Origin of the sequence: Comamonas faecalis, from assembly GCF_039538025.1 — a bacterium.
Lineage (GTDB): Bacteria > Pseudomonadota > Gammaproteobacteria > Burkholderiales > Burkholderiaceae_C > Comamonas_C > Comamonas_C faecalis.
Genome location: NZ_BAABBP010000023.1, coordinates 1 through 55,514 on the forward strand (window position 1 = coordinate 1; position 55,514 = coordinate 55,514).

A 55,514-nucleotide genomic window follows, 5' to 3' on the forward strand; every position below is an offset into this window, starting at 1 on the left:
CTCAAAACGGCGCCACTCTTCGTTGCGCTCCTTGCCCAGACACCCAGTCTGGGCTGCGTCGCACGTCTCGATTGACGCCGTTTTGAGTATGTTCGCACCGCCAAAAATAGCGTTAACAGGCCCTAGCGCCTCCCGGTCACGGCGCCAGGTCGAACACCAGCACCTCGGCCCGATCGCCCGCGTCCAGCGTGATGCGCGGCTCGCCCTGCAGCATCGCGCCGTCGCCCGCGGACAGCGGCACGCCGTTGACCTGCAACTGGCCGCGCGCCACCTGCACATAGGCCTTGCGCTTTGGATCGACGTCCAGCTGCGCCGCCTCGTCGCCGTCGAACAGCCCGGCCCAGACGCGCGCGTCGGCATGCAGGCTGACGCTTGCGCCCTGCCCGGCCGGCGCGGCAACCAGGCGCAGCCGGCCGCGCTTTTCATCATCGGGCACTCGCGCCTGCTCATAGCCGGGCTCGATGCCCAGCTGCGCCGGCTCGATCCAGATCTGCAGAAAGTGCGTGGTCTGCCCCGGCGCGTGGTTGAACTCGCTGTGGCGCACACCGGTGCCGGCGCTCATGCGCTGCACCTCGCCCGGCACGAGGGCCTGCACGTGGCCCATGCTGTCGCGGTGCGCAAGCGCGCCTTCGAGCACGTAGCTGATGATCTCCATGTCGCGGTGGCCGTGCTCGCCAAAACCGGTGTCCGGCGCAATGCGGTCTTCATTGATCACGCGCAGATTGCCCCAGCCCATGTGCTGCGGATCGTAGTAGCCAGCAAAGGAAAAGCTGTGGTGGCTGTCCAGCCAGCCGTGGTTGGCGTGCCCGCGCTCCTGCGCCTTGCGGATGTTCATCATGGTGTCGGCCTTTCTCTTTATTCCAATGCAAGCCACTTTAGGCCGCGGCCCCCACTTGCAAGCGCCGCGGCCTTGAAGGCATCATTCAATTCGTTTGAATTGACACACCCAGACCATGCAAAACAGCCGCAACGTCCTGACGCCCGACAACCTGTGCATGCTGCAGGCGATTGCCGAGACCGGCAGCTTTGCCGCGGCGGCGCGCCAGCTGGGCCTGGTGCCCAGCGCGCTGACCTACCGCGTGCGCCAGGTCGAAGACGCACTGGACGTGCTGCTGTTCGACCGCAGCACCCGCCAGGCGCGCGCGACCCCCGCCGGGCAGGAACTGCTGCGCGAGGGCGCGCGGCTGCTCGACGACGTGGACGCCATTGCCGAGCGCATCCGCCGCGTCGCCACGGGCTGGGAGCCGCAGCTGACGCTGTCGGTGGACGGCGCCATCTCGCCGGCCACCATGCTGGAGCTGATCGAGGCCTTCTACGCGCTGGCGCCGCCCACGCGCCTGAAGTGGCGCGACGGCATCCTGGGTGGCACGGCCGAGGCGTTGATCTCGGGCCAGGCCGACCTGGCCATCGGCGTGACGCTGGATGCGCTGTCGCCCAACGTCGCCGGACTGCAGAGCGCGCCGCTGGGCGAGCTGCGTTTCATCTTCGTCGTCGCACCCCACCACCCGCTTGCCAAACTGCCCGAGCCGCTGTCCGACGCCACGCTGCGCGCCCACCGCATGGTGGCCGTGGCCGATTCGGCGCGGCGCAGCTCCACCACCGTGGGCATCCTGCCCGGCCAGGACGTGCTCACCGTGGACAACATGCGCGCCAAGCTGCACGCCCAGCTGCGCGGCCTGGGCGGCGGCTTTCTGCCCGAGCCCATGGTGCGCGACCACCTGCAGGTCGGCCACCTGGTGCAACGGCACGTGGCGCGCCCCTCGCGCGGCGTGGCCATGGGCTATCTGTGGTGCGCCCCCGGACGCACCGGCCCCGGCCGCGCGCTGCAATGGTGGCTCACGCAGCTGCAAAGCGCGGTGACGCGCAAGGCGCTGCTCGAAAACCACCACTTCTGAAGCCGCGCCGTGTAGAGTTGCCAGAACCACCGAAAGCACACCATGAGTTCCACCCCACGCCGCAAAACGCCCTCTACCGCCCGCACCGCTGCGCCACAACAGCAGCGCATTGCCATCATCGGAGCCGGCATGGCCGGCGTCGTCTGTGCCCGCACGCTGGCGCAGGCCGGCCACGCGGTCGACGTCTTCGAGGCCGCACCCCAGCCCGGCGGGCGCACCGCGGCGCTGGACTCGCCCTTTGGCAGCTTTGACAGCGGCGCGCAGTACTTCACCGTGCGCGACGGGCGCTTTCAGACCGCGCTGATGCAAACCGTGCCCGACCTGTGCCGCCGCTGGAGCGTCAGCACGGTGCGCATGCTGGACGCCGCCGGCCGGGTGACCACGGCCGCGCCCCCGCCCAGCGAGGCGCACTGGGTCGCCACACCGACCATGGGCTCGCTGGTCGACGCCTGGGCCGCGCCGCTGGCGCAGGCCGGCCAGCTGCACACCGACCAGACGGTCGTGGGCCTCACGCGCGGCGACGGGCTGCGCTGGCAGGTGCGCACCCGATCGCGCGACGGCAGCACGCATGAGCGCGGCGAGTTCGACGCCGTCGTGCTCGCGCTGCCCGCCCCGCAGGCGCAGGCGCTGCTGCTGCAGTCGCAGCTGGACGTCGCCTGGAGCGCGGCACTCGACGGCGTCGACATCGCCCCCTGCTGGACCATGATGCTGGCCTTTGCCCACGCGGTGCAGCCGGGCCTGACCACGCTGGGCCCGCAATGGAACGCGGCGCGCTCCACCCACCACCGCATCGCCTGGCTGGCGCGCGAATCGAGCAAACCCGCACGCAACCAGGTCGAGCGCTGGACCGTGCAGGCCAGCCCCGCCTGGTCGCGCGAGCACCTGCAGGACGAGCCCGCGCGCGTGCAGGGCAAGCTGCTCAAGGCCTTTGCCGAAGTCACCGGCATCCACGCCGCGCCCACCCACGTACAGCTGCGCCGCTGGCAGTACGCGCAGACGCAATCGTCACTGGGCCAGACCTGCGTCTGGGACGCCGAGCTGGGCCTGGGCGCCTGCGGCGACTGGTGCCTGGGCTACCGGCTGGAAGACGCGTTCGTGTCCGGGCTGGAGCTGGCCCTGGCCATGGCATGAGCGGCCACACAGGCCGCTTCGCACCCTCTCCCACCGGCCCGCTGCACGCCGGCTCGCTGGTCGCGGCACTGGCCAGCTGGCTGGACGCACGCGCCTGCGGCGGGCGCTGGCTGGTGCGCATCGAGGACGTGGACGGCCCGCGCTGCGTGCCCGGCGCGGCAGAGCACATCCTGCGGCAGCTGAACGCCTGCGGCCTTGAGCCGGACGCGCCGCCGCTGTACCAATCGACACGCTCCGGGCGCTACCAGCAGGTGCTGGACGACCTGCTGGCGCGCGGTCTGGCCTACCCCTGCGCCTGCACCCGCCGCGAGATCGACGCCGCGCTGGCCGCCAGCGGCCATGTGCACGCCGCCCACACCGCCCGCCCCTACCCCGGCACCTGCCGCGCCGGACTGCAAGGCCGGCCAGCGCGCGCCTGGCGCTTTCACACCGAGAAGTACCAGGCGCAGCTGGCAGCCAGCGGAGACACCGGCCCCGGTTTTGCGCTGGGCGCGGCCGGCCTGCTGCACTGGAGCGACCGCCGCCTGGGCGCGCAGCAGCAGAACGTGGCGCTGGAGGTGGGCGACTTCGTGCTGCGCCGCGCCGACGGCCTGTGGGCCTACCAGCTGGCCGTCGTCGTCGACGACGGCGACCAGGGCGTGACCGACGTCGTGCGCGGCGCAGACCTGGCCGACAACACGCCGCGCCAACTGCTGCTGCAGCACGCGCTGGGCCTGCCCGCACCACGCTATCTGCACACACCGCTGGTGTGCACGCCGGACGGCGCCAAGCTGTCCAAGCAGCACGGCGCGCCGCCCATCGACGAGCGCCAGCCGCTGCAGGCGCTGGCGCAGGCCGCGCAGGCGCTGGGCCTGCCGCCGCTGCCCGCGCCGCGCAGCGTGGCGCAGGCCCTGCTTTGGTGGCAGCAGGCCTGGGCGCACCTCTACAATCGCGCCCCGTGAATACCAGCCCGACACCCGACACCCCCGCCGGCGCCGTCCCGAACGCCGCTCCCGCAGCCACCGGCCCTTCGCGCAGCGGCGCAGCGCCCGCCGACGTTGCCCACCCCAAGGCCATCCGAAGCTATGTGCGCCGCGCCGGCCGCACCACCACCGGCCAGACCAAGGCGCTGGCCGAGCTGGGCCCGCGCTTCGTGCTGCCCTACGCGCCGCAGCTGCTGGACGCAGACGCCGCGTTTGGCCGCCACGCGCCGCTGATCCTGGAGATCGGCTTTGGCATGGGCGAGGCCACGGCCCACATCGCCCGCGTGCGCCCGGGCGACAACTTTCTGTGCTGCGAGGTGCACGAGCCTGGCGTGGGCGCGCTGCTCAAGCGCATCGGCGAGCAGGGCATCGCCAACATCCGCATCTGCGCGCACGACGCCACCGAGGTGCTGGCCCACATGCTCGCGCCCGCGCAGCTCGACGGCATCCATATCTTCTTTCCCGACCCCTGGCACAAGAAAAAGCACAACAAGCGCCGCCTGATCCAGCCGCCGCTGGTCGCGCAGCTGGCCGGGCGGCTCAAGCCCGGCGGCTACATCCACTGCGCAACCGACTGGCAACCCTACGCCGAGCAGATGCTGCAAGTACTTGGCGCCGAGCCGCTGCTGGCCAACACCGCCCCCGACTACGCGCCCAAGCCCGACTACCGGCCGCTGACCAAGTTCGAGAACCGCGGCCTGCGCCTGGGCCATGGCGTGTGGGACCTGGTGTTCACGCGCCGCTGATCACGCCCTGTTTCCCCGCCGTGCGGTGCACCACGTAGCGCCGCGCCCTCGGGCCGCAGGCCGGCATCCACCAGCACATCGATGGCCTGCACGTCCAGGTGGCCAAACCAGTGCCCGTCGGGGTAGCTGATGGCCAGCGGCCCCAGGTTGCACGGGTATTGGCAGCTGGTGTGCAGCGGCATCACGGTCTTCTTCAGTTCCGGGTCTGCCTGCAGGCGCGCGCGCAGCTGCGCCCACAGGCCTGCTGCCCCCAGCGCGGTGCAGCGCGGGCCCAGGCACAGCAGCAGGTGGCGCGCCAGCGGCGGCACCTCGGACCAGGCGCGCGGGTCGCGCTCCCACTGCTTCGGCTGGGTCTGCGTCACGTCGGGCAGGTCTTGCGCCTGCGCCAGGCTGCGCGCCAGCAGCGGCGCCAGGCCGTCGAGCGCGCCCAGCGCCGGTGCGAACACGATGCGTGGCAGTGTCTCCGGCTGCGGCTGGCGGTGGCGCCAGCGCTGCGCCACCTTGTGCAGCCAGCGCAGCAGCGCCGGGTCGACCGGCACAAAGACCGGCTGCAGCACGACGAGCCGCGCGCGCGGCGCCGCCCGCAGGCAGGCGTCCAGCGCCTGCGGCAGGCCGGGGCCGGCGCGGTCCACGCAGGCCGCCTCCACATGCACCGGCGCGCCGGTGAGCGCCGCCGCCAGCCGATCGCGCAGCTGCGCCAGCTCCTACTGGGCGCCGCCGCCGTAGCCGGCGCGCCCGAGCAGCACCACCGCGCGCTCGCAGTCCAGGCGGGGGTCAGCGCAAGTCATCGGGCAGGTACTCGATCACGGGTTTGCCGCTGTGCGCGCTCGGCGTGACGCTGGCGCGCACGCCATAGACGCGCGCGATGTGCTTGGCCGTCAGCACCTGCGCCGGCGTGCCCTGGGCCACCAGCGCGCCGTCCTGCAGCAGGTAGAGCCGGTCGCAGTAGTGCGCGGCCAGTTGCAGGTCGTGCAGCGCGGCCAGCGTGGTCAGGCCCAGGCGGCGCACCAGCTGCATCAGCGCGAACTGGTGGCGCACGTCCAGGTGGTTGGTCGGCTCGTCCAGGATCAAGAGCGGCGCCTGCTGCGCAAGTGCGCGGGCCATCAGCACGCGCTGCTTTTCGCCGCCCGACAGGGTGGAGAACATGCGCTCGACCAGATGCGCGGTGTCGGTGCGCTCCAATGCTTCGGCGGCAATGCGCAGATCCTCGTCGCTGTCGCGCGCGAACGGCGACTGGTGCGGCGTGCGGCCCATCAGCACCATGTCGCGCACGCACAGGTCGAACGCGCCGCCGCCCTCCTGCGCGAGCACAGCCATGGCGCGGGCGCTCTCACGCGCGCCAGCCTGCCAGACGTCGCGGCCCGCCACGCGCACGCGGCCACCAGCCGGCCGCAGCACGCGGTAGACCATGCGCAGCAGCGTGGACTTGCCGCTGCCGTTGGGCCCGAGCAGGCCGACGAACTCGCCCTGTGCGGCATGCAGGCTCACGTCGCGCACGATGTGCGCGGCCGCCGCCTGCCAGCTCAGGCCATCGGCCTGCAGATGGGCGCCCGGAGCACTCATGCCAGCAGCCTTTGCGCCGTCTGGCGGCGGTAGAGCATCCAGACGAAGAACGGCCCGCCCACCAGCGAGGTGATGACGCCCAGCGGCAATTCGGCCGGGGCAAACGCGGTGCGCGAGAGCACGTCCGCCCAGACCAGGAAGATGGCGCCCACCAGTGCCGAGACGGGCAGCACGCGCCGGTGCTCGGCGCCCACCAACATGCGCGTGACATGCGGCACCACCAGGCCGACGAAGCCGATCGGCCCGGCCAGCGCCACCAGCGTGCCGGTGACCAGCGAAACCAGCACGAACAGCCAGCGCCGCGTGCGCGGGGTGTCCACGCCCAGCGTGGCAGCGCTGTCCTCGCCGGTCAGCAGCGCGTTCAGCGCGCGCGCTTGCACCAGCAGCAGCGCCATGCCCGCCAGCAGCAGCGCGCTGGGCAGGCCCAACTCGTCCCAACGGGTGCCGGCAAGGCTGCCCATGGTCCAGGTGAGCACCGAATTGGCCAGCTCGCGCTGGTCGGCCGTCAGCACGATGAAGCTGGTGACGCCGCCCAGGCAGTAGGCAATGGCCACGCCGCCCAGGATGAGGCGTGCCGCCTGCAGCCGCCCATCGGCATGTGCCAACGCATAGACCAGCACGCAGGCGGCCAGCGCGCCGCCAAACGCCCCCAGCGGCAGCGCCCAGCCGCCGGCAAAGGCCAGCGCGCCATAGGCCAGCACCGCCACCGCACCCACCGACGCGCCCGAGGACACGCCCAGCAAATAGGGGTCGGCCAGCGGATTGCGCACCATGGCCTGCATGGCCACGCCCACCAGCGACAGCCCGGCGCCGGCCAGCGCCGCCAGCAGCACGCGCGGCAGGCGCACGCGCCAGACGATCTGCTGCTGGGAGATGCTCCAGTCGCCTGCCGCCAGATCCAGCCCCAGGCGCTGGCCGATCTCGAACCCGGTGATCTGCCAGACCTGGCCGGCCGCCAGCCGCACCGGCCCGAGCGTGATCGCCAGCGTCAGCGACAGCGCCAGCAGCGCCGCCAACGCGGCCAGCCACCAGGCCAGGTGGCGCCGCTGCAGCGCATGGGCGAGGTGGACGGGATTCATGGCGCCGGCACCCTGTCCGGGTGCAGGGCGTGGGCAAGTTTGCGCACGGCGGCGACGTTGCGCGGCCCGGGCGTGGCCTCAGCAAAGTCCAGCAGCACAAAGCGGCGCTCGCGGACGGCGCTCAGGTGGGCTAGTTCGGGCTGGGCGAGCAAAAACTGGCGCTTGGCGTCGGGAGTGGGAACATCGTTGTCGACAATGGCGATCCACTCGGGGTCGCGCGCAATCACGTCCTCCCAGTTGCCCCGCGTCCAGCTGCTGGCGATGTCGGCAAACAGGTTCTCGCCGCCAGCGGCCTCGATCATCGCGTGCGGCATCGCAAAGCGCCCGGCGGTGATGGGAATATCGGTGCCGCTGTCGTACAAGAACACGCGCGGGCGCCGCGCCACACCGGCGGTGGCGGTGGTGATGCGCGCCAGCTCGGCGCGCTGGGCATCGACCAGCGCCTGCGCGCGCTCGGGCACGCGAAAAATCCGCCCCAACGCCAGCAGGTCGGCAAAGGTGTCTTCCAGTGCCACGCGCTCGCGTGAGCCCTGGCGGATGCACGACTCGGTCAGCACGTAGCTGGCGATGCCCAGCTCGGCCAGGCTGGCGGGCGTGACCTGGCCCTGGCGAAAGCCATACGACCAGCCGCTGAAGACAAAGTCGGCCTGCGCGCCCAGCAGTGTCTCCAGGTTCATGCTGGCACCCGACAGGTCGGGCACGCTGGCCAGTTGTGCCTGCATGACCGGCGGCAGGCGCGTGATGTCGCGCAGCCCGCCGTAGCCGGCCAGCCGGTCTTGCAGCCCCAGCGCCAGCACCATCTCGACCAGGTTGATGCCATGCACCACGGCGCGCTCGGGCGCCGTCGGATAGTCCACCACCTGGCCGCAAACGCTGGCCTGCACCGGCACCGATGCGTCGGCAGCCGGCACGACGGGTGCGGCCGGCTGTTGTGCCGGCGGTTGCGCCGACTCCTGCGCCGGTGCGCAGGCAGCCAGCAGCAGCGCCAGCGCGGCGGCCAGGCTCCCTGCTTTTGACGGAAGAAAAGCTGAAATCATGCTTGGAGAGGCGCTGCCTGCGCGGCTGTCAAAAAACCCATTCGGCCGTCACGTCCACCCGCCGACCTTCGCCGGGGTAGGCCTGCGACGCGCTGGCGCTGGAGACGGCCGAATAGGTGTAGAGCTTGTCGCCCAGGTTGCGCAGCGTCAGGCGGTAGGTCTGGCTGGGCTGGGGGCTCCAGCTGAGTGCCGCATCCCACACGGTATAGCCGGCGCTGCGGGCGGTGTTGCCGTCATCGGCAAAGCGGCTGCTGACGGCGCGCGCCCCCAGCGAGGCCTGCCAGCGGCCCATGCCGTTGTGCGTGGTGTAGTGCGCCCACAGGTTGGCGTTGTGGCGCGCCACGTTGAGTGGGCGCTTGCCCGTCAGGTCCACGCCACCCTTGATCAGTTCGTCATAACGGGCATCCACCAAGGCGTAATTGCCTTCGATGCGCCAGTGCGGCGACAGGCGCAGCGCAGCGCTCAGCTCCAGGCCTTGCGACGACTGCTCGCCGCCCTGCACCGACTTGGTTTTGTCATCGCGGTCCTGCGTGACGATGTTGCTTTTTTCGATGCGATAGGCGGCAGCCGTCCACTCGCCCTGGCCCTGCGCCCACTGCTGCTTGATGCCCAGTTCGATCTGGCGCGCCGTGGTCAGCTTGTAGGGGCGGTTGCCCAGGTTCAGCGTCAGCACGTTGGTGACGGGATCGTGGCCTTGCGAGAACTGGCCGTACAAATGGGTCTGGGCATCGAGCTTGTGCGTCAGGCCCAGACGCCACGCGGTGCCGCCCAGGTGCTTGCCAAAGGAGTCGGGGCCCACCAAATCATTGCGCTCGAAATTCGTCAGGTCACGGCGAATGCCGGCCAGCAGCAGCCAACGCTCGCTGAGCGTCCAGGCATCCTCGGCATAGAAGTCGTGCGTCGTCGCCTGGGTGCGCAAGGTGTGCAGCATCGGCGAGGTATTGGGCCAGTAGCCCAGCGACGGGTCATGGACACCGATGAGGTCACTGCCGGCGTAGTCGTTGCGGGAGAAGTTGAAGCGGGCCTTGCTCACCTCCCAGCCCAGCACCAGCTTGTGCGCGCCGGCCTCCAGGGCCGCCTCCAGCCGGTTGCCGGTCTGCACCAGATCGTGCGCGAGCTCCAGATAGTCGCCAAGCTTTATCTGCTGCGTCGCCGGCAGATAGCGGTAGGACTCGATGTTGCGCCAGTAGCGGTCGGCCTTGAAGTGGTAGAGCTCGTTGCGTACATGCAGCGCGTCGCTCACTTGGTAGCTGGCGCGCGCGCGCAGACGCTGGTCTTGAATGTGAATGGCGCTGTCGGCGGTGTTGAAGTTGCGCCCCAGCAGCTCAGGTACAAACTGCCCGCCCAACGTGGGCGCGCCAAAGTAGCGCGCCGGCCGCTGGTTGCTCACGTCAGCCAGCAGCTCCAGGCGCAGCGCGGCGCTGGGCTGCCAGCGCAGCGTGCTCATCAGCTTGGCGGTGCTGGCCTGGCTCAGCGGGCGCTCGCCGTCGGTGCGCTGGCCGTAAACGTCAAGGCGGTAGCTCAGCGTCTCGCCCAGCGGGCCGGCCAGGCCCACGCCCAGGCGGGCCGCGCCGTCGCTGCCGGCGCCGGCCAACACTTCACGCAGCGGCTCGCGCGTGGGCTGTTTGCGCACCGCGTTGACCGTGCCCCCCACGGTGCCCGTGCCGTAGACGATGGAGGCCGGCCCGCGCAACACCTCGACACGCTCATAGCCCCAGCCGTCGCCCGGATAGGGCGTGGTGCTGGACGCCACGCCCAGGCGCACGCCGTCCTCGGCAATACCAACCGAGTTGGTGCCGGTAAAGCCGCGCGAGGAAAACGACAGGCTGCTGTAGCTGGTAGCCGACAGCGGCGTCATGCCCACGGTGCGGCCAATGATGTCGGCCATGCGGCTATCGCCGCGCTCCTGCCAAGTCTGCTCGTCCACAGAGGCCAAGCTGGCCGGCAAATCCTGCGTCGCAATCCCGGTGCGGCTGCCCGAGGTCGACGGCAGCTGCAGGCCCAGGCCTGCGCTGCGCTCGCCGACGACGCGCATCGCGGGCAGCTCGGACGCTGCGGCGGCCACGCCAGGCTCGTCGGCATGCGCCAGCGGCGGCGCCAGCAGGCAGGCCAACGCGGCCGCGCCGGCCAACGGGGAATGCAAGGAAAACCGCGGCGCACGGCGCGCGGACGAACGTAGAACAGGCAGGCTGGCCATGGACTGACACCCCAGATGCTGCAGCCTGCATCGCCGGTGGTGTGCCATGGCACGCACCAGGCCGAGGGCCCCAGGCGCGCGCGCCGGCAACCACCGCTGCTCCCCGCAGGCGGCTGTTGCGCATGCCGCAACGCACCGGGACGGGCCCGGCACGGCGGCGCTCAACAGGCCGGTATCCGGGCTTGCAGCTGGCGCACATGCCATGGCATTGCGCGCCCCACGCCTCGCCTTCCCGGCGTCGCCGCGCACCTTCTCAGGTCACGTAAGACGCCAGTGGCCGGCCCGTGCGCGCAAAGCACATGGGCCGATGAAATCGTGGAAATCTGCTGACCGTTGCGGGGGCAGCCAGGGCCTTGCACCCTGTTCCCGTTGAACCCGGCGCTTACGCGCTCGGGCACCTGTTGCAGGGCAGCGAGTATAGCGGCGACCAGCCAGCGCACGAGCTGCGGCAGTCGGATGCGCGCACCCGCGCAATGTATTTACCGATGCAACAAAAAACCCGCATGTCGAGCGAGCATGCGGGTTTGATGGTCGTGGCAGGCCGTGAAGCAGCCTGTTGGAGCGGGTGAAGGGAATCGAACCCTCGTATGAAGCTTGGGAAGCTGCCGTTCTACCATTGAACTACACCCGCGAAGCCTTGCATTATAGGTGTCGACTGCGCCTGCGGCTGCCAAATCTATAATGGCCGGTTGATTTTTCCACGGGTGGCGCGCGCGTTCTCAAGTGACTTCGCGACGTGCCGTTCGTAGCCGCATAACACCATGAGCACACCGTATTTTTCTGTTGCCGACATCCGTCGCACCTTTCTGGAATTCTTTGCCGCCAAGGGCCACACGGTGGTCGAATCCAGCCCGCTGGTGCCGGGCAACGACCCGACGCTGATGTTCACCAACTCGGGCATGGTGCAGTTCAAGGACGTGTTCCTGGGCACCGACAAGCGGCCCTACGTGCGCGCGGCCAGCGTGCAGACCTGTCTGCGCGCCGGCGGCAAGCACAACGACCTGGAGAACGTGGGCTACACCGCGCGCCACCACACCTTCTTCGAGATGCTGGGCAACTGGTCGTTTGGCGACTATTTCAAGCGCGAGTCGATCGAATGGGGCTGGGAGCTGCTGACCAAGGTATTCGGGCTGCCCGCTGACAGGCTGCTGGCCACCGTCTACCACGAGGACGACGAGGCCTACGACATCTGGACCCAGGTGATCGGCCTGCCGCCCGAGCGCGTGATTCGCATTGGCGACAACAAGGGCGGCAAGTACAAGAGCGACAACTTCTGGATGATGGCCGACACCGGCCCCTGCGGGCCGTGCTCGGAGATCTTCTACGACCACGGCGACCACATTCCCGGCGGCCCTCCGGGCAGTCCTCAGGAGGACGGCGACCGCTTCATCGAGATCTGGAACCACGTGTTCATGCAGTTCGACATGAAGGAGGACGGCTCGGTCACTCCGCTGCCCGCGCCTTGCGTCGACACCGGCATGGGCCTGGAGCGCCTGGCCGCCATCCTGCAGCATGTGCACAGCAACTACGAGATCGACCTGTTCAAGGCATTGATTGCCGCCGCTGCGCGCGAGACCGGCTGCCAGGATCTGGCCAACCCGTCGCTGAAGGTGATTGCCGACCACATCCGCGCCACCGCCTTCCTGGTGGCCGACGGCGTGATTCCCGGCAACGAGGGCCGCGGCTATGTGCAGCGGCGCATCATCCGCCGCGCGATCCGCCACGGCTACAAGCTGGGGCAGAAGACGCCGTTCTTCCACAAGCTGGTGGCCGATCTCGTCGCGCAAATGGGCGACGCCTACCCGCGCCTGGCGCAGCAGACAGAGCGCATCACCGAAGTGCTGCGCGTAGAGGAGGAGCGCTTCTTCGAGACACTGGCGCACGGCATGGAAATCCTGGACGGCGCGCTGGCAGGCGGCGCCCGGGTGCTGGCCGGCGACGTGGCCTTCAAGCTGCACGACACCTTCGGCTTTCCGCTGGACCTGACGCAGGACGTCTGCCGCGAGCGCGGTGTGGCCGTGGACGAGGCCGGCTTTGACGCCGCGATGCAGCACCAGAAGGAGCAGGCGCGCGCGGCCGGCAAGTTCAAGATGGATCGCGCGCTGGAGTACGGCGGCGCGGCCAACACCTTCACCGGCTACGAGCACCTGGCCGAGAGCGCCAAGATCGTCGCGCTGTACCTGGGCGGCGTGAGTGTGGCCACGCTGGATGCGGGGCAAAGCGGCGTCGTCGTGCTCGACACCACGCCGTTCTATGCCGAAAGCGGCGGCCAGGTGGGTGACCAGGGCCAGATCTCCACGCCGGTGGCGCGCTTTGACGTGGCGGACACGCAAAAAATCAAGGCCGACGTGTTCGGCCACCACGGCGCCGTTGCGCAGGGCCAGCTGAGCGTGGGCGACAGCGTGCAGGCGCAGGTGGACACCCGGCTGCGCGCCGCGACCATGCGCAACCACAGCGTGACTCACTTGATGCACAAGGCGCTGCGCGAGGTGCTGGGCGGGCATGTGCAGCAAAAGGGCTCGCTGGTCACGCCCGAGCGCACGCGCTTCGACTTCACGCACAACGCACCGGTCACGCCCGCGCAGATGCGCGAGATCGAGCGGCGCGTGAACACCGAGATCCTGGCCAACAGCGCCACGCAGGCGCGCGTGATGGATATCGAGAGCGCGCAGAAGACCGGGGCGGTGATGCTGTTCGGCGAGAAGTACGGCGAGAGCGTGCGCGTGCTCGACATTGGCACCAGCCGCGAGCTGTGCGGCGGCACCCACGTGGCGCGCACCGGCGACATCGGCCTGTTCAAGATCGTCGCCGAGGGCGGCGTGGCCGCCGGCATCCGCCGCGTGGAAGGCGTGACCGGCGAGAACGCGCTGGCCTATCTGCAGTCGCTGGAAGACACGGTGGACGGCGCCGCCGCGGCGCTCAGGGCGCCCGCGGCCGAGCTTGCCGGGCGCATCGGCGCAGCGCTGGAGCACATCCGCTCGCTGGAAAAGGAAGTCGACGCGCTCAAGGGCAAACTCGCCGCCAGCCAGGGCGACGAACTGGCCGCACAGGCCGTTGAAGTGAACGGGCTGAAGGTGCTGGCCGCCACGCTGCAGGGCGCCGACGCAAAGACGCTGCGCGAGACCATGGACAAGCTCAAGGACAAGCTGAAGGCCGCCGCCATCGTGCTGGCCGCCGTCGACGGCGACAAGGTGCAGTTGGCCGCCGGCGTGACCAAGGCCGAGACCGCGCGCGTCAAGGCGGGCGATCTGGTCAACTTCGTCGCCAGCCAGGTCGGTGGCAAGGGCGGCGGCAAGCCCGACATGGCCATGGCCGGCGGCACCGACGCCAAAGCGCTGCCGCAGGCGCTGGCCAGCGTGCAGGGCTGGGTGGCGCAGCGCCTGGGCTGAGGCAAGCGCCGGAATTGCCGGCCCCGGGGCTTGGCGCCCCGGGTCTGCCTGGACTTGAAGTCCAACTTCAGATGAGGACTTGAGCACTGCCGTGGACAGCACACCTGCTGGCACGCGAGAAAGCAAACGGTGCGCGCGCCGCAGCGCCTCGCGTTGCCGCGAAGGTGCACGCCGCACGCGAAGCGCTGGCCCAGCATGACGGGTTGATGGCGCAGCGCGCCACGGGCCATGCGCAAGCAACACGACGTGCTTGGCAGCACGCCAGGCCATCCATGCCGCAGCGAACGGGCTGCAGGGTGCGTTGGTGCAGCTTCTCGCGGCAGACCACCCGCCAATCGAACACCTCAGCGCAGCGCTTGTTTAGGGCCCAAGGCCAAACGCCCCTGGAAAAGAAAAACGGGCTACTGCATTTCTGCTGTAACCCGTTGATTTCATTGAGAAAAAATGGTCGGCGTGGCGGGATTCGAACTCGCGACCCCTTGCACCCCATGCAAGTGCGCTACCAGGCTGCGCTACACGCCGACAAGACTTAGATTGTATAGCGGAAAATCACTCGAAAAACAAAAGCGACCTGATTTCTTCCAGCTCTCTGCGCAGTTCGGCCGAGTCCAGCGCCAAGGGTGTGCGTTCTGCCATGTTCGCCGCATCGAGGGCCGCGTCGCCGCCCTGCTCGTGCCCGGCGCCCGGCTCCTGGTCGACCTCCTGCAGGCGGTTGCGCGCGCCGCTGATCGTGAAGCCCTGCTCGTAGAGCAGGTCCCGGATGCGGCGAATCATCAAGACCTCGTGGTGCTGGTAGTAGCGCCGGTTGCCGCGGCGCTTCATCGGGCGCAGTTGGGTGAATTCCTGCTCCCAGTAGCGCAGCACGTGGGGCTTGACCGCGCACAGCTGGGCGACCTCGCCGATGGTGAAGTAGCGCTTGGCAGGAATGGGAGGCAGCACCGGGTGGGTCGTCATCGTCGTGCAGGGGCAGGCGCAACAAAACGTTGAAGGTTAGCGCAGACCCGGGCAATCGCCAAACCCGGCGCACCCATATGCATCACTCGTCCGACAGGCCTTGCTGGATCTGCTCCTTGAGTTTGTTGCTGGCGTGGAAGGTGACCACGCGGCGCGCCTGGATGGGGATGGATTCACCTGTGCGCGGGTTGCGCCCGGGGCGCGACGCCTTGGTGCGGATCTGGAAGTTGCCGAAACCCGAGAGCTTGACATCCTCGCCAGCGGCAAGGCTGCGCACGATCAGGTCGAAGAAGGCATCGACCATGTCCTTGGATTCACGCTTGTTCAGGCCGATGTGGTCAAACAGCAACTCGGCCAGCTGCGCCTTGGTCAGCGTGGGGGTCTCCAGGCTTTCCACGGCCAGCTCGATGCTCTGCGGTGCAGACTCTCGTTCCTGGGTCATCGCAACCTCGCCTGCGTTTGTGCGGCCAGTGCCTGCAGCACGCGGGCCATGGCCGACTCGATTTCGGTGTCGGTCAGCGCGTTGTCGTCGCTGCCCAGCGTCAGGCGCAGAGCGAGGCTTTTCTCGCCCTGGGCCAGCGCGCCGGCGGGCGCCGTCTCACCATCGCGCAGCGGGCGCGGGCGGAACACGTCGAACAGCACGCACGAGCGCAGCAGCTCTGCCGGCAACGCGCTGCTGGCCGCCTGCACGACCTGGTCGTGCGTGATGCGCTCTGCCACGACGACGGCGATGTCGCGCTCGACCAGTTGGCGCCGCGCCACTGGGCGCGCCGCCGGCACGTTGCGCGCCAGCACGGCGTCCATTTCCAGCTCGAACAGCACGGGCGCCGACGGCAGGCTCCAGGTCTGGCACCAGCGCGGATGCAGCTCGCCGATGAAGCCAATGGCCTTGCCGTCAAGCAGCACGCGCGCGCAGCGCCCCGGGTGCAGCGCCGGGTGTTCCGCCGGCTCGAATACCGGCAGCAAAGGCGCCAGCAGCGCCTGGACGTCACCCTTGGCGTCGTAGAAGTCAACGGCGGTGTCCGGGCGGCCCCATTGCAGCTGGTCGACCGCGCCATGGGCAAGGCCGGCCACGCGCAGCGGCTGGCGGTAGCCCTGGACGGTGGTGTCGCTGTCGGGCACGCTGGCGTCGCGCAGGAAGACGCGGCCAATCTCGAACACGCGCACGCGGGGAGCCTTGCGATCCAGGTTGAATTTCAGCACCTGCAGCAGCGAGCCGATCAACGTCGAGCGCATCACGCTCAAGTGGCTGGCAATCGGGTTGAGCAGGCGGATCGGGTCAGCGTTGTCGGCCAGCTCGCGCTCCCAGCGCTCGTCGACGAAGCTGAAGTTGATCGTCTCCTGGTAACCCAGTGCGGCCAGCGCGCGGCGCACCGCAAACGGGCTGCGGCGCGACTCGGCGCGCAGGCGCGGCGTGATTGGCGCAAGCGGCGGCGTGGTCGGCAGGCGGTTGTAGCCGATGACGCGGGCCACTTCCTCGATCAGGTCTTCCTCCAGGCGCAGGTCGAAGCGCCAGCTCGGCGGCGTGACGGTGATCACGCCCTCTTCTTCAGTCAGCGCCAGGCCCAGGCCGGCCAGCGCCTGTGCGCACTGCGCCTGCGTCAGCGGCATGCCGATGACCTTGGCCGCGCGTGCCACGCGCAGGCGCACCGGCTCGGCCTGCGGCATGCGCACGCGGGTGTCGTCGATGGCGGCGCAGGCGGTCTCGCCCGTACCGCAGATGTCGATGATCAGCTGCGTGATGCGCTCGATGTGCTCCACCGTGCCCTCGGGGTCGACGCCGCGCTCGAAGCGATGGCCGGCGTCGGTCGAGAAATTGAAGCGGCGCGAGCGCCCGACGATCGCGTCGGGCCACCAGAAGGCGGCCTCGACATAGACGTTGCGCGTGTCGTCGGTGACGGCAGTGGCGTCGCCACCCATGATGCCGGCCAGCGACTCGACCTGGGCGGAATCGGCAATCACGCCGACCTGCTCGTCCAGCGTGACTGTGTTGCCGTTGAGCAGCTTGAGCGTCTCGCCCGCGCGGCCCCAGCGCACCTGCAGGCCGCCGTGGATCCTGTCCAGGTCAAAAATATGCGACGGCCGGCCCAGCTCGAACATCACATAGTTGGAGATGTCGACCAGCGGCGCGACGCTGCGCTGGCCACAGCGCGCCAGGCGGTCGACCATCCACTGCGGCGTAGCCGCGCGCGGGTTGATGGCGCGCACCACGCGGCCGGAAAAGCGCCCGCACAGGTCGGGCGCCTCGATGCGCACTGGAACGGTCTCGTTCAGCGTGGCGGGCACCGGCGCAAACTCCAGCACCTTCAGCGGCGCGCCGGTCAGCGCCGACAGCTCGCGCGCAATGCCGTAGACGCTCAGGCAATGCGCCAGGTTGGGCGTGAGCTTGAGGGTAAACAGCGTGTCGTCCAGCTGCAGGTGCTCGCGGATGTCCTGGCCCAGCGGCGCAGGATGCGCCAGCTCCAGCAGGCCGCCGTGGTCTTCGGAAAGGCGCAGCTCGCGCGCCGAGCACAGCATGCCAAAGCTCTCTACGCCGCGTAGCTTGCCCACCTTGATGAGGAAGGGCTTGCCGTCCTCGCCGGGCGGCAGCTCGGCGCCCACCAGCGCGCACGGAACCTTGATGCCAACACGCGCATTGGGCGCGCCGCAGACGATGGTGAGCAGCGCACCCTGCCCCACGTCGACCTGGCACACGCGCAGGCGGTCGGCGTTGGGGTGCTGAACGGCGTCCTTGATCTCGCCGACGACGATCTTGGTGAACGCCGGCGCCACGGGCGCCAGCTCTTCGACCTCCAGGCCGGCCATGGTCAGGGTGTCGGCCAGCTCCTGGGTGGTCAGGGGCGGGTTGCAGAATTCGCGCAACCAGGATTCGGGGAATTGCATTTTTGTGGCTCAGCGTTGGGCGTTGGACGATGGGCGTTGTGCGTGCGGATGCGCGTCGGCCGGGGAGCGGTGCACCTGGCACGGCGCCGGCCGAGCGGCCGCAGCCATCAACGGAACTGCGACAGAAAGCGGATGTCGCCGTCAAAGAACAGGCGCAAATCGTTCACGCCATAGCGCAGCATCGTCAGGCGATCCGGCCCCATGCCGAAGGCAAAGCCGATGAAGCGCTCCGGATCCAGCCCCATGTTGCGCACCACGTTGGGGTGCACCTGGCCGCTGCCGGCCACCTCCAGCCACCGGCCGGCCAGCGGGCCGCTGGCGAACTGGATGTCGATCTCGGCGCTGGGCTCGGTGAACGGGAAGAAGCTGGGGCGAAAGCGCAGCACCAGGTCGCCGCTCTCGAAGAACGTCTTGCAAAAATCGGTGAAGACGACCTTCAAGTCCTTGAAGCTGATGTTCTCGCCGATCCACAGTCCCTCGCATTGATGGAACATCGGTGAATGCGTGGCGTCCGAGTCCACACGGTAGGTGCGTCCGGGCGCGATCACGCGGATCTCGGGCATGGACTGGCCGGCGTCGATGCGGTCGCGGTATTTTTTTACGTGCTGCACCGCATGGCGGATCTGCATTGGGCTGGTATGCGTTCGCAGCACGTGCGGCGCCTCGGCGCTGCCACCGTCGACGTAGAAGGTGTCGTGCATCGAGCGCGCCGGGTGGTTCTCTGGCGTGTTGAGCGCGGTGAAGTTGAACCAGTCGGTCTCGATCTCGGGGCCGTCGGCCACCTCAAAGCCCATCGACCCGAAAATCCCCTCGATGCGTTCGAGCGTGAGCGACACCGGGTGCAGGCCGCCCATGCCGCGCTGACGCCCGGGCAGAGTCACGTCCAGCGCCTCGGCCTGCAGCTGCAGTTGCAGTTGCGCCTGCGCCAACTGCTCGCGGCGAGCGGTCAATGCAGCCTCGATGGCCTGCTTGGCCAGGTTGATCGCGGCGCCGCGCGTCTTCTTCTCGTCGACGCTCAGCTGCGCCATGCCCTTCATCAGTTCGGTGATGCGGCCCGACTTGCCGAGAAACTGCGCCTTGGCGTTTTCCAGATCGGCCGCCGTGGCACAGGCTGCAAAGGCATCGCGCGCACCCGCGACCAGGGTATCCAACTCGTTCATATTGTTTTGCCAAAAGAAACAAGGGCTAGTGCCCTTTCAAGCCCTAGCCCTTGTTGTTTGAGCGCTGGGCGACTGCAACCGAGTGTAGCCGCCGATCGTGAACTCAAGCAGCCAGCTTGGTCTTGACTTGCTCCACGATGCTGCCAAAGGCAGCCTTGTCGTGCACCGCGAGGTCGGCCAGCATCTTGCGGTCGATCTCGATGGACGCCTTCTTCAGGCCGTTGGCGAACTGGCTGTAGGTCAGGCCCAGTTCACGGGCAGCGGCGTTGATACGGGCAATCCACAGCTGACGGAACACGCGCTTCTTGTTGCGACGGTCACGGTAGGCGTATTGCCCGGCCTTCATCACCGCCTGTTTGGCGATGCGAAAGACGTTGCCGCGGCGACCGCGGAAACCCTTGGCCAGGGCAAGAACCTTTTTGTGACGGGCACGAGCCGTGACACCACGTTTGACGCGAGGCATATGTTTTCTCCTTGTTCGTCAGTGAATTACAGGCCGGCCATGGGCAGCATCTTGGCGATGGAGCCCATATCGCCGTCATGCACGGTCGTGATGCCGCGCAATTGGCGCTTGTTCTTGGTGGTCTTCTTGGTCAGGATGTGACGCTTGAAGGCCTGACCGCGCTTGACGGTGCCGCCCGGACGAACGCGAAAACGCTTCTTCGCGCTGCTCTTGGTTTTCATTTTGGGCATGTGAATGCTCCTGTTACCTTGTGCCCGTCAGGCGTTTGCACAACCTCTGTGCAACCTTCGCTGGCCTGCGGGTCACTTTTGAACGCGCCGCGGGACTTTCGTCCCTTGGCGCGTGCGGCAGCGCTTGCGCACTGCCTGTTGGCAACTGTCAACCACAAGGGCCGCCAGCCGCCACATGGGGGCATCAGGCCGCGCTGGGAGGCGCGTCTTCTGCTGCGGGTTTGCTGCTATTGCCCGTCACCTTCTTGCGCGCCGGCGCGATCATCATGATCATCTGGCGGCCCTCCAGCTTGGGGAACTGCTCGACCTGGATGCTGTCGGCCAGCTCGTCGCGCAGGCGGTTGAGCAGCGCCAGACCCAATTCCTGGTGCGTGATCTCGCGTCCGCGAAAGCGCAGCGTGACCTTGATCTTGTTGCCGTCGGCGAGAAAGCGGCGGATGTTGCGCAGCTTGATGTTGTAGTCGCCGTCGTCGGTGCCAGGGCGGAACTTGACTTCCTTGATCTCGATGACCGTCTGCTTGGCCTTGGCCTCGGCCGCGCGCTTTTGCTCCTGGTACTTGAACTTGCCATAGTCCATCAGGCGGCAGACCGGCGGATGGGCAGTGGCGGCAATCTCCACCAGGTCGACGTCCATGTCACCCGCCATGCGCAAGGCCTCTTGCAGGCTGACGATGCCCAGTGGCTCGTTCTCCGGACCCGACAAGCGCAGCTCGGGCGCCGTGATTTCACGGTTCAGGCGGTGTTTGCGTTCTTCGCGATGGCGACGATCTCGAAATTCGGTAGCGATGGTTCTCACCCTCAATCAATAAAACCACGAAGCGTGGCAGCTCACGCACGCGTGCGCGCTCTCAAGCCGATCAAGATGGCAATCCTCAGGCCTTGGAAGCGATGTCCCGTGCGATCAATTCGACAAAGGCGTCGATGGACATCACGCCCAGGTCTTTGTTGCCCCGGGCGCGTACTGCGACAGCACCAGCGGCCTTTTCTTTCTCGCCTGCGACGAGGATGTAGGGCAGCTTTTGCAGCGCATGCTCGCGTATTTTATACGTGATCTTCTCATTGCGCAGGTCAAGAGCCACCCTAAGATCTTGATGGGGCAGTGCTTTTTGCAGCTTTGTCGCAACATCGCGACAGTACGCCGCCTGCTCGTCGGTGATGTTGAGCATCGCCAGGTGCACCGGCGCCAGCCAGGTTGGCAGCGCGCCTGCGTGCTGCTCGATCAGGATGCCGATGAAACGCTCCAGCGAACCGACGATGGCGCGGTGCAGCATGACCGGGCGGTGGCGCGCGCCGTCCTCACCCACGTACTCGGCGTCCAGTCGCTCGGGCATCGAGAAGTCAACCTGGATGGTGCCGCACTGCCAATGGCGTCCAATCGCGTCCTTCAAGGTGTATTCGATCTTCGGGCCATAGAAGGCGCCCTCGCCGGGCGAGAGCTCATACGCGCAACCCGAGGCGTCCAGGCTGTGGATCAGCGCCGCCTCGGCCTTGTCCCAGCTTTCCTCGCTGCCGATGCGCGCGTCGGGGCGGGTCGCGATCTTGTAGATGATGTCGGTGAAGCCGAAGTCGGCATAAACCTTTTGCAGCAGGCGCGTGAAGGCCAGCACTTCGTCTTGAATCTGATCCTCGGTGCAGAAGATGTGGCCGTCGTCCTGCGTGAAGCCGCGCACGCGCATGATGCCGTGCAGGCCGCCCGTGGGCTCGTTGCGGTGGCACTGGCCAAATTCGCCATAGCGCAGTGGCAGGTCGCGGTAGCTCTTGATGCCCTGCTTGAAGATCAGGATGTGACCCGGGCAGTTCATCGGCTTGAGCGCGTAGTCGCGCTTCTCGCTCTCGGTGATGAACATGTTTTCGCGGTACTTGTCCCAGTGGCCGGTCTTCTCCCACAGCGTCTTGTCCAGGATCTGCGGGCCCTTGACCTCCTGGTAGCCGTTGTCCTGGTAGACGCGGCGCATGTACTGCTCGACCTGCTGCCACAGCGTCCAGCCCTTGGGATGCCAGAACACGGTGCCGGGCGAATGCTCGTCGATGTGGAACAGATCGAGCTCGCGGCCGAGCTTGCGGTGGTCTCGCTTCTCGGCTTCCTCCAGCATGTGCAGGTAGTGCTTGAGCTCGTCCTTGGTCGCCCAGGCCGTTCCGTAGATGCGCTGCAGCATCTCGTTGCGGTGGTCGCCGCGCCAGTAGGCGCCGGCCACCTTCATCAGCTTGAAGAACTTCAGCTTGCCGGTGCTGGGCACGTGCGGGCCGCGGCACAGGTCTTCGAAGCCGCCCTCGCGGTACAGGCTGACATCCTCGTTGCTCGGGATGCTGGCGATGATCTCGGCCTTGTAGTGCTCGCCCATGCCCTTGAAATACTGCACCGCCTCGTCGCGCGGCAGTACGCGGCGCACCACGGGCTCGTCCTTGGCGGCAAGTTCCGTCATGCGTTTTTCAATCGCAGCCAGATCCTCGGGCGTGAACGGGCGCTTGTAGGCGAAGTCGTAGTAAAAGCCGTTGTCGATCACCGGGCCGATGGTGACCTGCGCGTCCGGGAACAGCTCCTTGACCGCATAGGCCAGCAGGTGGGCCGTGGAATGGCGGATGACCTCCAGCCCCTCGGCGTCCTTCACCGTGATGATGGACAGCGGCGTGTCGGAGGTGATCCGGTAGCTGGTGTCAACCAGCTTGTCTCCCACTTTGCCGGCCAGCGCCGCCTTGGCCAGGCCGGGGCTGATGGCGGCGGCCACCTCGGCCACCGTCACCGGGGCTGGAAATTCGCGCTGCGAGCCATCGGCAAGCGTAATGTGAAGCATTTGTGCAGTTCCTCGTGAATCGTTGTCGTTGGAAGCGCCGCGATAAAACAAAAAGCGCGGAGCCATGTCCGCGCTTGGGTGTGAAAAGCAGGAAATGCTGTACAGGCGCGAACTGCAGGCCTCAAAGGCCCGGGACGGTTTGGGTGTCCGTTCGCGGTGTCATAACCAGCAATGCCTTTCTCGTCCTTGTTGCTTGCAAAGCGGCCATTTTAACTGAAGCACGGATTCAGGCCGCAGCAAACCGCAGCGCTCATGCGGGCAAGCCGGCCATTTGCGCCATGCAGGCGTCGCGCCACTGCGCCACGCCGCTGTCGCATTCGCCCGATGGTTCGGCAAGTTCGGGCCAGCGGCTGTTGACCGTGTCGATGATCGACTGCAGTTGCCACAGCGCCTCGCGCCCTACCAGCGCCAGCTCGGCCAGCCCCTCGGCATCACCCACCAGATAAGGCAGGGCCTCGGCCAGCTGGCGCGGGTGCGACCCGGCTTCGAGCAGGTTTTTTTGCAGCGCATCCAGGCGCTGCGCCACCAGCAGGCTGGCGGAGCCACCCTCCTCATCGAAGCAGGCGGCAGGCAGTTGCTGGCGCTGCGCGCTCCAGGCGTCGAAAGCCTGCGAGAGCACGCCGATGATGGCCTGCACCTGCTCCTGGCTGACCTCGATGTGCGACTGCACTGCCTTGATTTGCAGCGCCGGCAGCAGGTGCGCCACCAGCCGCGGCGGGTATTTGCGGTGGTGCAGCCGCAGCGCCAACGACAGGCGCTGCGCGGGCACGTCGTCCGCGTATTTCTCGAAAAAGGCGGACACCACCTCGGCAACGATCAGGATCTGCCCCATGGGCGAGATCTCCGAGCCCGGCACGCCGCGCGGATAGCCGCTGCCATCCATGGCTTCGTGGTGCTCCAAAATGGCCTGCCCGACCGATTTGGGATAAATCTTCTGCTCGCGCGCCATCAGCATGGCGGTGATCGGGTGCACCAACAGCTGCTTGCGCCCCACACCGGTGATCTTGTTGGCCGGGTCGTGCCAGGCCGGATCCATGTGCATCACGCCCAGGTCGTGCAACAGCGCCGCGGTGGCCAGCAGCATGCACTGCTGGTCGTCCCAGCCGCTCTTGAGCCCCAGATAGATCGACACCAGCGTCATCAACACGCTGTGCGTGAAGTATGCCGGCAGCTGCTCGCGCATCACGGTGAGCTTGAACCCCAGCTGCTGGGTCAGCCGCACGCGCCCCAGCGGCGCCACCAGGCGGTCGGTGCCGTCGCCCGCCTCGTCGAGCGTATGCACCAGCAGATAGGCCAGGGTGTCGTGCTGGCACAGCTCGCGCGCCACCTGCATCAGCGTGTGCACAGTCACCGCGTCGTCCACGGTCAGTCGGTCTTCAATGTTGCCACGCAGCTTGTGGCGCACCAGCCGGTCGTACAGCGACGCGTCCACGCGCATACCCTTGTCCAGCAGCTTGATGCCCTTGTCGTTGTAGACGGCGTCGTGCGTGACGACCTTGCCGCCTGCTGCCATGTCGGTGATGGCGCGCAGATAGTTCCGGTTGTCGTCAAGCGCCGCCTGCACGGCGGGGGGCTTCAATTCAGGTTCATTCATGCAGGGGCGGGGTCACAAACAAAACGGGCCAAGCATACGCCATGGCCCGTGGTGGTTACGCCGCCGCGCAGCGGCGTGCCTGCAGAAAACTGTCAGCGCAGCAGCGTCACGCCGGTCCTGGACTGGATTTCGTCGAATTCCACTCCCGGCGCCAGCTCGACAAGCTTGAGCCCCTCGGGCGTGACGTCCATCACGCCCAGGTCGGTGATGATGCGATCGACCACGCCGACGCCGGTCAGCGGCAGCGTGCATTCGGGCAGGATCTTGAGGTCGATGCCGCCGTCCTTCTTGCGCGCCACATGCTCCATCAGCACGATGACGCGCGGAACGCCCGCGACCAGATCCATCGCGCCGCCCATTCCCTTGACCATCTTGCCGGGAATCATCCAGTTGGCCAGATCGCCCTTCTGGCTGACCTGCATCGCGCCCAGGATGGACAGGTTGATCTTGCCGCCGCGGATCATCGCGAACGACTGATCCGAGCCGAAGATGGCCGAGCCCGCCAGCGTAGTGACGGTCTGCTTGCCGGCGTTGATCAGATCGGCGTCGACCTGCTCCTCGGTCGGGAACGGGCCGATGCCGAGCATGCCGTTCTCCGACTGCAGCCAGACTTCCTTGTCGCCGGTGTAGTTGGCCACCAGCGTCGGGATGCCGATGCCCAGATTGACGTAGAAGCCGTCCTGCAGCTCTTGCGCCGCGCGCGCGGCCATTTGTTCCTTGTTCCAGGGCATGGCTTCAATCTCCTGTCTTCTCGGTGAGGGTGCGCTTCTCGATGCGCTTCTCGGGGTTCGGGTTGTGCACGATGCGGTGCACGTAGATGCCGGGCAGGTGCACCTCGTCGGGGGCAATCGCGCCCTTCTCGACCACTTCCTCGACTTCGACGATGCAGATCCTGCCGGCGGTGGCCGCCGCCGGGTTGAAGTTGCGCGCCGTCAGGCGGAACTGCAGGTTGCCGCTGGTGTCGGCGCGGTAGGCCTTGACCAGCGAAACGTCGGGCACCAGCGAGCGCTCCATCACATAGGTCTGGCCGTCGAACTCGCGCAGCTCCTTGCCCTCGGCGACCATGGTGCCCACGCCCGTCTTGGTGAAGAAGGCCGGAATGCCGGCGCCGCCGGCGCGCAGCTTCTCGGCCAGCGTGCCCTGGGGCGTGAACTCCAGCTCCAACTCGCCGGCCAGGTACTGGCGCTCGAACTCCTTGTTCTCACCGACATAGGAGCTGATCATCTTCCTGATCTGGCGCGTGTTGAGCAGCTTGCCCAGGCCAAAGCCATCGACGCCGGCGTTGTTGGAGATCACCGTCAGGTCTTTCACACCGCTGGCGCACAGCGCCTCGATCAGCGCTTCGGGAATGCCGCACAGACCAAAGCCGCCGACGGCCATCAACTGGCCGTCGCGCACCACGCCTTCGAGCGCCGCGGCCGCCGAGGGATAAATCTTGTTCACTGCAATGCCTCCTGGTTGAAAAATGGCTGCGTTACGATACTACGTATTGCACTACGTAGTAGCCCCTAAATACTTCCCCTCCTGCCCATGGATTCTGCCGATTACCGACTCGCCTTCGAGATGGCCCCCGTGGGGCTGGTGCTCTCGCGCAACCGCGCCATGCTCGACTGCAACCGCCATGTGTGCGAGATGTTCGGCGCCTCGCGCGAGGTGCTGATCGGCCAGTCCTTCCAGATTCTCTATCCCAGCGCCGACGAATACGAGCGCCTGGGCGCGCACATGGCGCCGATTCTGAACGCGCGCGGCCACTACAGCGACAACCGCATCATGAAGCGCGCCTGCGGCGAGCTGTTCTGGTGCCACGTCACCGGCCGGCCGCTGCGCCGCGAGGATCCGCACGCCGCCGGCATCTGGAGCTTCGAGGACCTGAGCGCACAGCGTCCGGTCAAGGCCGAGCTGACCGGGCGCGAGCGCGAGGTGGCCGCGCGCCTGCTCGAAGGCATGACCTCCAAGGAGATTGGCAAGGCGCTGGCCATCAGCCACCGCACCGTGGAGATCTACCGCGCCCGCCTGATGCGCAAATACGGCGCCAGCACCGCCGCCGACCTGGTGCACAAGCTGATCGCCGGATGACGGCTATGCGCTGACGGCCGCGCCATGCAAGACCCTGCGCCAACCAACGCAAGGCGCGCGCAATGCCCGCGCTGCCTGCGCGCGGCCAGCGCCTGCATCTGCAGCGCGGTGCAGCCGGTAGCGCACAGCGTGCAGGTGCTGATCCTGCTGCACCCGCAGGAGCTGCACCAGGCCAAGGGCACCGGGTGGCTGGCTCATTTGTGCCTGGCGCGCAGCCGCGTGCTGGTGGGCGAGGCGTTCGACCCGCCGCTGCTGGCCGATGCGCTCACCGGTGCCTGGGATGCAGCCGACGCCACCACCGCCCGGCGCACCGCCCTGCTCTATCCCGAGGACGCCCAGGGCGCAGCGCCCACACTGCTGGCAACTCCCACGATTGCGCCGCATTGGCTGGCCACGCCCGGGCGGCTGCGCCTGGTCGTGCTGGACGCCACCTGGCGCAAAAGCCGCAAGATGCTGCACGCCAACCCCGCGCTGCAACGCCTGCCGCGCCTGGCGCTGTCGGCGCCGCACGCCTCGCGCTACGCCATCCGCAAGGCCCATGCGCCGCACCAGCGCAGCACGCTGGAGGCGCTGCACCAGGCGCTGGCGCTGCTGGAGCCAGCCAACCTGCAGCTGGCAGGGCTGGGCCGGGCGATGGACGCGTTCATCGCGCGCCAGCACCAGCTGCGTGAGGCACACTGTGCGCTGCAACATCCACCCGATACCGACAAGGAGACGACATGAGCGAGCGTTACCCCGCCCCTGAACTCAAGGACCTGCCCGAAGACATCCGCGAGCGCATCCTGGCGGTACAGGAAAAATCGGGCTTCGTGCCCAACGTCTTCCTGGCGTTTGCGCGTCGCCCGGCCGAGTGGCGCGCCTTCTTCGACTACCACGACGCACTGATGGTGCCCGAGAGCTGCGGACGCACCAGCGGCCTGACCAAGGGCGAGCGCGAGATGATCGTCACCACCACCAGCAGCGCCAACCACTGCCTGTACTGCGTCGTCGCGCACGGCGCCATCCTGCGCATCTACGAGAAAAAGCCGATGGTGGCCGACCAGGTGGCCACCAACTGGCGCAAGGCCGACATCAGCGAGCGGCAAAAAGCCATCCTGGCGTTTGCGATGAAGGTGTGCGAGCGTGCGCATGAAGTGGGCGACGAAGACTTCGCCCCGCTGCACGCCCACGGCCTGGACGATGAGGACATCTGGGACATTGCCGCAATCACCGCGTTCTTCGGCCTGTCCAACCGCATGGCCAACTTCGCCGGCATGATGCCCAACCCCGAGTTCTACCTGATGGGGCGCGTGCCGCGCGAGAAAAAGGCCTGACGTGCAGCACACGCCCGCCCGGCCAGAACACCGTCAGGACGCCGGCGCCAGCGACACGCCCCGGCAGGGTGCCAGCATGTCCAGCGCCTTGTCGTAGGTGGGCGTCGCCACGTCCAGCAGGCCCAGCACGCCGTGGTAGAGGTTGTCGTGGGTCAGCGGCGCATCGGCGCCGCGGCGCACACAACCCACGTCCAGCGCCTGGCGCTGCTGCAGCCCGACGCTGAACCAGGCCACCATGGGCACGTGCTTTTGCGCGTCCGGTGCAATGCGATACGGCATGCCGTGCAGGAACAGGCCGTACTCCCCCAGCGACTCGCCGTGGTCGCTGAGATAGAGCAGCCCGGTGTCGTACTGCGCCGCCAGCCCCTGCAACCAGGCCACAGCGTCGCCCAGCAGCGCATCGGTGGCGGCGATGGAGTTGTCATAGGCATTGACCAGCTGCGCATGCCCGCACTGCGACAGCACCTCGTTGCGGCACTCCGGCGCAAAGCGCTTTTGCTGCGCCAGAGAACGTTTGTAATACGCCGGCCCATGGCTGCCCATCTGGTGCAGCACCAGCAGCACGCCGTTCTGGCGCTGCTCTTGCGGCAATGCGGCCAGGCGCGCATCCAGCCCTTGCAGCAGCACCTGGTCGTTGCACTCGCCGCCATCGCACCAGGCGGCGCGCGCCTGCGCGCCCAAGCCCTCGCTGGCCAGAGCATGCGGCACTCGGTCGCACACGCCCTTGCAGCCCGACTGGTTGTCCAGCCACAGCACCGCCATACCCGCGGCCTGCGCCACGTCCAGCAGGGTTTCGGTGTCGGCGCTGCGCGCCTCGAACGCCTCCTTGCCCAGCGGCGAGAACATGCATGGCAGCGACGCCAGCGTGCTCGTGCCGCACGAGCGCACGTCGCCCCAGCTCACCACCGGCAGCTGCGCCAGCCGCGGCGTGGTGTCCCGTGCATAGCCGTTGATGCCGAAGTGGTCGGCGCGCGCGGTCTCGCCGACGACGAGCAGCAACAGCGTCGGGCGCGCCTGCGCCGCGTGGCTGGGGCCCAGCCGGGCGCCAGCGATCATCGGCAGCAAGGCCTGGCTGCGCGCCAGCGCCGGACGCACGGCCGCCACCGCGCCGGAGTACAGGCTCGCCAACGGATTCATCATGTAGCGCAGCTGGGGGTGGTTGCGCATCAGCGGCGCCAGGTCGCGCGACGCGCCCCACACCGTGGCGGCGGCCAGCGCCAGGGCCAGGGCCACCATCGCCAGGTTGCGCGCCAGCTGGCGCAGCAGCGGCTGCGGCGCAATGCGCACGCGCAGCAGCCACCAGGTGGGCAGCAGCATCACCGCCGCCACCGCGGCGAACAGGCGAGGGCTGAGCAGGTCGGCCACTTCATGGGCATCGGTCTGCAGCACATTGGCAGCCATACCCGGATCCATCACCACGCTGTAGGTGAACATGTAGTACTGCGCCAGCGCCGCCACCAGCGCCACCAGCCACCACAGCAGGCGCATGCCGCGCGTCCAAGCGACGAAGGCCAGCAGCGCCACCATGCCGCAGACCATCAGCACCACCATCTCCAGGGCCGAGCGCAAATACAGGCTGGGAGCCCCCCCGATGCGCGCCAGCTGCAACCACAGCGGCCCGTTGGCCACCAGCGTCAGGTACAGCGTCAGATACAGCACGATGCGCTGCGGCGTCATCGGGGTTGCCAGGCATGCGTCGAGACGCTGCCATGCGGTGCGCGGCGCCGATGCGCCCTCTGCCGCGACTGCGACTGCGTGTGGCGGGCGCTGTCCCCGCTTCATGGTGAAAAAATCCATGGCGCCATCGTCGCCACGGCGGCTGAAAACAGCCTGAAGGCCGCGCTCAGCTTCGGTTCAGCTTTGTAGCGGCCGCGGCGCTGGCGCGGCTGCATGCGCCGCGCTGCGCGATCGCCTCCCATGCCAACCCCACGCACCAGCACACCCAGGCGCTCCACAGCGTGTGGCTCATGAAATGTGCGCCGCGCAGCTGCTGCGCCAGGCCCAGCACCAACCCCAGGGCCATTGCCGCGGCCAGCCAGGGCGCAGCCAGGCGCGGCACGCGGCGGCGCAGCACGAACCAGCCCGCCACATAACCGAAGGCCGCGCTGGCGTGGCCGGCCGGAAAGCAATGGCCCGCGCCGCCGTCGCGCACGCCCCAGACCCAGTGCGATACGTATTGCGCCACGCCGCCGAACTCGGCCATGTCCCAGGGGCAGCTGCTGGCGCTCAGGCGCTTGATCACGGTGACCGACACCATGGCCAGCGCGATGGCGCCCACCAGCTGCCAGCGGTCACGCGCCGGCCAGCCGCGCTGCCAGTCCCAGGGGCGCAGCGCCCCCGCAAAAAGCGCCAGCAGGCCCGCGCTGCTGATCCAGCGCGGCACCGCGTGCAGCCAGAAAACCAGGGCGGCGCTGTCGCGCCAGGCAAAACCCTGGGCTGATCCGGCCAGCCGCGCCAGCGGCAGGTCGAGGCCGCCGCCATCCCAGGCCAGCAGCAGCACCAGCCCCAACAACACCGGCACAACGCCTGCCGGCCAGCCAATCCACCCACGCTTCATGTCGATGCACACCACAAATGCGCGACGGTAGCTGCGCAGCCTGAACCGCAGATGAACGCGCCACGCCCTACACTTTCACGTCCATGCACTTTGCCCCGAACGACCATGCGCGTGCTGCTGGTGGAAGATGACCTGGCCCTGTCGGACGCCGTCTGCAGCTACCTGCGGGCCAAGGCGTTCGTCGTCGACGCCGTACCCAGCATGGCGCAGGCGGGCGCGGCGCTGCACGCGGCGCAGTACGCCGCCGTGCTGCTGGACCTGCACCTGAGCGACGGCGACGGGCTGGCGCTGCTGCCCCAGCTGCGCGCGCAGGCCGAGCGTCCCATCGTCATCGTGCTGACCGCACGCGACCAGGTCAGCGACCGCATCCGCGGGCTGGATGCCGGCGCCGACGACTACCTGGTCAAGCCCTACGACCCCGGCGAACTGCTGGCGCGCCTGCGCGCCGTGGGGCGCAGGCGCAGCGCCAGCCAGGCGGGCGTGCTGCAGCTGGGCGCGGTGCACATCGACCTGGCGCAGGAGCAGGTGCGCCGCAACGGCATTCCGATCAGCCTCACCGCCAAGGAATGGGCGCTCCTGCGCATGCTGGCCAGCAGCCCCGGGCGCATCCACACGCGCCAGGCGCTGCAGGACGCGCTGTACGGCCTGGACGACGACACCGACAGCAACACGCTGGAGGTCTTCATCAGCCGCCTGCGGCGCAAGCTCGGGCGCGCCCACATCGAGACCCTGCGCGGCCTGGGCTACCGCCTGGTGCAGGTCCAGCCGGCCCCTGCGGCAACGTGCCCATGACCGCCCCCAGCACCCCACCCACCGCCGCGCCCGACGCCGGCGACGCCACCCGCCCCGGCAGCCTGGCGCGGCGCCTGGCGCGCACGCTCATCCTGTGGGTGGGCTGCGTGTGGCTGCTGTGCGTGCTGGGCGTGACCTGGTATGTGGACCAGGAGATCAGCGCCAATTTCGACAGCGAGCTGGTCGAGGTCTCGCACCGCATGTTCGACATTGCGCTGGAGCACCTGGACGACGCACCGGCGCAGCCTGCCAACGGCGCGCCGCTGACCATCCCCTCGCCCGGCTCATTTGCCGACGCCGACGTGCTCTACCAGCTCGTCACCCCCGGCGCCCGCGTACTGGCGCATTCGGCCAAGGCGGTGGCCCTGCAGGTGTCGTTCGACGTACCGCTGGCCACCGGCTTTGCCAACACCGGCGACTGGCGCATCTACACCATCAAGCATCCCAGCCGCCCCATCTACCTGCAGGTGGCCGACCCGCTGTCGGAGCGGCGCGCAGCACTCAACCGCACGCTGGGCGGGCTGATCGCCACGCTGTGCGCCGCCCTGCCCCTGCTGGCCTGGCTGCTGGCACGCATTGCCCGGCGCGAGCTGCGCGTGCTCTACCGCCTGGCGCACGCCATCGGCCAGCGCGACGGCCAGCAGCTCGCCCCCATCGCGCTGGCCGGCCTGCCGCGCGAGCTGCAGCACATGCAGGCACACATCAATCGCCTGCTGGAGCGCCTGCGCCAGGCACTGGACGTGGAGCGCTCGCTGGCGGCCAACGCTGCGCACGAGCTGCGCACGCCGCTGGCCGCTGCGCGCCTGCGCCTGCAGACCGCGCTGGACCACGGGCTCGACCGCGGCGAAGTGCAGGCCGCCGTCGCGTCGCTGGACACGCTGGCGCAGCGCACCGACAAGCTGCTGCAGCTCTCGCGCGCGCAGTCCAGCGCGCCGCTGGCGCGCGAGCGCGTGCCGCTGGTGCAGCTGGCCACCACGGTGGCGCAGGAATTCTGGCGCGACGAGACCCACGCCGACCGGCTGGAGCTGGTGAGCGGCACGGACGAGCCGCCCCCCGTGACCCTGGGCGACTTCGACGCGTTGGCCATTGCGCTGCGCAACCTGGTCGAGAACGCGCTGCGCTATGCGGCGGGCGCCAGCGTGGAAATCCTCGTCGGCCCCGGTTGCACGCTCACGGTGCGCGACCACGGCCCCGGTGTGCCCCCCGCACAGTTGCAAACACTGCAGCAGCGCCACGTGCGCCACCATAGCGACCACGCGGGCTATGGCCTGGGCCTGTCCATCGTGGCCACCATCGTGCACAAGCACGGCGGCCAGCTGCGGCTGGATTCGCCCCTGCCTGGCGGCAGCCCCGGCCTGCAGGCAAGCATGCAGCTGCTGGACACAAGCGGGCGCCCATCGGCACCCCCCGCACCGCCGTCCGTGCCGGCGGCGTAGCCACCCATCGCCACCAACGCCCGCAGGCCTCGCCAAAGGCGTTCACCAATACGGGTTGACCGCAGCCGGCGCACGCGCCAATCGCATACAACAAGCCGCATGACCGCCCCATCCACCACCTCCCGCTGGTACTACGGCTGGAACATCGTCGCCGGCGCCACGCTGGTCACGCTGCTGACCGTCGGGCTGCGCCTGGGCATAGGCCCGCTGTTCCTGCCGATGGCGCACGACCTGGGCTTCTCGCGCAGCCTGCTGGCCTCCATCGTCGCCGTCGGCATGCTGTGCTACGGCCTGGCCATGCCGGTGGCCGGCTGGCTGGTGGCGCGCCGGGGCACGCGCGACGTGCTGCTGGCGGGCACGGCCATCCTGGTGCTGGCCACGCTGTGGGCGGTCAACACGCGCTCGACCTGGGGGCTGTTGATGAGTTTTGGCGTGCTGATGTCGGTGGGCTCCGCTCTGACCAGCCCGGTGGCGATGACGCCGGTCATCACCCGCTGGTTCCAGCGTCGGCGCGGCATGGCACTGTTTTTTCTCTCGACCGGCTCGATGGCCGGCATCGCCATCATGACGCCGGTGCTGGGCACCGCGCTGCAGTACGCCAGCTGGCAGGCCACGCTGCTGGGCTATGTGGCGCTGTTCATGCTGCTCACCGTGCCGGTCGCTCTGTGGGTGGTGCGCGACGCGGCGCCCGAGGGCGGCGATAGCGCACCCGCAGGCCACGCGGGCAGCGCGGGCCATGCGGCGGCAGCCCAGCCCGCGCCGCTGGCGCACTACAGCCTGGGCCAGGCCATGCGCACCTCCACCTTCTTGAAGATCTCGCTGGGCCTGTTCACCTGCGGATTCAGCATGAACCTGCTGGGCACGCACGGCATGCCCATGCTGATGGACCATGGCTTCGATGCCACGACCAGCAGCCTGGGCATCGGCCTGATCGGGCTGGTCGCCATTCCCGGCACGATGGCGCTGGGCCGCCTGGCCGACGTGATGCAGCGGCGCACGCTGCTGGCGGCCATCTACCTGGTGCGCGGTTTCGGCTTCATCGGCCTGCTGCTGGCGGGCAACGCGCTGCAGCTGTACGGCACCTCGGTCATCGGCGGGCTGGCCTGGGCCGGCACCATCGCGCTGTCCTCGGCCATCCTGGCCGACGTCTACGGCGTGCGCCTGGTCGGCGTGCTCTACGGCTGGGCTTACCTGAGCCACCAGGTGGGCGCAATGATCAGCTCCTGGCTGGGCGGCTGGGGCTACGAGCACCTGGGCACACACTGGGTGGCATTTGGCATGGCGGCGGCGCTCTTGATGCTGGCCGCCGGCGTGTCGCTGCTGCTGCCCACGCGCCACCTGCCGGCGCCCGCAGAGCCTCAGGCCCAGCCCGGCTGACTAGCCGGCCTCTTGCCGGCCAGCCTTCAACCCGCCTTCTTGATCACGCCACAGGCAATCGGCAGCGTCACCTGCGCCGGAATCGGCCCCAGCGACTGCACGCTGGCCGGCAGCCTAGTGCTGGCCGGCACGCCGTGGATGAACACCACGCGGCGATCCAGGTCGAGCTTTTGCCCCGGGAACTGCTTGGCAAACGCCGCCTGCAGCTCGGCCACCGGCACGGTCACGCGGTAGTGGTAGGCGCCGCTGGCGTCGGCCACCGGGTAGGTTCCATGCGGAATGTCCATGCTGGCCGGGTGCTGGATGAACGGCACCATCGTCGTGCCGGCGCTGGGGCCGGTCTCGATCAGGTCGACGATGCCGTCGCGGTTGGTATCCGCGCCAGCTGCCGGACAGGTGGCCGGCTGCCCGTTTTTGAAGCCGTGGAAATGCTGCCAGTGCTCGATGTTGGCCGGCGCGCCCCTGACCTGCACGTCCATCACCAGCTGGCCGCCCCGCTCTGTAAACGTCGCCTGGCCGGTGGTGGCGCTGCCGGTTACCGCGGTATTCATCGGCTGCAGCTGCGCGACGTAGGTGGTCGTCCCCCAGGGGGTGCTGGCACAGCCGGCCAGCAGTGCCAGTGCGCCCGCGGCAGATGCCACGGCCAGGAGTTTCATGGGCTTGTTCATGGTAGGCCTCTCGTTGATGGTGAAAGTGAAACCACTGTAGGCAGTCCCCGCCGCAGGCACAGCGGAACTTCCACAAGGCCCTACTCGCTTCGCAGACGTGTCGCGGCGCCTGTAGGTGGCCTGGACAAAATCCACGACGTTGCGTGCCGTCTTTTGCTGCCTTACCCGAAGGGTTGGCCCGCAAAGGTCGCGTCTGCGGCGCAAGCAAATGCTCGCTGGGCCGCCAGAGCGGCTGCGCTTTGCGCCTTGCAGCCACCGCCTTTATGGATCAGCGAACATCGTGGTGAGGTCGTAAACACGCCCTAAAACACCCCCAGCGCCAGCCCCGTGGCCAGCGCTTCGCCCAGCGCACGGCAGCGCTCGCGCTCGTCAGCGGCAATCGTCTTGGGCGCCAAAATGGCCTCGGGCGTCTGCGCGTGGGTGCAGACGATGATGGGATCGGCCACGGGCTTGAGGCGCCAGCCCAGCGCGATGCGCGCGATCTGGCGCGCCGCCCCCTCGCCGTCGCTGCCGGCGCAGATCAGCGCGGCGTAGGGGCGGCCTTCGATGCGCTCCAGCGCGCCGTAATAGGTGCGGTCGAAGAAGTCCTTGAGCATGCCGCTCATGCTGGCCAGGTTTTCGGGCGTGGCGAACACGTAGCCGTCGGCCGCCAGCACGTCCGGCACGCCGGCCTGCGCGGCGTGCAGCAGGCGCACTTGCACCGCGGGCTCGGCAGCCGCGCCGGCCTGCACGGCCTGCGCCATCTGCAGCGTGCCGCCGGTGAGCGAGTGGTAGACGATCAGCAGGGTCTTGGTCATGACATCGCCCGCCCCGGGTTCATGCGCGCCGGGTCGACGCCCTGCTCGGCCAGCGCCGGCGGCAGCGGATCGCCGCGCAGCAGCGCACAGGCCAGCAGCGACACGCCGGCGGCGGTCTGGATACCGTAGCCGCCCTGACCGGCCAGCCAGAAAAAGCCCGGCTGGCGCGCATCCCAGCCGATGACCAGGTCGCCGTCGGGCGCAAAGCTGCGCAGACCGGCCCAGGTATGGCGCGGACGGTGGATCTGCAGACTCGTCCACTCCTGGATGTGGTGGATGCCGGTGGCCACGTCCAGCTCCTCGGCCACCACGTCGTGCGCGGGCACCGGGTCGGCGTTGGCGGGCGATCCCAGCAACTGGCCGGCATCGGGCTTGAAGTAAAAGCTCTCGTCCACGGCGATCACCGCCGGCCAGGCACGCACGTCCACGCCCGCCGGCGGGTCAAAGGTGAACGCGGTGCGCCTGCGCGGCTCTATGCCCAGCGGCTGCGCGCCGCAGCAGCCGGCCACCGCATCGGCCCAGGCGCCCGCGGCGTTGACCACGGCGCGCGCCTGCAGCGCCTGGCCGCTGCCCAACTGCAGTTGCCATGCGGCCTGATTGCCGGAGCCCGGCCGGCCCCGCACCAGCTCGGCCCCGCAGCGCAGCTGCGCGCCCGCCTGCGCCATACCGCGCAGAAAGCCCTGGTGCAGTTCGGCCACGTCGATGTCCATTGCGTCGCGGTCAAGCACCGCGCCCAGCAGTTGCTCGCCCTTGAGGCTGGGCACCAGCGCCCGTGCCTGGGCGGCATCGAGCAGGTCGGCCTGCAGCCCCTCGGCGCGGTAGGCGGCCAGCGCCTCGTCCAGCAGCGCCTGCTGGCCAGTGCGCGCCACATGCAGCACGCCGCGCGGGTGCAGCAGCGGGTGGCTGCAAAACCCGGCCGGCGGGTGGGTGTAGAAGGCACGACTGGCGCGCGTGAGCGCGCGCACCTGCGGCGTACCGTAGCTCTCCATGAACAGCGCCGCCGAGCGGCCTGTGCTGTGGTAGCCAGGCTGCGATTCGCGTTCGAGCACCAGCACCGCGGCGCCTGCGCGCGCCAGCCGCCAGGCCAGCGATGCGCCGGCCATGCCCGCGCCCACGACGACGACGTCCCAAACCTGCTGTGCCATCTTCCATCCTTTGAAGTGTGTGCTGCACCTGAGTATCACCCCGAGCGCACCATGCGCAAGCGGCGCTTGCAGCGCTGTCTTACCATCGGCGGCCATGTCTGCCACCTCCACTTCCAACGACGCCCTGCTGCTGCGCCAGGCCGTGAACCTGGCCCACGCCAACCGCCTGCAGGGCGGACGCCCCTTCGGCGCCGTCATTGCGCGGCGCGGTGTGCTGCTGGCCAGCGGGGTCAATGAGATCCACACCCACAACGACCCCAGCGCCCATGCCGAAATGCAGGCGCTGCGCACCGCCACCACCGCAAGGCAGAACCCAAGCCTTGCCGGCTGCACCGTCTACGCCAGCGGCCACCCCTGCCCGATGTGCCTGGCCGCGCTGGTCATGGCCGGCGCCGAGCGCGTCGTCTTCGCCTTCGACAACCAGGACGCCGAGCCCTACGGCCTGTCCAGCGAAGCCAGCTACCAGCGCCTGCGCCTGTCTTTGGCGCCGCCGCCGCTGCCCATCGAGCGCGTGGATACCGGCATCGCAGCCGCCCAGCTGTACGGCGACGCCCCCTGGCCGGACGCCCCGCGTGTCTGAACGCGCACGCATCGCGCTGCCGTGGCTCGCCACGGTGGTGTTGGTCACGCTCAACCTGCGCCCGTTCCTCACCGCCATCGGGCCGCTGACGCCCACCATTGCCGCGCACACCGGGCTGGGCCTGCAGGCGCTGGCCTGGCTGACGCTGCTGCCCATGGTGCTGATGGGCGCGGGCACCTGGCCGGCGCCGGCCGTGCTGCGCCGCCTGGGTGCGCGCCCCACGCTGGCCTTGGCCCTGGTGCTGCTGGCGGCGGGCTGCGCGCTGCGGCTGCTGCCTGCCTGGCTGATTGCCACGGCCGCGTTGTGCGGCGTGGGCGTGGCGCTGGTGCAGGGCATGCTGCCCGGGCTGATCAAGCTGCACACACCCGGCCACGTGGCGGCCATGATGGGCGTGTACTCGGCCGCGCTGATGGGCGGCGGCGCGCTGGGCGCTCAGCTGTCGCCGCTGGCACTGCAGGTGGGCCTTGATTGGACGCAGTCGCTGGCGCTGTGGGCGCTGCCGGTGCTGGCGGCGCTGCTGCTGGCTTGGTGGCAACTGGGCCGCATGGCCACGCCGGCGGCAGCGGCCGGCGGGCGCGGCGCGGCCACTGGCTGGCTGCTGCGCCGCCCGCGCACCTGGTATCTGATGCTGGCCTTTGGCCTGATGAACGGCGGCTACGCCAGCATGGTGGCCTGGATGGCGCCGCACTACCAGGCGCTGGGCATGAGTGCATCGCGCAGCGGCACGCTGGTGGCGCTGCTGAGCGTGGCGCAGGCATGTGCGGCGCTGCTGCTGCCGCTGCTGGCCACCCGCGGCGGATCAGATCGGCGGCCCTGGCTGTGGTTCACGCTGGCCTGCCAGGCGCTGGGCTTTGCGCTGCTGGCCTGGGCGCCAATGGCCATGCCACTGGCGGCCTGCGCGCTGCTGGGCGTAGGCCTGGGCGGGTGTTTTGCCTTCTTCATGCTGGTGGCGCTGGATCACCTGCACGCGCCGCTGCAGGCCGGCGCGCTCAATGCGCTGATGCAGGGCGGCGGCTTTCTGCTGTCGGCCCTGCCGCCGTGGCTGATGGCGCGGCTGCACCAGGGCAGCGGCAGCTTTGCGCCGGGCTGGTGGATGCAGTGCGCACTGGCGCTGCTGGTGGCGGCGCTGGTCGCGCGCCTGGCGCCGTCAGGTTTTGAGCGGGCGATGCGGGCACCGGTGGCGTAGCACCTCCAGGCAATTCCTTTGAGGGCGTCGCTCCGTGTTCGAGGCACGTTCTCTGACTCAGTGCACCTGCGCCCTACTCCCTCCCCCTTTGGGGGAGGGCTGGGGTGGGGGCCAGCGACGTAGGCGCACATCAAGCGCCAGTCATGCGCCAGCAGCCCCATCCCTCCTTCCCCCACAGGGGGAAGGAGTCTGAAACATGACGCTAATCAGGCAAGTGTTCAAGGTGCTGCGTTTCAGCACCCCGGCCACACTCAGAACGCTTCGCTCGCCATATCCGCGCAGGTGCTGTCGCAGCGGCGCACCACGGCCAGCCAGGCGTCGATCTTTGGCAGCTCGTAATGAAAGAAGTAGCGCGCCGCGCCCAGGCGGCCGGCGCTGGCGGGCTGCGCCAGCTGCGCGTCGCTGCGCAGCGTTGCCAGCGCCAGATCAAGCCAAACCCAGGCCAATACCACGTGGCCAAAGGCCTGTAGATAGGGCACCGCGTTGGCCAGCACCTGCTGCGCGTCGCCGCCGGCCCAGGCCTCTTGCGTGACGTCCAGCAGTTGCTGCAGCGCGTCGCCCAACTGCGCGGCATGGAGCGCCAGCGGCGGCACGGCGGCGGCCGCCTGCGCCGTCGCGCGCACGCGCCGGGCCAGCAGGGCCAGCGTTGCGCCGCCCTGCATCAGCACCTTGCGGCCCAGCAGATCCATGGCCTGGATGCCGTGCGTGCCCTCGTGGATCATGTTCAGGCGGTTGTCGCGCCAGTACTGCTCGACGGAGAAGTCGCGCGTGTAGCCGTAGCCGCCGTGGATCTGGATGGCCAGCGAGTTGGCCTCCAGGCAATTCTCGCTGGGCCAGCTCTTGGCAATCGGGGTGAGCAGCTCCAGCAGCAGGCGGGCGTCCTGCGCCTGCTGCGCGTCGCCGGTGCGGCCGTCGTCGACCAGGCGGGCGCAGTACAGATTCAGCGCCAGCGCGCCCTCGCAATAGCTTTTTTGCGCCAGCAGCATGCGCTTGATGTCGGCGTGCGCTATCAGCGCCACCTGCGGCGCGCCGGCGTCCTTGCCGCCGGCGCCCATCGGGCGGCCCTGCAGGCGCTGGCGCGCGTAGTCCAGGCTGGCGTAGTAGCCGGCAAGGCCCAGCGCGGTCGCCGCCATGCCGATGGCGATGCGTGCCTCGTTCATCATGTGGAACATGCATTTGAGGCCCTCGCCCGGCGCGCCGACCCGGTAGCCGATGGCACCCGCACCTGCGCCGTCCAGCCCACCACCCTGCTCCGCGCGCACCGGGTATTTGCCCTCGCCAAAGTTGAGCAGCGTGTTGGTCGTGCCGCGCCAGCCCAGCTTGTGGTTCAAGCCGGCGAGCGCGATGTCGTTGCGCTCGCCGGTCAGCTGCCCTTCGGCATCAACCAACTGCTTGGGCACGATGAACAGCGAAATGCCCTTGACGCCGGGCACCAGTTTGCCGTCCGGCCCTGGAATCTTGGCCAGCACCAAGTGGACGATGTTCTCGGTCAGCTCATGCTCGCCCGCGCTGATCCACATCTTGTTGCCGCGCAGCCGATAGCGCGGACCCAACGGGTCGGCGTCGAAGCCCTCGCCGTCGGGTTCGGCGCGCGTGGCGATATCCGACAGCGACGAGCCTGCCTGCGGCTCGCTCAAACACATCGTGCCGGCCCAGCGGCCGTTGAACTCGTTGGCCGCAAACACCTGCTGCTGCGCCGGCGTGCCGTGCGCCAGGATGGCGTTGGCGTTGCCCGTGGTCAGCAGGTTGGAGCCGATGCTGATGCTGGCGCAGCCAAAGAACACGTTGGCCGCCGCGTCCACCAGATAGGGCAGCTGCATGCCGCCCTGTTCGTAGTCCTGCGCCGCGGCCAGCATGCCGCTGTCGGCATAGGCGCGCCGCGCGTCATGCGTGCAGGCGGGCAGCACCACGCGCAGGCCGCCGGCGCCATCGGGCTCGGTGCGCGGCTCCTCGGTGTCCACGATGCGGTTGAACGGCGCGTATTTCCCGCGCGCGATGCGCTCACAGGTATCGAGCACCGCATCAAAGGTCTCGCGCGAATGGTCGGCAAAGCGCGGACGTGCGGTAAGCGATTCGGCCTGCAGCCAGTCGTGCAGCAGAAAGTCAAGGGTGGAGCGCAGTGGTGAAGTCATGCGATGGATTCTGACCGGCCGCCGCGCGCGCGCCTGTCTGCTAAGCGACGATTTGCGCGGATCACGCAGCACGCTTCAACCCGCCGGGCATCGCCCACGAAAAACCCCGCGCACCGTTGTTGCCGGCCTGCGCGGGGTTTGCGGAATCTGCCGGGCAGCGCTTACAGCACCTCGAACACTCCCGCCGCGCCCATGCCGCCGCCGATGCACATGGTCACACACACTTTCTTGGCGCCGCGGCGCTTGCCTTCGATCAGGGCGTGGCCGGTCAGGCGCTGGCCGGTGACGCCGTAGGGATGACCCACGGCAATCGCGCCGCCGTTGACGTTCAGGCGGTCGGCCGGAATGCCCAGCTTGTCGCGGCAGTAGATGACCTGCACGGCAAAGGCTTCGTTGAGCTCCCACAGGTCGATGTCCTGGATGGACAGGCCCAGCCTTTTGAGCACCTTGGGGATGGCGAACACCGGGCCGATGCCCATCTCGTCGGGCTCGCAGCCGGCCACCGCAAAGCCCAGGAAACGGCCCAGCGGCTGCAGGTTGTTGCGGCTGGCGAAGTCTTCGCTGACCACAACGCAGGCGCCGGCGCCGTCGCTGAACTGGCTGGCGTTGCCCGCGGCAATCACGCCGCCGGGCAAGGCGGGTTTTATGCCGCTGATGCCTTCGACGGTCGTGCCCTCGCGCAGGCCTTCGTCCTTGCTGACGGTGACTTCCTTGGTGACCAGGCCGCGCACCTTGTCGACCACGCCGGCGGTGACGGTGATTGGCGCGATCTCGGCCTCGAACCGGCCGGCTGCCTGGGCGGCGCAGGCCTTTTGCTGGCTGGCGGCGCCGTATTCATCCATCACGTCGCGGGCAATGCCGTAGCGCTTGGCGACCTGCTCGGCGGTCTGCAGCATGCTCCAGTAGATCTCGGGCTTTTTCTTGAGCAGCACCGGGTCGGTGGCCATGTGATGGTTCATCTCGTTTTGCACGCAAGAGATGGACTCGACGCCGCCAGCCACGTAGACCTCGCCCTCGCCGGCGATGATGCGCTGGCTGGCCAGCGCAATGGTCTGCAGGCCTGACGAGCAAAAGCGGTTGACCGTCATGCCGCTGGTGGTCACGGGCAGGTCGGCCATCAACGCGATCTGGCGCGCGATGTTGAAGCCATCGGCGCCCTCGGGGTTGGCGCAGCCCATGAGGACGTCTTCGACCAGCTCGGGCGCAATGCCGGCGCGCTGCACGGCGGCCCGCACGGCGTGGCCGCCCAGCGTGGCGCCGTGGGTCATGTTGAAAGCGCCCTTCCAGCTCTTGGCAAGCGGCGTGCGGGCGGTGGAAACAATCACTGCGGATGTCATATGCCTATTCCTTGAATTCGTTGCACTCAGAACTGCTTGCCTTCGGCGACCAGGCGCTGCAAGAGCGGCGCGGGCTGCCAGAACGCGGCATCGTCCAGCGGGTTTTGCGCAAAGCGCTTCATTGCCGCAGCGACGTTGAACAGGCCGACCTCGTTGGCGTAGTTCAGCGGGCCGCCGCGGTGCACCGGGAAGCCGTAGCCAAAGATGTAGACCACGTCGATATCGCTGGCCTTGTTGGCAATGCCTTCTTCAAGGATGTGGGCGGCCTCGTTGACCAGCGAGAACACCAGGCGCTGCACGATTTCCTCGTCGCTGATCTTGCGCGGCGTTAGCCCCAAGCTCTTGCGGTGCTCCTCGAGCATCTGCTCGACCTCGGCGTTCGGGATGGGCGTGCGCTTGCCCGGCGCGTAGTCGTACCAGCCCTTGCCCACCTTCTGGCCAAAGCGCCCCTTCTCGCACAGCAGGTCGGCGGTCTTGCTGTATTTCATGTCGGGCTTCTCGACGTAACGGCGCTTCCTGATCGCCCAGCCGATGTCGTTGCCGGCCAGGTCGCCCATGCGGAACGGCCCCATGGCAAAGCCGAATTTTTCGATAGCCTTGTCGACCTGCTGCGGCGTGCAGCCTTCGTCCAGCAGAAAGCCGCCCTGGCGGCCGTACTGCTCGATCATGCGGTTGCCGATGAAGCCATCGCACACGCCCGAGACCACGGCCACTTTCTTGATCTTCTTGGCCACGGCCATGACGGTGGCCATCACGTCCTTGGCGGTCTTGTCGCCGCGCACCACTTCCAGCAGTTTCATCACGTTGGCTGGGCTGAAGAAGTGCAGGCCGACGACGTCTTGCGGGCGGGCGGTGAAGGCGGCAATCTTGTTGACGTCCAGCGTCGAGGTGTTGGACGCCAGAATGGCGCCGGGCTTCATCACCGCGTCCAGCTGCTTGAACACCTGCTCTTTGACGCCCAGATCCTCGAACACCGCCTCGATCACCAGGTCGGCGTCGGCCAGGGCGGCGTAGTCCAGCGTGGTCGACAGCAGGGCCATGCGTTGCTCGTATTTCTCCTGCTTGAGCTTGCCCTTTTTGACCTGGGCCTCGTAGTTGCGGCTCATCACCTCGACGCCGCGGTTGATCGCCTCCTGCTTCATCTCCAGGATGGTCACCGGCAGGCCGGCGTTCAGGAAGTTCATCGCAATGCCGCCGCCCATGGTGCCGGCGCCGATGACGGCGACTTTCTTGATCTCGCGCAGCGGCGTGCCGGCCGGAACGTCGGGGATCTTGCTGGCCGCACGCTCGGCAAAGAACAGATGGCGCAGCGCGCGCGACTCGGGCGACCACATCAGCTGGATGAACAGCTCGCGTTCGACCTTCAGGCCGTCATCGAATTTCTTGTGCGTGGCGGCCGCCTCGACGGCGTCCAGGCACTTGAGCGGCGCGGGGAAGTTCTTGGCCATTCCCTTGACCATGTTGCGCGCGAACTGGAAGTAGGCGTCGCCCTGCGGATGCTTGCACGGCAGGTTGCGCACCAGCGGCAGCGGTCGCACGTCGGCGACGCTGCGCGCAAACGCCAGCGCCTCGTCGGCCAGCGACTCGGGCGACGCGGCCAGCTTGTCGAACAGCTTCTGCCCGGGCACGCTGGCGATCAGCTCGCTCTTGACCGGCTCGCCGCTGACGATCATGTTGAGCGCGGCCTCCACGCCGACCACGCGCGGCAGGCGCTGCGTGCCGCCGGCGCCGGGCAGCAGGCCCAGCTTGACCTCGGGCAGCGCCACGCTGCAGCCGGGCGCGGCGATGCGGTAATGGCAGCCCAGCGCCAGCTCAAGACCGCCGCCCATGCACACGGTGTGGATGGCCGCGACGACGGGCTTGCTGCAGTTTTCGACAGCTGAAATCACGCTGTGCAGATTGGGCTCGGCCAGGGCCTTGTCGGTGCCGAACTCGGTGATGTCGGCGCCGCCGGAGAACGCCTTGCCCGCGCCGGTGATGACGATGGCCTTGACGGCTGCATCCGCCTGCGCCTGCTCCAGCCCCGCGGCAATGCCACGCCGCGTGGCCAGGCCCAGGCCGTTGACCGGCGGGTTGTCGAGTGTGATCACGGCCACGTCTGCGTGGACCTGGTAATGCGCCGTCATGCGTGTCTTCCTTGGAAAGTGAAAAAGTACGATCGTGCAGTTTTCATTGTAGACAGCCGCCGGGCCATGACCAGAGGCACTTGTCCCGGTCGGGACAAGACGTCGCGCCACAGGCGCCCAGCGGCCGTTTTGCCACACCTTGGCCCACAATGAGGCGTCTTGCACGCCGATGACGCCGCGCCATGAAAGAACGCAACAACCACCACCGCAACACCCACCACAAGACCCTGGCGCGCCTGGTTGGGCTGCGCCGGCGCAACGACGCGTTCATGCAGTCGCCGGCCGGCGCTGCGCCCGGCGCACTGGTTCCCACGCCCGACCACGCGGGTCCGCCGGCGGCGCAGGCGACGCTGCTGCGCTATGGCCCGGACGGCGTGCAGCAAGAAGCCCAGGTGACGCTGGCGCAGCTGGCCCACCCGGCGCCGGCGGAGGGCGCGGTGCTGTGGCTGCACCTGCAGGGCATGCCCACGTCGGGGCAGCTCACCGCGCTGGGCCAGATGTTTGGCCTGCACGCGCTGGCGCTGGAGGACGTGCAGCACCGCGAGCGCCGCGCCAAGGTGGCGGACTATGAAACCCACCAGTGCGTCATCCTCAGCCTGGTGCACCGCGACGCCGAGGGAGTGTGCCGCGTCGACCAGGTCACGCTGTTTCTGGGCCGCTTCGGCCTGATCAGCATCAATGACGGCGATTGCGACGTGTTCGAGCCGGTGCGCCAGCGCATCCGCGGGCGCAGCGGCATCTGCAACCAGGGCGCGGACTACCTGCTCTACGCGCTGATCGACGCCATCGTCGACACCGGCTTTGCACTGCTGGAGCAGACCGGCGACGAGCTGGAGACGCTGGAGGACGAGATCCTGCTGGAGCCCGGCAGCGAGGCGCGCAACCGCATCCACCTGGTGCGCCGCGAGCTGATGCTGATGCGCCGCGCCTGGTGGCCCCAGCGCGAGGCCATCTCCACGCTGATGCGCGGCGACCAGCCCTGGATCAGCGCGCTCACCCGCGTCTACCTGCGCGACTGCTACGACCACGGTGTGGTGATCGTCGACTTCGTCGAGACCTACCGCGAAATGGCCGCCAGCCTGCTGGACATCTACCTGTCGGCCATCAGCCAGCGCATGAACAACATCATGAAGGCGCTCACCATTGCAGCGACCATTTTTCTGCCGCTGACCTTCATCACCGGGCTGTACGGCATGAACTTTGACACCGCCAGCCCCTGGAACCTGCCCGAGCTGCACTGGCGCTACGGCTACCCCTTCGCGCTGTCGCTGATGCTGGCCGTGGTCGTGATCATGCTGTGGTTCTTCAAGCGCAAGCGCTGGTGGTGAGCCGGCACATCACACCTCCAGCCACTCCTTGCGCACACGCTCGTTGGCGCGCAGCTCGGCCGGTGTGCCCGAGAACACGATGGAGCCGTGGCCCATGACGAGCACCCGGTCGGAGATGGACATCGCAATGGTGAGCTTCTGCTCGATCAGGAGCACCGACACGCCGCGCTCCTTGAGCTTGAGCAGGTACTGACCGACCAGTTCGACGATCTTGGGCGCCAGGCCCTCGGTGGGCTCGTCGATGATGATGAGGTCGGGGTCGCCCATCAGCGTGCGGCACAGCGTCAGCATCTGCTGCTCGCCACCGGACATCACGCCGGCCTCGATGTCGCGCCGCTCCTTCAGGCGCGGGAACATCTCGTACATGTCGTCAAAGCTCCAGCGGCTGCCGCGGCCGCTGCCCTTTTGCCCCAGCAACAGGTTCTGGTGCACCGTGAGGTTGGGGAACACGTCGCGGCTCTCGGGCACGTAGCCCAGCCCCAAGTGGGCGATTTCGTAGGCTTTCTTGCCCGCCAGGCTCTGGCCCTTCCAGGTGATCGCGCCCTCCCAGTCCACCAGGCCCATGATGGCCTTGGCCGCGGTCGAACGCCCCGAGCCATTGCGCCCCAGCAGCGCGACGATCTCGCCGGGCTGCACGTCGAAGGCCACACCGTGCAGCACGTGGCTTTTGCCATAGTAGGCATGCAGGTTGTCCATGTTCAGCATGTCGCGCCCTCCGCCTGCTGCGCCGCAACCACCGAGCCCAGATAGGCCTCCTGCACGCGCTCGTTGGCGCGCACCCGCTCGGGTGTGTCGAATGCAATCACCTCGCCGTAGACGACCACCGCGATCTTGTCGGCCAGGCCGAAGACCACGCCCATGTCGTGCTCCACGGTCAGCAGCGTGCGCCCCTCGGTCACCTCCTTGATCAGGCGGATGAAGCGCGCGGTCTCGCTCACGCTCATGCCGGCCGTCGGCTCGTCGAGCAGGATGACGCTTGCGCCGCCCGCAATCGTGATGCCGATCTCCAGCGCGCGCTGCTCGGCGTAGGTCAGGTTCATCGCCAGCGTATCGCGCTTTCTGTGCAGCTGGATCTGCTCCATCAGCTGCTCGGCGCGCTCGTTGGCGTCCTTGAGCCTGGACAGAAAACGCCAGAACGCGTAGCGGTAGCCCAGGCTCCACAGCACGCCGCAGCGCAGGTTCTCGAACACCGACAGCTTGGGAAAGATGTTGGTGATCTGGAAGCTGCGCGACAGCCCCATGCGGTTGATCTCGAACGGCGCCTTGCCGTCGATGCGCTGGCCGTGCAGCAGCACCTGGCCGCTGGTGGGCGCAAAGCGCCCGCTGATCAGGTTGAACAGCGTGCTCTTGCCCGCGCCGTTGGGGCCGATGATGGCCACGCGCTCGCCCGCACGCACCGCCAGGCTGGCGCCGCGGATGATCTCGGTCTTGCCAAAGCTCTTGTACAGATCGCGCAGCTCCAGCGCCACCGCGCCTGCGGCGTTGCCGCCGCCCTTGTTTTCCGCCGTGTTCACGCAGCCTCCCCCCGCTTGATTTCCCGCTCGATGTCTTCCTGGATCTGCCCCCACTGGCGCACGAACTGGCGCCGGCACAGCTCGAACAGCGCCAGCCCCGTCAGCATTACGAAGCCCGCGCCAAACCAGCTCGTCAGCGCCGTCGCGTCCAGGTGGGCGCCGAGGAACACAAGCTCGCTGCCCAGCGCCTCATTGAGCTGAAGGTGATAGGTCATCTCGATCATGGCCGCCGCGCCCAAGAGCGCCACCAGCGCGGTGCCGCCCAGGGCCAGATAAGCTGGAACGATGCGGCGCAGCCTGCCAAAGCGGGCCAGCCGCAGGTTCATCATGATCAGACTGGCCACGCCACCGGGCGCATACATGACCATGAACAGAAACACCAGGCCCAGGTACAGCAGCCAGGCCTTGGACAGCTCGGACAGCAGCACCGAGGCGAACACCAGCAGCACCGCGCCGATGATGGGGCCGAAGAAAAAGCCCGCCCCGCCCAGGAAGGTGAACAGCAGGTAGCCGCCCGAGCGCACCATGCTGACACTGTCGGCGCCGGTGACGATCTCGAAGTTGATCGCCGCCAGCGCCCCACCCACGCCGGCAAAAAAGCCCGAGACGATGAAGCCGAAGTAGCGCACTCGCTGCGTGTTGTAGCCGATGAACTCCACGCGCTCGGGGTTGTCGCGCACAGCGTTCAGGATGCGCCCCAGCGGCGTACCGGTGAAGGCGAACATCAGCGCGGTGCAGACGAAGCAGTAGAAGGCGATCAGGTAGTACACCTGCAGGTTGGAGCCGAAGGTGATACCCAGCCAGCCGCCGCCGTAGACGCGATCGGTGGTGATGCCGCCTTCGCCGCCGAAGAACTCGGGAAACATCAGCGCCATCGACGCCACCAGTTCGCCAATGCCCAGCGTGATCATGGCGAACGTGGTGCCCGACTTCTTGGTCGTCACGTAGCCCAGCAGCACGGCAAAGAACATGCCGGCCAGCCCGCCGACGATGGGCACGAAGATCAGCGGCAGCATGATCTGCCCGCCGCCGGCCATGTTCATCGCGTGCACCGCGATGAACGAGCCCAGGCCGGTGTAGACCGCATGGCCGAAGCTGAGCATGCCGCCCTGCCCCAGCAGGATGTTGTAGGACAGGCAGATGATGATGAGATAGCCGATCTGGCTGAGCATGGTCAGCGCCAGGCCGCTGGTGAACAGCAGCGGCGCGACGACCAGCGCCAGCGCAAACAGCGACCAGATGAGCCAGCGCCCCACGTTCAGGGGCTGGAAGCGGTAGGTGTTGGAATGGTTCATCGCATCAGTCCTCGCGGGTTCCCATCAGCCCACGCGGGCGAAAAATCAGCATCAGCACCAGGAACAGATACGGCAGGATGGGCGCGACCTGCGAGATCGTCAGGCGCAGCAGCGGCCAGCCGGGCGTGCCCTCGTCCACGCCCACGCCCAGCGACGCCAGCGCGCCGGCAAGCGAGTAATCCAGCGCCACGGCCAAGGTCTGCACCACGCCGATGATGAGCGACGCGAAGAACGCGCCGGCAAGCGACCCCATGCCGCCGACCACGACGACGACGAAGATGATCGAGCCCACCGACGCGGCCATCGCCGGCTCGGTGATATAGGTGTTGCCGCCAATCACGCCAGCCAGCCCCGCCAGCGCGCAGCCGCCGCCAAAGACCAGCATGAACACGCGCGGCACGTTGTGGCCCAGCGCCTCCACGGTCTGCGGGTGCGTGAGCGCCGCCTGGATGACCAGGCCGATGCGCGTGCGCGTGAGCACCAGCCACACCGCCAGCAGCATCAAAAGCGCCACCAGCATGATGAAGCCGCGCGAGCGCGGGAACTGCGTGCCGTACAGCGTGAACAGCGGCCCCTGCAGCAGCGTGGGCAGGTTGTAGGGCACGGTCGAGCGGCCCCAGATCAGCTGCACCACCTCCAGCACCAGGTAGGACAGGCCGAAGGTGACCAGCAGTTCGGGCACGTGGCCGAACTTGTGCACGCGCCGCAGGCTGTAGCGCTCGAACAGCGCGCCCATGGCGCCCACCAGCAGCGGCGCGAGCACCAGCGCGGGCCAGAAACCAATGGAGCCCGACAGCGTGTAGGCAAAGTAGGCGCCCAGCATGTAGAAGCTGGCGTGCGCGAAGTTGAGCACGCCCATCATGCTGAAGATCAGCGTCAGGCCCGAGCTGAGCATGAACAGCAGCAGCCCGTAGCTGACGCCGTTGAGCAGCGAAATGACGAAAAACTCTAGACCCATTGCAGCTCCGCAATGAAAAAACAGGGGTGGTGGGCAAAAAAAAGCCCGAGCGGACTCGGGCCCTGATACGCAGGTGCAGTCAGCCGATCACGAGGGGCGCTTCATCTGGCACGAGGTGGGCGTGCTCGCGACGTAGGGCTCGTAGTACTTGACCGGCACGAAGGTGTAGCCGGTGTTCTCCGCGTCGTTGGGATGCTTGGCATCGGTCTTCTCCCAGCGTGTGATGAACAGGCCCTGCTGCAACTGGTGGTCGGCCTTGCGCATCTTCACCTCGCCGTTGAAGCTGTTGAAGCTCATGTCTTCGAGCACCTTGGCCACCTTGGCCGGGTCGGTGCTCTTGGCCTGGGCAAAGGCGGTGTCGAGCATGGAGTAGCCGTGGTAGACGGCGTTGGCATACATGTCGTCGTTGAACTTTTTCTTGAAGTCGACCACCAGGCGGCCGATGTCGCCGGGCAGGTTGTTGTGCCCGTACGTGGCCATGTAGACCTTGCCCGCCGCGTTGGGGCCCAGCGCGGTCGGCGTGCCGGTCACACCACCGTAGTAGGTGTAGAAATTCACGTTGTTCAGGCCGGCGTCGTTGGCCGCCTTGATCAGCAGCGCCAGATCCGAGCCCCAGTTGCCGGTGATCACGGTGTCCGCGCCCGACTGCTTGATCTTGGCCACATAGGGCGCGAAGTCGCGCACCTGCGCCAGCGGCGCGAAGTCGTCGCCGACGACCTGCACGTCGGGGCGCTTCCTCTTGAGCATGTCCTTGGCGTATTTGCTGACCTGGTGGCCGTGCGAGTAGTTCTGGTTGATCAGGTAGACCTTCTGGACACTGGGCTCGTCCTTGATGTAGGTGGTGATCGCCTCCATCTTCATCGAGGTGTCGGCGTCAAGGCGGAAGTGCCAGTAGCTGCATTGGCTGTTGGTGAGATCCGGATCGACCGCGGCGTAGTTCAGGTAGAGCACCTCTTTGCCCGGGTTGCGCGCGTTGTACTTGTTCAACGCGTCGATGATGGCCAGCGCCGGGCCCGAGCCGTTGCCCTGCACCACGTAGCGCACGCCCTGGTCGATGGCCGAGCGCAGCGCGCTGCTGGTCTCCTGCGGGCTGAGCTTGTTGTCGATGCCGATGACCTCGAACTTCACGCCCGACTGGTTCTTCTTGCTGAATTCCTCACCCAGGAACTGCCAGGTCTTGAGCTGGTTGGTGCCAACGGCCGCCATCAGGCCCGACAGCGGATCCATCCAGGCGATCTTGACGGTCTCGCCCTGCTGCGCCAGCGCGGCGCCGGCAACGCTGACCAGCAGCGCCGCTGCACTGACCCTCTTCAAACCAAAACCCATGGTGTCTCTCCTTTGTCGGCTGTCGTGATGGATGGGTGTGCAGCGTACAGGTCACACGGGCATTGGCCTTCAGGGATAGTCCCGAGCACCTATCACCTAAGCGACGCGCGGCCCACAGGCCGCGCGTCGCTCAAGCTGCAATACGCTCAGGCGCCGGGCAGGCGGTAGTCCTTGAGCAGCTCGCGCAGGCGCGTCTTGAGCATCTTGCCGGTCGCGCCCAGCGGAATGGCGTCGACGAACACAACGTCGTCCGGGATCTGCCACTTGGCGGTCTTGCCCTCGTAGAAGGCCAGCAGTTCCTCGCGCGTGAGCTCGGCGCCGGGCTTCTTGACCACGGCGACGATGGGCCGCTCGTCCCACTTGGGGTGCGGCATGCCGATGCACGCGGCCATGGCCACGGCCGGGTGTGCCATCGCGATGTTCTCGATGTCGATCGAGCTGATCCACTCGCCGCCGGACTTGATCACGTCCTTGGTGCGGTCGGTGATGTGCATGAAGCCATCGGCGTCAATGGTCGCCACGTCGCCCGTGGGGAACCAGTCGTGGCCGGCGGCGTCCTTGACCGAGGGGTCGCTGCCCTTGAAATAGCTCTGCATGATCCAGGGCCCGCGCACCTGCAGGTCGCCAAAGGTCTTGCCGTCCCAGGGCTGCTCCTGGCCGTCGTCGCCGACGATGCGCATGTCCACGCCGAAGATGGCGCGCCCCTGCTTGAGGCGGATCTGCAGCTGCTCCTCGCGCGGCAATGCCAGATGCTTGTTCTTGAGCGTGCAGACCGTGCCCAGCGGGCTGGTCTCGGTCATGCCCCAGGCGTGCAGCACGTCGACGCCAAACTCCTCGCGGAAGGTGTCGATCATGGCCGGCGGGCAGGCCGAGCCGCCGATCACGGTGCGCGTGAGCGCAGAGAACTTGAGCTTGTTGCCCTGCACGTGGCTCAGCAGCATCTGCCAGATCGTCGGCACGCCTGCGGCCATGGTCACGCCTTCGGACTCCATCAGCTCGTAGATCGACTTGCCGTCCATCGCCGGGCCGGGAAAGACCACCTTGCAGCCGGTCAGCGTCGCGCCATAGGGCAGGCCCCAGGCGTTGACGTGGAACATCGGCACCACCGGCATCATCGAGTCGCGTGCCGACAGGCCCATGGCGTCGGGCAGCGCGCCGCCGTAGGCATGCAGCACAGTGGAGCGGTGGCTGTACAGCGCGCCCTTGGGATTGCCCGTGGTGCCGCTGGTGTAGCACAGGCCGGCGGCGGTGTTCTCGTCGAGCTGGGGCCAGATGTACTGGCTGGAATGCCCGCCGATCCACGCCTCGTAGCTGACCAGGCCGGGAATGCCGCTGTCCGCGGGCAGCTTGTCCGCGTCGCACAGCGCCACCCATTGCTTCACCGTCGGGCAATTGCCGTGCACCGCCTGGATCAGCGGCAAGAAGGTCATGTCGAAGCACAGCACGCGGTCTTCGGCGTGGTTGACGATCCAGGCCAGCTGTTCGGGATGCAGGCGCGGGTTGAGCGTATGCACGACCCGGCCCGAACCGGCCACGCCAAAGTACAGCTCCATGTGACGGTAGCCGTTCCAGGCCAGCGTCGCCACGCGGTCGCCCTGGGCCAGGCCCGCGCCGTCGAGCGCATGGGCCAGCTGCTTGGCGCGTCCGGCCAGGTCGCGGTAGGTATAGCGGTGGACGTCACCCTCCACCCGGCGCGAGACGATCTCGCCGTCGCCATGGTGGCGCTCGGCAAAATCCATCAGCATGGAAATCAGCAGGGGTTGGCTCTGCATCTGGCCCAACATAGAAGCTCCTTGGTTGTCATGGAATCAATCCGGCCATCGTAGCGGCCGCTCCCCGGTTTTTCAGAGAAAAAACCCGCAAGCACCCGCCCTGCCTGCCCCCGCATGTCACGCACATGACATGGCGGCGCAATCCCCTGCGTGCCGTGCAGCGCGGCGCTCTGCACCACAATCGTGCCCATGCCCGCCTCCGCACCATCCGCCGTTGCCGCTCCTGCTCTTGCCTGGCGCCACGACGGCGACTTCGCCAGTCTGGGCAGCGCCTTCTACACCCGGCTGGCCCCCACACCCCTGCCCGCGCCGCACTGGGTTGCGCGCTGCGACGACGTGGCCGCACTTCTGGAGCTGCCCGCCGGCTGGCTGGCCAGCGACGAGGCGCTGCAGATCTTCAGCGGCAACGCCACTGCCCCGGGCAGCCAGCCGCTGGCCAGCGTCTACAGCGGCCACCAGTTCGGCGTCTGGGCCGGGCAGCTGGGCGACGGCCGCGCACTGTGGCTGGGCGAGACGGTGCAGGATCAGGAAGTGCAGCTCAAGGGCAGCGGGCGCACGCCCTACTCGCGTGGTGCCGACGGGCGCGCCGTGCTGCGCTCGTCGATCCGCGAATACCTGGCCAGCCATGCGCTGCACGCACTGGGCATTCCCACCACGCGCGCGCTGTGCCTGGTGGGCTCGCCGCAGCCGGTGCAGCGCGAGACGCTGGAGACCGCCGCCGTCGTCACGCGCGTGGCGCCCAGCTTCATCCGCTTCGGGCATTTCGAGCATTTCGCTGCCCGCAGGCAGACCGATGAACTGCGCCGCCTGGCCGACCATGTGATCGAGCGCTATTACCCGCAGTGCCAGTCCGCAAACAACCCTTACCAAACGCTGCTGCAGACGGTCGGCGAGCGCACCGCGCAGATGCTGGCGCACTGGCAGGCGGCCGGGTTCTGCCACGGGGTGATGAATACCGACAACATGAGCATCCTTGGGCTGACGCTGGACTATGGCCCGTTCCAGTTCCTCGACGCCTTCGATCCCCACCACATCTGCAACCACAGCGACCGCCTGGGCCGCTATGCGTTCGACCGCCAGCCCGCCGTCGCCTACTGGAACCTGCTGTGCCTGGCGCGCGCGCTGCTGCCGCTGATCGGCACTGAGGATGACGCGCAGGATGCGCTGCAGACCTACGAAGCCAGCTTCGAGTCACATTACCAGGTGCTGATGTTCGCCAAGCTGGGACTGCAAGGCCCGCCCGAAGAAGGCGACGCTGCCCTGCTGTGGCAACTGCTGCACCTGCTTGCCGCCCAGCAGGTGGACTGGACGCTGTTCTGGCGCAGCCTGTCGCAAAGCGTCGCGGACGATGACTTCACCCATGCACGCGACCTGCTGGTCGACCGCGAGGGCTTTGACACCTGGCTGCCCGCCTACCGCGGCCGCATCGCGCGCAGCGAACAGGCGGGCGCCGCAGCGCGGATGCTGCGCACCAATCCGCGCTTTGCGCTGCGCAACTACATGGCCGAACAGGCCATCGACGCGGCACGGCAGGGCGACTTCAGCGTGGTGCACACCTTGCAAACCGTGCTGCAGCATCCATTTGAAGAACGCCCGGATCACGCCGACTGGGCCGGCCTGCCGCCCGACTGGGCCCACTCCATTGCCTTGAGCTGCTCGTCATGACCTATCCCATCCAGAAAACCGAAACGCAGTGGCAACAGGTGTTGCGAGACAAGAATGCCGAACCCGGCGCCTATGAAGTCACGCGACACGCCGCCACCGAACGCCCGTTCACCGGCCAATACAATCAGCACTGGAACAACGGCCGCTACCACTGCATCTGCTGCGGCGCACCGTTGTTCGTATCCGACACCAAGTTCGACGCCGGCTGCGGCTGGCCCAGCTTCTGGCAGGCGGTGCCGGGCGCGATCCGCGAAATCGAGGATCGCAGCCACGGCATGGTGCGCGTGGAGACAGTCTGTGCCCAATGCGGAGCCCACCTGGGCCATGTGTTTCCCGACGGCCCTGCACCCACCGGCCAGCGCTACTGCATGAACTCGGCCTCGCTGGAGTTTGAACCCACCCCGCCATGAAACTGCTGCTCGACTTTCTGCCCCTCCTGCTGTTCTTCGTCGCCTACAAGCTGCAGGGCATCTACGCCGGCACGGCAGTGCTGATGGCCGCCACCTGCGTGCAGATGGCCATCATCTACGCCATCGACAAGAAGCTGACGACGATGCACAAGGCGACGCTTGCGCTGATCCTGATCTTCGGCGCCCTCACGCTGGGCCTGCAGGACGACCGCTTCATCAAGTGGAAGCCCACCGTGCTCTACGCCGCCATGGCGCTGGCGCTGGCCGTGGCGCTGTGGGGCTACCGCAAGAACTTTCTGCGCGTCATGCTGGGCAGCCAGCTCGCCCTGCCCGACGCCGTGTGGCACAGGCTCAGCGTGGCCTGGGTGCTGTACTGCCTGTTCATGTCCACGCTCAACGGCTACGTGGCCGCCTTCTGGTCCACCGACGCCTGGGCCGACTTCAAGCTGTGGGGCTACGTGTTCCCGCTCGTCTTCATCGTCGGCCAGGCGCTTTACCTGACCCGCCACATCGAGCACGACGCGGCAGACACCCACCCCTCCAAGGACGCACAACCATGACCGACGCCTCTTTTGCCGTCACCGCCCAGGCCATGCAAAGTCATTTGCAGCAGACGCTGGTGCCCACCAGCCTGGAAGTGCTGGACGAAAGCTGGAAGCACGAAGGCCATGCCGGCGCCAACGGAACAGGTTTTGGCACGCATTTCCGGGTGCGCATTGCCAGCCCCGCGTTCGACGGAAAAAGCCGCGTTGCGCGCCATCGGCTTGTGTATGATGCGCTGCAGATTTTTATTGACCATGGCGCGCATGCCATCGCCATTGAAACTCTTTGACGACATCACGCTCAAAAGCGCTGCGGGTTCGTTGCCCGCGCCATCTCTCCCCCGTTCAGGATTTTTCATGAAGAAACAGCTCATGTCCGGCCTGGTGGCCGCTGCCATGCTGGGCAGCGTCGCCTTGCCTGTTGCCGCACAAAACCTCGCCATCGTCAACGGCAAGGCCATCCCCAAGGAGCGCGTCGAAGTGCTCAAGGATCAACTCGAGCGCTCGGGCCGCCCGGTCAACGCCGAGATGGAAGACCAGATCAAGGAAGAAGTGATCGCCCGCGAAATCTTCATGCAGGAGGCGACCAAGCGCGGCCTGGAGAACACGGCCGACTACAAGACCCAGATGGAGCTGGCGCGCCAGACCATCTTGATTCGTGAACTGTTTGCCGACTACCAGAACGCCCACCCGGTCACCGACGCCGACATCCAGGCCGAATACGACAAGTTCGTCGCCGCCAACGCCGGCAAGGAATACAAGGCCAGCCACATCCTGGTCGACAAGGAGGCCGACGCCAAGGCCATCATCGCCTCGATCAAGAAGGGCGCCAAGTTCGAGGACATCGCCAAGAAGCAATCCAAGGATCCCGGATCGGGCGCACGTGGCGGCGACCTGGACTGGGCCAGCCCGGCCAGCTATGTGCCCGAATTCACCGAGGCCATGGTCAAGCTGAACAAGGGCCAGATGACCGACACCCCGGTTCAGAGCCAGTTCGGCTGGCACGTCATCCGCCTGGACGACGTGCGCGACGCCGAGCTGCCCAAGCTCGATGACGTCAAGCCCCAGATCGCCCAGCAGCTGCAGCAGCAAAAACTCATGCAGTTC

At 67.9% G+C, this 55,514-nt stretch carries 50 protein-coding genes, 2 tRNA genes and 1 riboswitch (1 of these 53 running past the window's edge); of the genes, 19 read left to right on the plus strand and 33 right to left on the minus strand.

The annotated features are described in order from the left end of the window. Positions 1 to 136: 136 nt before the first annotated feature. On the minus strand, positions 137 to 838 hold the full coding sequence (locus ABD767_RS12220; RefSeq protein ID WP_103043894.1) for a pirin family protein: 702 nt from the start codon (positions 836 to 838) through the stop codon (positions 137 to 139). A gap of 115 nt (positions 839 to 953) precedes the next feature. On the opposite strand from ABD767_RS12220, the gene ABD767_RS12225 reads away from it, so the two are divergent. Genes ABD767_RS12225 through trmB form a run of 4 tightly spaced genes read left to right on the plus strand, consistent with a single transcriptional unit; the run spans position 954 to position 4,734 of the window. Next, positions 954 to 1,895 carry a LysR substrate-binding domain-containing protein gene (locus ABD767_RS12225; RefSeq protein ID WP_103043895.1) on the plus strand — a complete coding sequence of 314 codons (942 nt, stop codon included), beginning with the start codon at positions 954 to 956 and terminating at the stop codon, positions 1,893 to 1,895. 42 nt (positions 1,896 to 1,937) lie between these two features. Next, on the plus strand, positions 1,938 to 3,026 hold the full coding sequence (locus ABD767_RS12230) for an FAD-dependent oxidoreductase (protein ID WP_146031435.1): 1,089 nt from the start codon (positions 1,938 to 1,940) through the stop codon (positions 3,024 to 3,026). After that, entirely contained in the window at positions 3,023 to 3,967 is a 945-nt protein-coding gene (gluQRS, locus tag ABD767_RS12235; protein WP_103043897.1) for a tRNA glutamyl-Q(34) synthetase GluQRS, read from the plus strand. The genes ABD767_RS12230 and gluQRS overlap by 4 nt, the downstream gene beginning before the upstream one ends. Then, entirely contained in the window at positions 3,925 to 4,734 is an 810-nt protein-coding gene (gene trmB / locus ABD767_RS12240) for a tRNA (guanosine(46)-N7)-methyltransferase TrmB (protein WP_425549919.1), read from the plus strand. The genes gluQRS and trmB overlap by 43 nt, the downstream gene beginning before the upstream one ends. Here trmB and ABD767_RS12245 read toward each other — a convergent pair. The 6 genes from ABD767_RS12245 to ABD767_RS12270 form a co-directional block, all read right to left on the minus strand. Beyond that, entirely contained in the window at positions 4,653 to 5,366 is a 714-nt protein-coding gene (locus ABD767_RS12245) for a (2Fe-2S) ferredoxin domain-containing protein (protein ID WP_344869728.1), read from the minus strand. The genes trmB and ABD767_RS12245 overlap by 82 nt on opposite strands. Before the next feature lie 142 nt (positions 5,367 to 5,508). Beyond that, complete coding sequence (locus ABD767_RS12250; protein ID WP_103043900.1) at positions 5,509 to 6,297, minus strand: ATP-binding cassette domain-containing protein; 789 nt, start codon at positions 6,295 to 6,297, stop codon at positions 5,509 to 5,511. Continuing rightward, positions 6,294 to 7,376, minus strand: a complete 1,083-nt coding sequence (locus tag ABD767_RS12255) for an iron chelate uptake ABC transporter family permease subunit (protein WP_103043901.1) — start codon at positions 7,374 to 7,376, stop codon at positions 6,294 to 6,296. The genes ABD767_RS12250 and ABD767_RS12255 overlap by 4 nt, the downstream gene beginning before the upstream one ends. After that, positions 7,373 to 8,413: an ABC transporter substrate-binding protein gene (locus tag ABD767_RS12260; protein ID WP_103043902.1), complete on the minus strand. Its 1,041-nt coding sequence runs from the start codon at positions 8,411 to 8,413 to the stop codon at positions 7,373 to 7,375. Before ABD767_RS12260 ends, ABD767_RS12255 begins: the two co-directional genes overlap by 4 nt. A 28-nt stretch (positions 8,414 to 8,441) precedes the next feature. Further along, positions 8,442 to 10,556: a TonB-dependent receptor gene (locus tag ABD767_RS12265; RefSeq protein ID WP_344869729.1), complete on the minus strand. Its 2,115-nt coding sequence runs from the start codon at positions 10,554 to 10,556 to the stop codon at positions 8,442 to 8,444. Between the two features lie 204 nt (positions 10,557 to 10,760). Then, a riboswitch (cobalamin riboswitch) is annotated at positions 10,761 to 11,027 on the minus strand. A 140-nt stretch (positions 11,028 to 11,167) separates the two neighbouring features. Continuing rightward, positions 11,168 to 11,241 (minus strand) — tRNA-Gly (locus tag ABD767_RS12270). A gap of 130 nt (positions 11,242 to 11,371) precedes the next feature. Here ABD767_RS12270 and alaS point away from each other — a divergent pair. Beyond that, positions 11,372 to 13,999 (plus strand): alanine--tRNA ligase, encoded by a 2,628-nt coding sequence (gene alaS, locus ABD767_RS12275; protein WP_103043904.1) that lies wholly within the window; start codon positions 11,372 to 11,374, stop codon positions 13,997 to 13,999. A 445-nt stretch (positions 14,000 to 14,444) separates the two neighbouring features. On the opposite strand, the gene ABD767_RS12280 is transcribed toward alaS, so the two are convergent. From ABD767_RS12280 to ABD767_RS12335, 12 genes are all read right to left on the minus strand, one after another. Beyond that, a tRNA-Pro gene (locus ABD767_RS12280) sits at positions 14,445 to 14,521 on the minus strand. 27 nt (positions 14,522 to 14,548) lie between these two features. Beyond that, on the minus strand, positions 14,549 to 14,953 hold the full coding sequence (locus tag ABD767_RS12285) for a MerR family transcriptional regulator (protein ID WP_103043905.1): 405 nt from the start codon (positions 14,951 to 14,953) through the stop codon (positions 14,549 to 14,551). Between the two features lie 82 nt (positions 14,954 to 15,035). Next, positions 15,036 to 15,395: an integration host factor subunit alpha gene (locus tag ABD767_RS12290; RefSeq protein WP_103043906.1), complete on the minus strand. Its 360-nt coding sequence runs from the start codon at positions 15,393 to 15,395 to the stop codon at positions 15,036 to 15,038. Continuing rightward, positions 15,392 to 17,836, minus strand: a complete 2,445-nt coding sequence (gene pheT / locus ABD767_RS12295) for a phenylalanine--tRNA ligase subunit beta (RefSeq protein WP_103043907.1) — start codon at positions 17,834 to 17,836, stop codon at positions 15,392 to 15,394. Before pheT ends, ABD767_RS12290 begins: the two co-directional genes overlap by 4 nt. A gap of 107 nt (positions 17,837 to 17,943) precedes the next feature. Continuing rightward, the gene (pheS, locus tag ABD767_RS12300; RefSeq protein WP_103043908.1) at positions 17,944 to 18,996 is read right to left on the minus strand and encodes a phenylalanine--tRNA ligase subunit alpha; all 1,053 of its coding nucleotides are present in this window, start codon (positions 18,994 to 18,996) and stop codon (positions 17,944 to 17,946) included. A gap of 103 nt (positions 18,997 to 19,099) precedes the next feature. Then, on the minus strand, positions 19,100 to 19,459 hold the full coding sequence (gene rplT / locus ABD767_RS12305; RefSeq protein ID WP_103043909.1) for a 50S ribosomal protein L20: 360 nt from the start codon (positions 19,457 to 19,459) through the stop codon (positions 19,100 to 19,102). 26 nt (positions 19,460 to 19,485) lie between these two features. Then, on the minus strand, positions 19,486 to 19,689 hold the full coding sequence (gene rpmI / locus ABD767_RS12310; protein ID WP_103043910.1) for a 50S ribosomal protein L35: 204 nt from the start codon (positions 19,687 to 19,689) through the stop codon (positions 19,486 to 19,488). 184 nt (positions 19,690 to 19,873) lie between these two features. Continuing rightward, positions 19,874 to 20,485, minus strand: a complete 612-nt coding sequence (gene infC, locus ABD767_RS12315; RefSeq protein WP_103043911.1) for a translation initiation factor IF-3 — start codon at positions 20,483 to 20,485, stop codon at positions 19,874 to 19,876. Between the two features lie 76 nt (positions 20,486 to 20,561). Continuing rightward, complete coding sequence (gene thrS, locus ABD767_RS12320) at positions 20,562 to 22,481, minus strand: threonine--tRNA ligase (protein WP_103043912.1); 1,920 nt, start codon at positions 22,479 to 22,481, stop codon at positions 20,562 to 20,564. Between the two features lie 250 nt (positions 22,482 to 22,731). Beyond that, positions 22,732 to 24,075, minus strand: a complete 1,344-nt coding sequence (locus tag ABD767_RS12325; RefSeq protein WP_103043913.1) for an HD domain-containing phosphohydrolase — start codon at positions 24,073 to 24,075, stop codon at positions 22,732 to 22,734. Positions 24,076 to 24,167: 92 nt separating this feature from the next. After that, complete coding sequence (locus tag ABD767_RS12330) at positions 24,168 to 24,806, minus strand: 3-oxoacid CoA-transferase subunit B (RefSeq protein WP_103043914.1); 639 nt, start codon at positions 24,804 to 24,806, stop codon at positions 24,168 to 24,170. A gap of 4 nt (positions 24,807 to 24,810) precedes the next feature. Beyond that, a complete protein-coding gene (locus ABD767_RS12335; protein ID WP_103043915.1) occupies positions 24,811 to 25,518 on the minus strand; it encodes a 3-oxoacid CoA-transferase subunit A in 708 nt (235 codons plus the stop codon). 87 nt (positions 25,519 to 25,605) lie between these two features. Here ABD767_RS12335 and ABD767_RS12340 point away from each other — a divergent pair, with 87 nt between their 5' ends. Genes ABD767_RS12340 through ABD767_RS12350 form a run of 3 tightly spaced genes read left to right on the plus strand, consistent with a single transcriptional unit; the run spans position 25,606 to position 27,464 of the window. Beyond that, a complete protein-coding gene (locus ABD767_RS12340) occupies positions 25,606 to 26,151 on the plus strand; it encodes a LuxR C-terminal-related transcriptional regulator (protein ID WP_103043916.1) in 546 nt (181 codons plus the stop codon). A 24-nt stretch (positions 26,152 to 26,175) separates the two neighbouring features. Continuing rightward, entirely contained in the window at positions 26,176 to 26,874 is a 699-nt protein-coding gene (locus ABD767_RS12345; protein WP_103043917.1) for a DTW domain-containing protein, read from the plus strand. Next, entirely contained in the window at positions 26,871 to 27,464 is a 594-nt protein-coding gene (locus ABD767_RS12350; RefSeq protein ID WP_103043918.1) for a peroxidase-related enzyme, read from the plus strand. The genes ABD767_RS12345 and ABD767_RS12350 overlap by 4 nt, the downstream gene beginning before the upstream one ends. A 33-nt stretch (positions 27,465 to 27,497) precedes the next feature. On the opposite strand, the gene ABD767_RS12355 is transcribed toward ABD767_RS12350, so the two are convergent. Both ABD767_RS12355 and ABD767_RS12360 read right to left on the minus strand, forming a co-directional pair. Then, positions 27,498 to 29,141 carry a phosphoethanolamine transferase gene (locus tag ABD767_RS12355; protein ID WP_344869730.1) on the minus strand — a complete coding sequence of 548 codons (1,644 nt, stop codon included), beginning with the start codon at positions 29,139 to 29,141 and terminating at the stop codon, positions 27,498 to 27,500. A 166-nt stretch (positions 29,142 to 29,307) separates the two neighbouring features. After that, the gene (locus ABD767_RS12360; RefSeq protein WP_103043919.1) at positions 29,308 to 30,021 is read right to left on the minus strand and encodes a phosphatase PAP2 family protein; all 714 of its coding nucleotides are present in this window, start codon (positions 30,019 to 30,021) and stop codon (positions 29,308 to 29,310) included. A 105-nt stretch (positions 30,022 to 30,126) separates the two neighbouring features. On the opposite strand from ABD767_RS12360, the gene ABD767_RS12365 reads away from it, so the two are divergent. The 3 genes from ABD767_RS12365 (at position 30,127) to ABD767_RS12375 (ending at position 33,626) form a co-directional block, all read left to right on the plus strand. Beyond that, on the plus strand, positions 30,127 to 30,813 hold the full coding sequence (locus ABD767_RS12365; RefSeq protein ID WP_103043920.1) for a response regulator: 687 nt from the start codon (positions 30,127 to 30,129) through the stop codon (positions 30,811 to 30,813). Further along, entirely contained in the window at positions 30,810 to 32,249 is a 1,440-nt protein-coding gene (locus tag ABD767_RS12370) for an ATP-binding protein (protein WP_103043921.1), read from the plus strand. Before ABD767_RS12365 ends, ABD767_RS12370 begins: the two co-directional genes overlap by 4 nt. A gap of 99 nt (positions 32,250 to 32,348) precedes the next feature. Continuing rightward, positions 32,349 to 33,626 (plus strand): MFS transporter, encoded by a 1,278-nt coding sequence (locus tag ABD767_RS12375; RefSeq protein ID WP_344869731.1) that lies wholly within the window; start codon positions 32,349 to 32,351, stop codon positions 33,624 to 33,626. A gap of 26 nt (positions 33,627 to 33,652) precedes the next feature. Here the strand turns inward: ABD767_RS12375 and ABD767_RS12380 are convergent, their stop codons facing one another. The 3 genes from ABD767_RS12380 to ABD767_RS12390 form a co-directional block, all read right to left on the minus strand. Beyond that, positions 33,653 to 34,294 carry a hypothetical protein gene (locus ABD767_RS12380; RefSeq protein ID WP_344869732.1) on the minus strand — a complete coding sequence of 214 codons (642 nt, stop codon included), beginning with the start codon at positions 34,292 to 34,294 and terminating at the stop codon, positions 33,653 to 33,655. 302 nt (positions 34,295 to 34,596) lie between these two features. After that, on the minus strand, positions 34,597 to 35,091 hold the full coding sequence (locus ABD767_RS12385; protein WP_103043923.1) for an NAD(P)H-dependent oxidoreductase: 495 nt from the start codon (positions 35,089 to 35,091) through the stop codon (positions 34,597 to 34,599). After that, a complete protein-coding gene (locus ABD767_RS12390; RefSeq protein ID WP_103043924.1) occupies positions 35,088 to 36,236 on the minus strand; it encodes an FAD-dependent oxidoreductase in 1,149 nt (382 codons plus the stop codon). The genes ABD767_RS12385 and ABD767_RS12390 overlap by 4 nt, the downstream gene beginning before the upstream one ends. A 94-nt stretch (positions 36,237 to 36,330) precedes the next feature. On the opposite strand from ABD767_RS12390, the gene ABD767_RS12395 reads away from it, so the two are divergent. Then, the gene (locus tag ABD767_RS12395; RefSeq protein ID WP_103043925.1) at positions 36,331 to 36,816 is read left to right on the plus strand and encodes a deaminase; all 486 of its coding nucleotides are present in this window, start codon (positions 36,331 to 36,333) and stop codon (positions 36,814 to 36,816) included. Next, complete coding sequence (locus ABD767_RS12400; protein WP_103043926.1) at positions 36,809 to 38,002, plus strand: MFS transporter; 1,194 nt, start codon at positions 36,809 to 36,811, stop codon at positions 38,000 to 38,002. Before ABD767_RS12395 ends, ABD767_RS12400 begins: the two co-directional genes overlap by 8 nt. Positions 38,003 to 38,253: 251 nt before the next feature. Here ABD767_RS12400 and ABD767_RS12405 read toward each other — a convergent pair whose 3' ends face one another. The 3 genes from ABD767_RS12405 to ABD767_RS12415 all read right to left on the minus strand — a co-directional run bounded on the left by ABD767_RS12405 (position 38,254) and on the right by ABD767_RS12415 (position 43,597). Beyond that, positions 38,254 to 40,134, minus strand: coding sequence for an acyl-CoA dehydrogenase C-terminal domain-containing protein (locus tag ABD767_RS12405; RefSeq protein WP_103043927.1), 1,881 nt, complete (start codon positions 40,132 to 40,134; stop codon positions 38,254 to 38,256). 161 nt (positions 40,135 to 40,295) lie between these two features. Then, positions 40,296 to 41,471 carry an acetyl-CoA C-acyltransferase gene (locus tag ABD767_RS12410; protein WP_103043928.1) on the minus strand — a complete coding sequence of 392 codons (1,176 nt, stop codon included), beginning with the start codon at positions 41,469 to 41,471 and terminating at the stop codon, positions 40,296 to 40,298. Positions 41,472 to 41,497: 26 nt separating this feature from the next. Beyond that, the gene (locus ABD767_RS12415) at positions 41,498 to 43,597 is read right to left on the minus strand and encodes a 3-hydroxyacyl-CoA dehydrogenase NAD-binding domain-containing protein (RefSeq protein ID WP_103043929.1); all 2,100 of its coding nucleotides are present in this window, start codon (positions 43,595 to 43,597) and stop codon (positions 41,498 to 41,500) included. Between the two features lie 182 nt (positions 43,598 to 43,779). Between ABD767_RS12415 and corA the strand changes: the two genes are divergently transcribed. Beyond that, on the plus strand, positions 43,780 to 44,925 hold the full coding sequence (corA, locus tag ABD767_RS12420) for a magnesium/cobalt transporter CorA (protein WP_103043930.1): 1,146 nt from the start codon (positions 43,780 to 43,782) through the stop codon (positions 44,923 to 44,925). 9 nt (positions 44,926 to 44,934) lie between these two features. Here corA and ABD767_RS12425 read toward each other — a convergent pair whose 3' ends face one another. From ABD767_RS12425 to ABD767_RS12450, 6 genes are all read right to left on the minus strand, one after another. Continuing rightward, positions 44,935 to 45,630, minus strand: coding sequence for an ATP-binding cassette domain-containing protein (locus tag ABD767_RS12425; RefSeq protein ID WP_103043931.1), 696 nt, complete (start codon positions 45,628 to 45,630; stop codon positions 44,935 to 44,937). Continuing rightward, entirely contained in the window at positions 45,624 to 46,439 is an 816-nt protein-coding gene (locus ABD767_RS12430; protein ID WP_344869733.1) for an ABC transporter ATP-binding protein, read from the minus strand. Before ABD767_RS12430 ends, ABD767_RS12425 begins: the two co-directional genes overlap by 7 nt. After that, positions 46,436 to 47,734, minus strand: a complete 1,299-nt coding sequence (locus tag ABD767_RS12435; protein ID WP_103043932.1) for an ABC transporter permease subunit — start codon at positions 47,732 to 47,734, stop codon at positions 46,436 to 46,438. Before ABD767_RS12435 ends, ABD767_RS12430 begins: the two co-directional genes overlap by 4 nt. A gap of 4 nt (positions 47,735 to 47,738) precedes the next feature. Further along, positions 47,739 to 48,692, minus strand: a complete 954-nt coding sequence (locus ABD767_RS12440) for an ABC transporter permease subunit (RefSeq protein WP_103043933.1) — start codon at positions 48,690 to 48,692, stop codon at positions 47,739 to 47,741. A gap of 87 nt (positions 48,693 to 48,779) precedes the next feature. Then, positions 48,780 to 50,018, minus strand: coding sequence for an ABC transporter substrate-binding protein (locus tag ABD767_RS12445; protein WP_103043934.1), 1,239 nt, complete (start codon positions 50,016 to 50,018; stop codon positions 48,780 to 48,782). Positions 50,019 to 50,164: 146 nt separating this feature from the next. Beyond that, on the minus strand, positions 50,165 to 51,802 hold the full coding sequence (locus ABD767_RS12450; RefSeq protein WP_103043935.1) for a 3-(methylthio)propionyl-CoA ligase: 1,638 nt from the start codon (positions 51,800 to 51,802) through the stop codon (positions 50,165 to 50,167). A 177-nt stretch (positions 51,803 to 51,979) separates the two neighbouring features. Here ABD767_RS12450 and ABD767_RS12455 point away from each other — a divergent pair, with 177 nt between their 5' ends. From ABD767_RS12455 to ABD767_RS12475, 5 genes are all read left to right on the plus strand, one after another. Beyond that, the gene (locus ABD767_RS12455; RefSeq protein WP_103043936.1) at positions 51,980 to 53,455 is read left to right on the plus strand and encodes a protein adenylyltransferase SelO family protein; all 1,476 of its coding nucleotides are present in this window, start codon (positions 51,980 to 51,982) and stop codon (positions 53,453 to 53,455) included. Continuing rightward, positions 53,452 to 53,865 carry a peptide-methionine (R)-S-oxide reductase MsrB gene (gene msrB, locus ABD767_RS12460; RefSeq protein WP_103043937.1) on the plus strand — a complete coding sequence of 138 codons (414 nt, stop codon included), beginning with the start codon at positions 53,452 to 53,454 and terminating at the stop codon, positions 53,863 to 53,865. The genes ABD767_RS12455 and msrB overlap by 4 nt, the downstream gene beginning before the upstream one ends. Then, positions 53,862 to 54,425 carry a septation protein A gene (locus ABD767_RS12465; protein ID WP_103043938.1) on the plus strand — a complete coding sequence of 188 codons (564 nt, stop codon included), beginning with the start codon at positions 53,862 to 53,864 and terminating at the stop codon, positions 54,423 to 54,425. Before msrB ends, ABD767_RS12465 begins: the two co-directional genes overlap by 4 nt. Then, on the plus strand, positions 54,422 to 54,697 hold the full coding sequence (locus ABD767_RS12470) for a BolA/IbaG family iron-sulfur metabolism protein (protein ID WP_103043939.1): 276 nt from the start codon (positions 54,422 to 54,424) through the stop codon (positions 54,695 to 54,697). Before ABD767_RS12465 ends, ABD767_RS12470 begins: the two co-directional genes overlap by 4 nt. Positions 54,698 to 54,764: 67 nt before the next feature. Next, positions 54,765 to 55,514, plus strand: the 5' portion of a protein-coding gene (locus tag ABD767_RS12475; protein ID WP_103043940.1) for a peptidylprolyl isomerase. The gene runs 36 nt beyond the window's last position; 750 of the gene's 786 nt are visible here — the first part of the coding sequence; the start codon lies at positions 54,765 to 54,767; its stop codon lies beyond the right edge, outside the window.

Excerpts from the sequence above, each read along its gene's own strand:
- ABD767_RS12455 (WP_103043936.1), top strand. The coding sequence starts at position 51,980 with ATGCCCGCCTCCGCACCATCCGCCGTTGCCGCTCCTGCTCTTGCCTGG.
- ABD767_RS12355 (WP_344869730.1), bottom strand. The coding sequence starts at position 29,141 with ATGACGCCGCAGCGCATCGTGCTGTATCTGACGCTGTACCTGACGCTG.
- ABD767_RS12250 (WP_103043900.1), bottom strand. The coding sequence starts at position 6,297 with ATGAGTGCTCCGGGCGCCCATCTGCAGGCCGATGGCCTGAGCTGGCAG.
- ABD767_RS12435 (WP_103043932.1), bottom strand. The coding sequence starts at position 47,734 with ATGAACCATTCCAACACCTACCGCTTCCAGCCCCTGAACGTGGGGCGC.
- ABD767_RS12290 (WP_103043906.1), bottom strand. The coding sequence starts at position 15,395 with ATGACCCAGGAACGAGAGTCTGCACCGCAGAGCATCGAGCTGGCCGTG.
- ABD767_RS12395 (WP_103043925.1), top strand. The coding sequence starts at position 36,331 with ATGTCTGCCACCTCCACTTCCAACGACGCCCTGCTGCTGCGCCAGGCC.
- rpmI (WP_103043910.1), bottom strand. The coding sequence starts at position 19,689 with ATGCCCAAAATGAAAACCAAGAGCAGCGCGAAGAAGCGTTTTCGCGTT.
- ABD767_RS12365 (WP_103043920.1), top strand. The coding sequence starts at position 30,127 with ATGCGCGTGCTGCTGGTGGAAGATGACCTGGCCCTGTCGGACGCCGTC.
- alaS (WP_103043904.1), top strand. The coding sequence starts at position 11,372 with ATGAGCACACCGTATTTTTCTGTTGCCGACATCCGTCGCACCTTTCTG.
- ABD767_RS12350 (WP_103043918.1), top strand. The coding sequence starts at position 26,871 with ATGAGCGAGCGTTACCCCGCCCCTGAACTCAAGGACCTGCCCGAAGAC.
- ABD767_RS12330 (WP_103043914.1), bottom strand. The coding sequence starts at position 24,806 with ATGCCCTGGAACAAGGAACAAATGGCCGCGCGCGCGGCGCAAGAGCTG.
- ABD767_RS12370 (WP_103043921.1), top strand. The coding sequence starts at position 30,810 with ATGACCGCCCCCAGCACCCCACCCACCGCCGCGCCCGACGCCGGCGAC.
- corA (WP_103043930.1), top strand. The coding sequence starts at position 43,780 with ATGAAAGAACGCAACAACCACCACCGCAACACCCACCACAAGACCCTG.
- thrS (WP_103043912.1), bottom strand. The coding sequence starts at position 22,481 with ATGCTTCACATTACGCTTGCCGATGGCTCGCAGCGCGAATTTCCAGCC.
- ABD767_RS12380 (WP_344869732.1), bottom strand. The coding sequence starts at position 34,294 with ATGAACAAGCCCATGAAACTCCTGGCCGTGGCATCTGCCGCGGGCGCA.
- ABD767_RS12325 (WP_103043913.1), bottom strand. The coding sequence starts at position 24,075 with ATGAATGAACCTGAATTGAAGCCCCCCGCCGTGCAGGCGGCGCTTGAC.
- rplT (WP_103043909.1), bottom strand. The coding sequence starts at position 19,459 with ATGCCTCGCGTCAAACGTGGTGTCACGGCTCGTGCCCGTCACAAAAAG.
- ABD767_RS12465 (WP_103043938.1), top strand. The coding sequence starts at position 53,862 with ATGAAACTGCTGCTCGACTTTCTGCCCCTCCTGCTGTTCTTCGTCGCC.
- ABD767_RS12410 (WP_103043928.1), bottom strand. The coding sequence starts at position 41,471 with ATGACATCCGCAGTGATTGTTTCCACCGCCCGCACGCCGCTTGCCAAG.
- ABD767_RS12405 (WP_103043927.1), bottom strand. The coding sequence starts at position 40,134 with ATGACTTCACCACTGCGCTCCACCCTTGACTTTCTGCTGCACGACTGG.
- ABD767_RS12385 (WP_103043923.1), bottom strand. The coding sequence starts at position 35,091 with ATGACCAAGACCCTGCTGATCGTCTACCACTCGCTCACCGGCGGCACG.
- ABD767_RS12255 (WP_103043901.1), bottom strand. The coding sequence starts at position 7,376 with ATGAATCCCGTCCACCTCGCCCATGCGCTGCAGCGGCGCCACCTGGCC.
- ABD767_RS12360 (WP_103043919.1), bottom strand. The coding sequence starts at position 30,021 with ATGAAGCGTGGGTGGATTGGCTGGCCGGCAGGCGTTGTGCCGGTGTTG.
- ABD767_RS12415 (WP_103043929.1), bottom strand. The coding sequence starts at position 43,597 with ATGACGGCGCATTACCAGGTCCACGCAGACGTGGCCGTGATCACACTC.
- ABD767_RS12470 (WP_103043939.1), top strand. The coding sequence starts at position 54,422 with ATGACCGACGCCTCTTTTGCCGTCACCGCCCAGGCCATGCAAAGTCAT.
- ABD767_RS12445 (WP_103043934.1), bottom strand. The coding sequence starts at position 50,018 with ATGGGTTTTGGTTTGAAGAGGGTCAGTGCAGCGGCGCTGCTGGTCAGC.
- ABD767_RS12220 (WP_103043894.1), bottom strand. The coding sequence starts at position 838 with ATGATGAACATCCGCAAGGCGCAGGAGCGCGGGCACGCCAACCACGGC.
- ABD767_RS12345 (WP_103043917.1), top strand. The coding sequence starts at position 26,176 with ATGCAAGACCCTGCGCCAACCAACGCAAGGCGCGCGCAATGCCCGCGC.
- ABD767_RS12225 (WP_103043895.1), top strand. The coding sequence starts at position 954 with ATGCAAAACAGCCGCAACGTCCTGACGCCCGACAACCTGTGCATGCTG.
- ABD767_RS12450 (WP_103043935.1), bottom strand. The coding sequence starts at position 51,802 with ATGTTGGGCCAGATGCAGAGCCAACCCCTGCTGATTTCCATGCTGATG.
- ABD767_RS12440 (WP_103043933.1), bottom strand. The coding sequence starts at position 48,692 with ATGGGTCTAGAGTTTTTCGTCATTTCGCTGCTCAACGGCGTCAGCTAC.
- ABD767_RS12340 (WP_103043916.1), top strand. The coding sequence starts at position 25,606 with ATGGATTCTGCCGATTACCGACTCGCCTTCGAGATGGCCCCCGTGGGG.
- ABD767_RS12260 (WP_103043902.1), bottom strand. The coding sequence starts at position 8,413 with ATGATTTCAGCTTTTCTTCCGTCAAAAGCAGGGAGCCTGGCCGCCGCG.
- ABD767_RS12390 (WP_103043924.1), bottom strand. The coding sequence starts at position 36,236 with ATGGCACAGCAGGTTTGGGACGTCGTCGTCGTGGGCGCGGGCATGGCC.
- ABD767_RS12285 (WP_103043905.1), bottom strand. The coding sequence starts at position 14,953 with ATGACGACCCACCCGGTGCTGCCTCCCATTCCTGCCAAGCGCTACTTC.
- ABD767_RS12375 (WP_344869731.1), top strand. The coding sequence starts at position 32,349 with ATGACCGCCCCATCCACCACCTCCCGCTGGTACTACGGCTGGAACATC.
- ABD767_RS12425 (WP_103043931.1), bottom strand. The coding sequence starts at position 45,630 with ATGCTGAACATGGACAACCTGCATGCCTACTATGGCAAAAGCCACGTG.
- gluQRS (WP_103043897.1), top strand. The coding sequence starts at position 3,023 with ATGAGCGGCCACACAGGCCGCTTCGCACCCTCTCCCACCGGCCCGCTG.
- pheT (WP_103043907.1), bottom strand. The coding sequence starts at position 17,836 with ATGCAATTCCCCGAATCCTGGTTGCGCGAATTCTGCAACCCGCCCCTG.
- msrB (WP_103043937.1), top strand. The coding sequence starts at position 53,452 with ATGACCTATCCCATCCAGAAAACCGAAACGCAGTGGCAACAGGTGTTG.
- ABD767_RS12230 (WP_146031435.1), top strand. The coding sequence starts at position 1,938 with ATGAGTTCCACCCCACGCCGCAAAACGCCCTCTACCGCCCGCACCGCT.
- pheS (WP_103043908.1), bottom strand. The coding sequence starts at position 18,996 with ATGAACGAGTTGGATACCCTGGTCGCGGGTGCGCGCGATGCCTTTGCA.